The sequence below is a fragment of the Bacteroidales bacterium genome (assembly GCA_013141385.1).
Taxonomy (GTDB): Bacteria; Bacteroidota; Bacteroidia; order Bacteroidales; family Tenuifilaceae; genus UBA8529.
Genome location: JABFRB010000004.1, coordinates 1 through 57,671 on the forward strand (window position 1 = coordinate 1; position 57,671 = coordinate 57,671).

Genomic DNA, 57,671 nt, shown 5'->3' on the forward strand with positions numbered 1-57,671 from the left:
CCCTTAATCACCCCGCTTCCTCCTCGCCATACCTCTGTAAAGCGGGTGCAAATATAGAAGGTTTATTTTAAAAACACCAAAAATAATATCATCTTTTTAAACTTTTTTTTCATTAAAATATAACTCCGTGCGAATTAATAATTTACAACGTTAAGTATTCTAGTAATTGTAATGAAAAATCAAATTTCTATTAATAAATTGTATCATATAGATGAAATCTGATTTCAAATTATCAGAAAAAGGGCTAAAAAAAAAGCGAGATGAAAAATCACCTCGCCTCTTCGATTCTATTTTTATCAATCTATTTTACTGGAACAGCTTTCAAAACTTCAACTAAGAAATCCCAAAATTTATTTACTGTTTCGATATTTACTCTCTCATCTGGTGAGTGCGGTGAACGGATAGTTGGTCCAAAAGAGATCATATCCCAGTTTGGATAAGCACCACCCAGCAATCCACACTCTAATCCAGCATGTATGGCTTTAACTTCAGGAGTTTTTCCGTATTTCTTCTTATAAACATCTTGCATCACTGTTAAAATAGGTGACTTAGGATTTGGTTTCCAACCGGGATATGCTCCAGTTAAAAGAACCTCTGCGCCTGCTAGTTCAAAAACAGCAGATACTTTATCACCCAAAGCCTCCTTGGAAGAATCTACAGAACTACGGAGTAAACACTGTGCATAGATATTGGTGTTATCGCTATAAACCCGTGCAAGGTTGTTTGAAGTTTCAACTAATCCTGGAACAGAATCGCTCATACGAACAACTCCATTGGGACAACCAAATGCAGCGCGAATTAAATTGAACTGTGTCTTATCGTCGATAAGTGTAGATGGAATAGTGGTTTTCTCCGCAACAAACGACAAAGAAGGTTCGGTCATTGAAAACTCAGACTTATATATATTAAGGTATGTAGTAACGGATTTTTCAAATTCGCTTGCTTTAGCTGATGGAACAACAACTACTGCAAAAGCCTCGCGTGGGATTGCATTTCTTAAACTACCACCATCAATTGATGCTATACGTAAACCAAAACTCTTTTCAGCGTGATACATGAATCGGAAAAGCAATTTAATTGAGTTTCCTCTTCCTAAAATGATATCTAATCCCGAATGCCCACCCTTTAATCCAGTTATGGAAAGTTTATAAGCACCCATTCCTGCTGGAACTGGAGTTGATTTATATGGGAATTTTATATTCGCATCTAATCCTCCTGCGCAACCAACATACAATTCTCCCTCATCCTCAGAATCAAGATTCATAAGAATATCCCCTTTAAGAAGGCCTGATTTAAGACCAAAAGCACCAGTCATACCAGTCTCCTCGTCAATAGTGAATAGCCCTTCAATAGGGCCATGCACTAGATCTTTTGCTTCTAAAATTGCGAGAGTAGCGGCAACTCCAATTCCATTATCAGCACCAAGTGTAGTACCTTTGGCTTTTACCCACTCACCATCAACATATGCATCAATAGGATCTTTCTCAAAATCATGCTGTTTATCAATATTTTTTTGAGGAACCATGTCTAAATGTCCTTGTAGAACCACTCCTTTGCGATTCTCCATACCTGAAGTTGCCGGTTTACGGACTATAACGTTTCCTACTTCGTCAACAATGACCTCTAATTTTAAATCTTGGGCAAATTTTTTAATAAACTCAATTGAAGCCTGTTCTTTACCAGAAGGTCTTGGTATCTGCGTAAGGTTATAGAAATGTTTCCATAAAGCCTTAGGTTCAAGGTTTTGAATCTCTTTACTCATAGTTATTTATATTATATTGGTTTAGTTTTAACTTCGCCAAAAGGCCAATAAAGGTATCGATATTTAGGTAAAACACAAAATTGACTTGATATGAAAGGTACACAACATTTTACAATTTGTTATGTTATTAGGTAGACCACATTCACTTATTTGTATATTTGTAATCGTATCTTATTTGATAAATACGAAGCATACATATAAGTTTGTATTCATTGAGATATGATTAATATATTGGATTTCAATAATAAGGAATAGAAGGTTTTATTACAATAAATTTAATTTGAACAACATTTATAGCAAACTATTTGATAATTTTAATAACATGAAAAAGACTTTAATTTTATATTTTCTCTTTGCTACTATTAGCTTCAATGCTCTTGCACAAACAGAATCCTCTAAGGTAAAATGGTATACTATTGAGGAGGCCTTAAAACTTAATGAAAAGAATCCAAAGAAGATATTTATTGATGTATTTACCGATTGGTGTGGATGGTGTAAAACGATGGATAAGAATACTTTCAGTCATCCTGTTATTGCCGAATATCTTAATAAATTCTACTATCCCGTTAAATTTAACGCTGAGTCGAAAAAGGATATTACTTATAAAGGCACTGTTTATAAAAACAATGGGACAGAGACAAGATCTCCACATGAATTTGCTGCTGCATTATTAAATGGACAACTATCCTACCCTTCTGTTGTATATATGGATGGAGATAGTAAGCTGTTAACGGCTGTTCCAGGATATAATACGCCCACTGACATTGAACCTATTCTGGTTTTCTTTGCCGAGGATTACTACAAAACTACTAAGTGGGAGGATTTTAAAGCCAAATTTGTAAGTAAAATTAAGTAGTTTCCAAAAGTTTAGAACTATTTAAGTCTAAATCACAAAAAACATTTAACACGGAGTTAATAGAGTAAAGAACACCGAGTAACATTGAGTGGAAATGGCTAAAAGCCATTTCTGTTCTTTTCGTTCTTGGAATTGTTTAAGTGGCATTTATGGTTTTAGAACTCAATAAGACTAGAATCCTTAATCATAAATTTAATAGGCATTCTCACAATTGGCCCGTACTGGCAAATAGAAATACGGCGGGTAAATATATCACTCTTTCCATCAGAGATTTTAATGTTGGCTGTTATTGGAATTCTATAATAAATCACATCTTTTATTGGTTTATTCTTCTCAAAGCCTATGTTTTTAAATAAGGGTTCGTAGGTTTCTGGTATAGATTCTGGCTCACTCTTAAGTAAATAAGGGTTACCACTTAGGTCGGATGAGGGGAGAATTCCTTTGGATACTGAAAATCTAAAAATAATCGAGGTTTCGCCATCGGATTGGTTTGGTATATATTCATAGTAGGAAACTGCATTCTCAGAATATGATTTCCCTATAAAAAGGCTCAGATACTCCTGTTCCAATCGGTTGATCTCATTCAAGGCAATCTTTAATCCTTCGCCATTTAAGTTATGATCAGCATCAACAGATAGAAAATCGGAACGTCGCTTACGGAGAGAGAAGATAAAATCGGCAGCATCGCGAGCTTTCTCCTCTATATTCTTCTCAACAATCATGTCTTTTTGCACTGGGACTCTAACAAAAACACTATCGCGTTGCACCTTGTTATAAAAGGTAGTTTTCTCAGATGCAATAAATGGCTGGGTTGAAAGATCTGTATAGGCAATATCATTGATTTGGTCGTTACCCATTTGGGTTTTTATTGATGCTGAGTTAACCCCAAGTCCACTTATTGGTAATATTAAACCACTACTGTACAGTTTTAAAAAATCTACTTTAGAATCGTCGCTTGGCGTGGCTGCAAAAAGCGATGTTGGATCGGATTCAATCACGGAAACCACATCAATATTAGTGATCTTCCATTCTTCCGCCTTTTTTAAAGGAACATCAGCTATTCCTAAGTATTTCTGCGCAAACTTTCCGAAAGGGCCAGGAATAACAACATTTTTAATAGCCTCAACCTTTATTCTCAAAACAGTGCGAGGTAGGGCATATATTAATCCTTTGGTATTAAGACTAGTTGCCATATCGGCAGGGGTAACCTGAATTGGTTTTTTGCTGCACGATAGTATAAGGGCAACTAAAAATATCAACGTAATTTTCTTAGTCATTCTTTGATTTTTCGGTTAGTTGAAATGCTTTACCAAGATAAGATATTATATCTGATGCAATTAGCGCATTGACCCTTTTTTTTTCTATTGCTAAATCTCCTGCCAATCCATGAATATAAACTCCAATAATTGATGATGATACTGGATTGTACCCTTGACCTAATAACGATGTAATAACACCAGTTAGTACATCGCCACTACCTGCGGTTGCTATTCCAGGATTTCCCGTTGAGTTGAAATAGATATTTCCATCGGGGCAAACTATTTGCGTATATGCACCTTTTAGCACAATAATGATTCTATTTTCTTTTGCTTTATCAAGAGCCATCTTGAGCCGTTGAAAGCCCGATGTAGATTTCCCAAACAGCCTATCGAATTCTCCGGGATGAGGTGTTATTACAGTGTTTTCTGGTAATAATCTGATAAACTCTGGATTATCTGCTAAAATATTCAGCCCATCGGCATCAATTAGTAATGGTGCTTTTACGTTTTCTAAAAGATTTTTCAGCCCATTAACGGTGATTCTGTCCTTGCCAATTCCTGGGCCAATTCCAATTGCGGAGTATTTTGATATTGAGCCTATTATTGAAAAGTGATGATCGTTTTCATCAACTTCAATCATCACTTCGGGGATTGATTGTTGCAGAATTGGATACCCAATTTTTGGAACATGAGCAGTTACTAATCCTGAACCTGAGGTAAGGCAGGCCGTTGAAGAAAGAACCGAAGTTCCCATCATTCCATAACTACCTGCAATAATCAGGCAATGCCCAAAGGTGCCTTTATGATCGAATCGGGTTCGTGGTTTGAGTATTGATGAAACCATTGCTTGATCAATGTAACTGTAAAGCGTTGTTAATGACTCAATAGCATCAACATTCAATCCAATTGGAAGTATCTTCCACTCGCCAACATACCTGGCATTTTCGGCAAAGAAGAAGCTGATTTTGGGAAATTGGAGTGTTAATGTAATGGAGGCTTTAATTGCAGGGTTAATGTTTGGAAATGGGTTTTCATCGCCAAAAAGTCCAGATGGAATATCAACAGAAATAATCTGCGCCCTAGAATCATTCAAATAATCAATAAGTTCCGATGTTAAACCCGAAAGTGGTCGCGCTAATCCTGAACCAAAAAGGGCATCAACAATAATGGTATTACTGTTTATTTTAGGGAAATTGCTTTTGTCCTTAATTACAATAGGTGTAACTATTTTTTGATTTTTAAGCCTTGCAAGATTGATAAGATAATCGGGAGAGTTATTGGCGGATTCAAAAGTATAAACCTCCACAATATAGCCTGAATCTATTAGCATACGAGCCAGTGCTAAGCCATCGCCCCCGTTATTACCCGGTCCTGCAAATATTGCAATTGTATTTACTGCGCTGATATTGCAAGCAAACCATCTGAATAAAGCATCAGCAGCTCTTTCCATAAGGTTTATGGGTGAAATGGGCTCTTTCTCAATCGTTAACCGATCGATATCACGTACTTGTGAGGTTAAGAATACTTTCATCTACAAATAAAATACATCTGAACAAATATAAGGTTTTTGATAGCAGAATCAATCTATTAAAACCAAATAAGCTTTATAACATTTAGCACATCACATCGATTGGTTTGTTTTTTTTTTATATTTACCAACTTTGAAAAAAAATGATTAAAAAATAACCTTCAAAAACAATTATCTATGTTAAAAAACCACCCTAAAGGACTACTTGTGGCGTTTTTCACTAATATGGGAGAACGCTTTGGGTTTTATACAATGATGGCCATTCTAGTAATGTTTCTGCAAGCACGATATGGACTTGACGCTGACTCTGCCGGAAGCATTTATTCATGGTTCTACTTTGCAATTTATGCCCTAGCCTTAGTTGGGGGGATGATAGCTGACTGGACAAAAAAATATAAGTCAGTAATATTTATAGGACAGGTTGTAATGTTTACTGGTTATTGCCTTATAGCAATTCCTGGATTGGAACTTTGGGTTTCAGTAACTGCCTTGTTAATAATTGCATTAGGTAATGGGCTATTCAAAGGAAATCTTCAAGCTGTTGTGGGTCAAATGTACGATGATGAAAAGTACAAAGGATTTCGCGATAGTGCTTTTATGATTTTCTATATGGGTATTAACATTGGCGCTTTCTTTGCTCCATTTGTTGCCAAGGGAATTAAAGAGTTTTGGCTAAAAACAAATGGGTATTTCGAAAATGCTAATCTTCCTTCACTTAGCCATCAGTATTTGAATGGGACTTTAAAAGATGTTGATCAGTTTCAGAACCTCGCAAATGCAGCGATTATACCAGATGGAGGAAAATCGGCTGCAGATTTAACTGTATTTGCCCACGATTATATCAAGGTTTTTTCAACTGGTTTCAACTATGCCTTTGGGATTGCTGCTGGAGCAATGATTCTTTCTCTGGTTATCTATTTAATTTTCAACAGGCTCTTACCTTCAAAACACAAACTTGCGCTTGCTGAAAAACAGAATAACAAAACGGTAGAAGCTGCACCAAGCATAAATTTGGCCAGCAATTTGAAATACATTATTATCTCCTTGGGTTTAATGGCTATAGTTGCCACACTGTTTCACGTTGCCGATAGCTATACTGATATTGGAGATATTAACTATAAATTAGGTTTAGCAGTAGGATTGTTCGTTGGTTTTGTTTCACTAATATTCCAGATTTCAACTAAGGAGGAAAAACCTCGTGTTGTGGCTCTAACATTGGTATTTATTGTTGTAATTTTCTTTTGGATGTCGTTTCACCAAAACGGACTCACCCTTACAATGTATGCCCGTGATTATACAACTCAATTTGTTGGACCATTCACCAACCTGTTTTTCAACATTTGGTCAATTCTCTCAGTAATTGCTGCTATTGCTGGTTCTGCAATGGTTTTCTTTACAAAACAGGTTAAAACTCGCATTATTGGTGCTGTAGGTTTTTTGGTTTTTGGTTTCCTTTGCTACTACTTTGCATCGCATAATAGTGCTTCCAATCCTATTTCACCCGAAGTATTCCAATCATTCAATCCTTTGTTTATAGTTGCGCTTACCCCGCTTGTAATGGGTATATTCAGCTGGTTAAGCAAACGGGGTCAAGAACCCTCATCACCACGTAAAATTGGTATTGGGATGATTATTGCAGCATTCGGTTTTGTATTGGTGCTAATTTCATCGTTGGGTTTGGTTGCACCAAAGGATTTGGCTGGTGCAGTTGAAGAATCAGGCAGAGTATCACCTTACTGGTTGATGAGCTCATACCTTATTTTAACTGTTGCTGAACTTTTCCTTAGCCCAATTGGATTATCATTTGTGGCTAAAGTTGCTCCTCCCCGATTCCAAGGGTTAATGCAAGGTGGTTGGCTGCTTGCAACCGCAATTGGTAATAAGTTCCTTTTTGTAGGAAGTTTATTATGGGGTAAAATAGAACTTTATATGCTTTGGGGTATATTCATTATTTGCTGTATTGTGGCTGCCCTATTTATATTCTCTATTATGAAAAGACTTGAATCTACTACAAAATAGAGCTTGCTATTATTTAATCTAAAACCACTCTTCGGGGTGGTTTTTTTTGTACCTTAACGCAAATTTAAACTGATAATGAAAACGTTTACGCTGAAAGAGGAGTACATTCAACTTGATAAGCTGCTAAAATCCGTAAAACTCGCTAATTCTGGTGGTATTGCCCACATGCTTGTGGATGATGGTTTGGTGAAGGTTAATGGGTTTGTTGAAAGTAGGAGACGGGCAAAGATAAGGGTTGGTGATACTATTGATGTGCAGGGGAGTAAGGTGATTGTTGTGGCTGATGATGAGGTGGGGGATTAGGAACGTAAACCCCAACCCCTTAAATTAAGGGGCTATAACAGGGTATCTGATTTTGGCCTTTTGTGTGATTAAGGTTAAAGCCCTATTTATCAGTTGTATGAAATTTTTATATGCAAATTATCGCAAAATGCGATATAATAAACTTGGGTGTTTCATGTTTGTGGCCAGTTTGTTTATTGTTAGCATGTTACCTTAAATATATAACCCTATGAAAACGAAATTAGTAGTACTTTTTATTGCCATTGCATTGGTTGTTGGGTGTAGGTCCAAAAGCGAATATAATAAAGCTATAATGGCTGAACGTGAAAATTTTAGCCAGGGTGATAACTTGATACAAGCACCTCCTCCCCCACCATCGCCAAGCGAATCTGCTCAAACAAAAGTGGATGTTGAGAAAAAGATTATTAAAACGGCATATCTCAATATGGAGGTTTTGGATTATAGTAGTAGCAGGAAGCTGATAGATAGCGCTCTTAAGCATTTTAACGCTTGCATTGTAAATGAAAATCTACAGAATACTGAGTATCAAATTGGCAATAGCATTAATATTAAGGTACCTGCAAATCAGTTTGAAATGCTACTTGCAAACCTTGCTAAGCTAGCCAAAAAGGTTGATTCACAGAATATCGAAACGCGGGATGTAACTGAGGAGTATATTGATGTTCAAACAAGGCTTAATAATGGCAAAAAGGTTGAGCAAACGTATCTTAAACTTTTGAGGAAAACCAATTCCATTGAGGATATTCTTAAGATTGAGCAGAAACTGGGCGAGATTAGAACCGATATTGAATCCACTGAGGGAAGGTTAAAGTATCTGAACCATCAGGTTAGCTACAGCTCAATTAACCTAAATGTTTACCAAACATTGGAGTTTAAGTATAACCCCGAAAAACTACCCAACTTTTTCCAACGATTGAAAAAGGCGGTGAGTCTTGGCTGGAATGGAATTGTGGTATTCTTCCTTTTCCTAATAGGAATCTGGCCTCTATGGATTCTTGCAGTGGTTGGGTATTACTTATGGAGGTATATTGTTAGGTATAGGAGAGGACGGAAAAAGGGTGAAAAGCGCAGGCGTAAACTGCAAAAGAAGATGCAGCACAATGACGATAATCAAGGGAAGTAAAGGAATATGAAGGGAGCCAAACGGCTCCCTTTGTTTTTGGAGTTAGGGGAGATTGAATAAAGTAACTATCCATATTATGAGGCAATTGTATTTTGATGATTGCTAATTATTTAGTAAGTTTGAGAATAACCAACACCTTTGGCGGGGTTATAAACGAATCATGCAACAAACTATAACTATTGGGCAGATAAATGATTACATTTGATAGTGTTTTAACTTAAAAAAATATTACAATATGGCAACTCTTCCTCCAAAAGTTCAAACTCGACTAGCAAGCGGCTTGAAAAAATTTCAATCAATTGTATCTGCTGCTAGAACCAAAGACATTAATGAATCGGATACAGTTGTAATAATTACAGATATGCTTTCCGACCTTTTTGGATACGACAAATATTCTGAAATTACTTCTGAACAGGCAGTAAAGAAGACATTTTGTGATTTAGCTATCAAAATTGATGGAAAAGTTCGGTTTATTATTGAAGTTAAAGCAGCAGGATTAGACTTGAAAGAAGACCATATAAGGCAAGCCGTTGATTATGGTTCAAATGCAGGAGTAGATTGGGTTATACTTACAAATGGAAGCGTTTGGAAAGTTTTTAAAATTATATTTGGAAAACCTGTAAGTAATGAATTAGTTTATGAATTCGATTTTACTCAATTGAATGTAAAAAAAGATAACGACCTTGAACTTCTATATTATGTTTGCAAGGAAAGTTTAGGGAAATCCGTATTAGCTGATTTTCATTTGCAGAAACAAACATTTAGCAAATTCTTTGTTGGTCAATTAATTATTTCCGAACCCATAATTGACTCTATTAGGAAGATCATGAAAAAACTCTACCCCGAGGTAAAGGTTTCAAACGAAGAGATTTGTTCCTTAATAGAAAACGAAGTTCTTAAGAGAGAAGTAATCGATGGCGAAAAAGCCGAAGAAGCCAAAAAGAAAATTAATAAAGCATTTAAGTCTTTAGCAAAAGAAACTATTGCAAAGTCAGAAAGTACAACATTATAAAATGCAAATTTTATAATCAAGTAGCCTACTAATAAGAAGCACAGAGCCTTTCGGAGTTCCACTCACACCAATGAATACTGATTTTAGGTATTGGTGGATAACTTCACAACGTCCCAAACCATGGAAACGATACAGGAAAGTAAGGTCGTTTCACAATCGTATCAAATAGGCTTATATCGTATCAGAGTAATCGAATAAAAACGAATCATATCGTATCGTTTTATGGGTTATTTTGAATTTTTACCATTCAAAGCACTCATCGAGTAGACAGCCGATAGGCACTGAGCCTATAGGAAAGCCTTTCATACCACTGAATACCGATTCTCATGTATACTAAATTAAGCCATCAACCCCATACGCTTTCAGCTATATTATATAGAATATTCCGATACTATTGCTCAGGTAATACGTTCTCCAAGCTATGTATTAGTCAAAATATCATTAACTATTGATATTTTGTTTGGTATTATGAATGAGGTGGTATTCTATTAAATGCAAGGCAACCTCAAAATCAAATTATTTTTATAATTTTTTATTTAGTTTGAAAATAAAGTACACCTTTGGTGTGGTTATAAACAAATTAGGCAACAGTATAAAAAACCACGAAAAATTATAGACTTGTACGCATAAAATGAAAAACCTTATGGATAATTCAAGTAAAGTAAAACTAAATCCCAGAAAAGTATTCTGGAAATGTGGATCTTGTACTCATGCCATGTTTCATTTACTGAATCATGAATTTGATAATCATAAAGAAAATGAGGAGAAAGCATCTTTCTTATTAGCAGGTGGGATAGCCCAGAAAGGTCATCAATGCGGAATGCTATGGGGTGGTGCATTGGCAATTGGAACCGAATCATACCGCAGATATAATGAAAAAAGCGAAGCAATTGCTGCTGCAATTATTGCATCTCAATATCTTGTGGATTCATTTCATAAGCGAACTCAAACCGTCAATTGTCGAGACATATCAAAAGTTGATTGGGAAAACAAAGTAGATTTTGCTATTTACGTAGTAAAAGCAATTATGCAAGGTTTTGTATATGGTACGTGTTTCAATCTTATTGTAAAATGGACACCTGAAGCAATTCAGGCAGCCAATAAGGGGCTGTCTGAAAAAACAATTCATAGCAAACCATGTATGAGCTGTGCAACTGAGGTTGTTCAAAGAATGGGGGCAAGTGACGAAGAGGCTATTATGGTAGCAGGTTTTGCGGGAGGCATTGGTTTAAGCGGAAATGCATGTGGGGCATTAAGTGCAGTAATTTGGTATAAGATGCTTGATTGGGGTAAAAAAAATCCTGGTAAAACACTAACCTTGATTAATAATCCGGATGCAAAAAGTATATTAAGAGCCTTTTTTATTCAAACTGACTCAGAGATGTTATGCAGTAAGATAAGTGGAAAACAATTTCAATCAATTGATGACCACTCAGAATATTTAAGAAGTGGTGGTTGCGAGAAGTTAATTGATGCACTTGCAAAAGTATAATAAATATGGGAATAGTTTCTTTTGAACAGTTAAGACATCTTTTTCGCTTTAAAAGACAAGTTTATCTCGATAACAATGCAACTACATGCATTAGTAATCCTGTGAGAAAAACGATGAATCGAATAATGAAATATTATTGGGGCAATCCCTCATCGGCTTATCACATAGGAAGAATGTCTTCGCATATCATTGAGAAGGCTCGTAAACAAGTTGCCGAAGCCATTCATGCCCATTCACATGAGATATATTTTACAGGCTGTGCCACAGAATCAAACAATGCAGTATTAATATCGTTGAGTAATCATTTCTATCCTAAAAAGAAGAAAATTATTTCAACACCCATTGAACACCCTTCGATAAAAAATACATTAGAATTTTTGAAAACGCAAGGAATTGTTGTTCAATATTGTCCAGTAGATAATTATGGTTTTGTTTCTCTTAAAGAGTTAGAAAATCTAATTGATGAAGATACATTTTTAATATGCTGTATTTTGGCGAATAACGAGATTGGAACAATTCAAAATGTTAAAGGAATTAGCGCACTCGCAAAATCACATAATATTCTTGTATTATCTGATTGCGTTCAAGCATTTGGCAAGATTCCTGTTAATGTAAAGGAATTAGGAGTTGATTATGCCACATTTTCAGCACATAAACTTTATGGACCTAAGGGAATTGGAGCATTATATGCAAAAATAAGTAGCCCGCTTGAGCCTTTTATTCATGGTGGACATCAGGAAGAAGGAATGCGTGCTGGAACAGAATCGGTTCACAATATTGCAGGTTTTGGCACAGCTTGTAAGGATGTTAAAAATCTTATATCCTATTCTGAAAAAACAAGATTGCTAAAAGAACAATTTATAAAACATCTGAAAGTTATTAAATCAGATATAATTATTAATTCACCAAAAAACGATTGTTTACCAAATACAATCAGTGTTACTTTCCCTAATTTAAATAGCAGTGAATTAATGATGATGTTGGATTATTACGGAGTTTCTGTTTCATCAGGTTCGGCATGCAGTACTCAATTAAATGAACCTTCGCATGTTTTAAAGGCGATTGGATTATCCGATAAAGCAGCCGCTGAAACTATTCGTATCAGTTTTGGTAAAAACACCTCAGAGAGAGATCTTAGATATACAATAAAAGTAATAGATAATTATCTGAAAAGTGAAGTGAGATAGCACAATAAATTGATATCAATCATCAAATGTCGTTGCCTTCTAAGTATGTTATAGTCTCAAAGCCTATTTGAGAACCCAGTACAACTAATAATTTAGTAGCACAAGAGATAGTATAGCATAATAGAATCCAATACTAGCATGGCAGAAACACTAAAAAAACATTTCACCATTGGTTGTTGTGGAATTGATTGTGGGCTATGCCCTCGATTTCATACAAAAGGTGATTCTATTTGTCCGGGATGTGGCGGGCTAAATTTTAAAGAAAAGCACCCCTCATGCGGATTCCTAACTTGTTGCGTAGCAAAGAAAGGGTTGGAGGTTTGCTCGGAGTGTAATGAATATCCTTGTAAGCGTTTCGATTCAGAAAAAGGTGGGTACGATTCATTTGTAACTCATAGTAAAGTATTTACAAATCTTGATTTTATAAAACATCACGGGATAGATTCTTTTATCGATCATCAAATGAGACGAATAACAATATTGAATGAATTAATTTCAAGTTTTGACGATGGGCGTTCGAAGAATTTCTTTTGCTTAAGTTGTGCATTATTGCCATTAGATAAACTAAATGAAGTATTTGAATACATCGAAACTCTTGATAAATCTATGGAATTAAAGGAGAAAAATAGGAGAATGAAAGATAAAACTCAAGAGATAGCCGCTAGTTTGAATATTGAATTAAAATTGAATAAGAAAAAGTAATACTCCATGGTAACAGTAACAAAATTTGAAAGGAGTTGAATGGAAAATAGCATGTTTTTATGTAGGTATAATACTTTTATCTCCCAAAAACTCAAATAGTTTAGTCGTGATAAATCGTTAAAACGCAAATTTGTTAGTTTTGCAGCCATGGAAAATCAAGAACCAAAACACGTTCGGCGTAAACGATATAAAGGAACTCACCCAAAATCCTTTAAGGAAAAGTATAAAGAGTTACAGCCCGAACTTTACGCCGAGGATATTGCAAAGGTCATGGAGCAAGGGAGAACACCTGCTGGAATGCATCGCTCTATCTGTGTTAACGAAATAATGGATTTTCTCAAGATAATTCCAGGACAAATTGGTTTGGATGCCACGCTAGGTTATGGGGGGCATAGTTTAGAAATTCTTAAGTGTTTACACCCAGATGGACGTTTATATGCCATTGATGTAGACCCTTTTGAATTGCCTAGGACGCAGGATCGGCTAAGAGCATTAGGTTACGGATCTGAAATTTTAGAAATCAAAAAGATGAATTTCTCCTGCATCGATCAAATCGTATCCGAAGCAGGTCTTTTAAATTTTGTACTAGCCGATTTGGGTGTATCATCTATGCAAATAGATAATCCCGAGAGAGGATTTTCATTTAAAGTTGATGGTCCGCTTGATTTAAGGCTTAACCCTAAAAGTGGAAAATCGGCTTCAGAATTTTTAAAAGATGTTTCGAAAGATGAATTAGAGATGATACTGGTGGAGAATGCTGATGAACCTTATTATCAGCCTATCGCTAAAGCAATTACAGCCTGTATTTCAAAGGGAATAGATATAACAACTACAACGCAACTCAAACAAATAATATTAGAGGCCTTAGAATTTCTTCCAAAGCAACAGCGTAATGATGAGGTTAAGAAATCGTGCCAACGTGTCTTTCAGGCTTTGCGAATTGAAGTTAACGATGAATTTGGGGCTTTGGATAAATTTCTGGAAGAACTACCCTATTCTCTTGCCCCTGGAGGTCGAGTGGCAATACTTTCATTCCATTCGGGGGAGGATCGCAGGGTTAAAAAATCATTCCAGTACTTCTTTCGTTTGGGCTTGTACAGCGAGGTTGCTCCCGATCCAATTCGCCCATCGGCTCAAGAATGTAATACTAATCCACGTGCACGTTCTGCTAAACTAAGATGGGCATTAAAAGGGTGATAAACCAAAATTCTCGGTACAAATAATAAAGCACATGTGCCATTTAAGTCACATGTGCTTTATTATCAAGTGAATTCATATTAGAACCATCATCACTAAATCCTTGATTATGATTCTTTAGTTACAATATTAAATTCCAGTTCAATGGGGGCTAAAATTGACGCTCCAATTGTGGAATAACGTGTCTATTAGTATCGTTATGATAATAATTTATTTCGTGGATTTTAAATTCAGTTAATTGGTTTGTTGCTAATGCCGCACTATAATTGCTACCAATTTTTAATTCTTGTACAAGCCATGATTTATCATCATATTGTACAGTGTTGTTTTTAACTTCAAGTTTATCAAGCGGAATTGCAAACCCCCTACCATCTGCCTTGATTACACTTTCTTTAATTGTCCAATATTTAAAAAATTCTTTTAATGGATAATTCGCATTATAAATCTTATTCCACTGACTTGGAGTCATTACCGTATCGAAATGTTTTAAATTCACATCTCTATTTTCTTCAATATCAATACCAAGCCTAATATTCTTCCCTATTGCACAAGCCACATAATTACCTGAATGCGTTATGTTAAAATCATATTCGTTCAATGTTAAATACGGACGATCATATGAATTATATTCAACATAATTCCAAATATCGTTTTCAATCCCATGTCTTTTTAGTGCTTCAATAAGAAGCAATTTACCAAACAGATGTGAATGCCTGTTCTGCCAGCGAATGTAACGTGAATTCTTTTCTTTTAATTCCGGAGACAGTACAGATAGGTAATCTGAGAATAAATTTTGTTCCAAAGGATTTTCAAAGAATGTAAAAAATATATCTATCACTTTAAAATAATTTTAAATTCAGTATATCATTTTTAAATAAGCTTGGATATTAGCAAAAAACAAATATTTCCTATGTTACATTAAATACATTTGAAAATATTGCATGGAATATCTCATCTATAGAATTAACGTTTGAAAATTTTCGAGATAAATTTCCTAAGAGAATAAGTGGAACCGAGTTTCTAGTATGACCTCCCGTTGATAAATCCTCTATATTTCCATGATCACTTGAAATTAGTATATTTACACTGGAGGGCTTATCAGTTGTAACTCCTCTAAGAAATTCATCAAACATTTCTAAAAATGAAATAGAAATATTCATATCTCTTCTATGCCCAATTAAATCAGGCAAAAAACATTCATATAAAATTAATTCATAGTCATTAGCTAAATTCTTTAAGTTTTGTCCTGCTTGATAAGGAGATATTTCGGGGGCACGACTATCGGATGTATTTTGTAAAGTACTGTTTGTTATATCCCAATGAACTGCTTTACCATTAATTAAATCATTAATAGTATTAAATCTTAGCTGAGCTGCTAAAACACAATATGTTGTAACACTGTATGATGATATATTTTGTTTAGAAGAATCGAAAAATCTATCAGTATAGGAATTAGCGAAGATGCTATTAATATACTTTTCCTTTGCATATTTAAAAATTGAGCGTTTATTAATTAAAGATATCAACTCTTTATTTGGGTAGGCTGTTAAATGATATCCAAGAATTGACTGAGCATTAAAGCCCGTAAATAATGATGTTTGACCAGTTGCACTCTGAGGAACTCCATCAACCCCCAAGCATGCATCAATTCCTTTAACTAATATATCTTGCTCAACAATATTTGTGGTATTAGTCAATTTTTCACCAATCAAATTATGTGTTGTTGGCATAGCAGCTTTTGTAAAAGGATTTGAATCATCATTTCGTCCTAACCCAACTCCATCTAAAAAAATAAATATTATCTTATTATTCATCTAATATTTTTACTCCACTAAAATAGGATCACTTTATATATATGTAATGAAGTTAAAAGAGCAAGTTTATCAATACATCTATTCCGCCTGTTTTAGTTGAAGTTGCAATAATAAATATAGAAATTTTCCGATTTTCTTGATTTTAATGTTTTTACTGACACACTCATTGAAAACTTTATCAAAGAGTATCCCCATCTCATTTGTGGCACTTTGTTGTATACTGGAAAGTATTTCCATTTTTTTCTATTCTCCATATTTTTTCTCTAATTTTATAGAACTAATCAATACAAAACGCTTTTAAATTATGATAAAATATTTATTAACGAAACTATGACGATAATGATATCGCCTAAAATATACCTCCTTGAACTCTTTGGTGGCCGCAATATCCATTTTATCTTATAATTGATTAACACCTGAAAACTTTACTGATAATGTTGATATAAAAGTTAGTATGAGATATGTGAATTATATAAATAACGTGAGTTCGATATAAGAAATGTGATAATTTGGTAATTTACAGAGATATGTAATTGTTTAGAATGATGATGGAAACTTGGAATAATGGAATAATGGATAACAAGAGGTTAGATTTTTTGTTTCTTTCTTCCATTTTTCCATCATTCCAACACTCCATCGATTCAAATAAATAATTTGATTGATACACAGATTAATACATTGTTTCTTACATCGAACTAACGTTAAATAGAATCATGAATATTCATCATAGACCGGCTCAAGTTTGCACACACTGTTTGAAATTCGAAGCATAGCATTCAATCTCTTCCACTGCCCATGCAATGCTATTCTCAGCACGATTTTTTAACCAATTGAGCCGAGTTGCCTGATCTCTGGAAACAGTTCTGATGGCATGCGTCAGTTTTTCGGCGGTGATTTTTTATCGAAGAAACACGTAGGTCTATTCCTATTCTTTTTACATGATCAGTCCATGCAAATTGATCAAAATTAAACCGGGCTATGATGTTGGGAATGCTGGCAAATCTACCACAGGCTAAGAAACCGCATAGAATCCCACATCTGTATCATCTACAGCATACTGCATTTTAAAAGAGCTAGAACGTGTTCTATATAAGGAAAATCAACGCTATTCCAAAAAAGCCGCAGAAGTTACTCACAACATGTACCAAATAACGTATACGCTACCCGAGTCTAAACATACCAAAATCGAGGCTGCTCAACATAGATAATGAGAAGGCTGAACACCGGATAATCTATAAAACTTCTACAGTGTTTCAACGCTGAAAACAGGAAAAAAAGTTATTTTTCACATAACCTCAAACTCCAAAGAGAATTAAGATGATTTTTCGCCAGAATACAGATTTCGGCAAAAATCAATGATCGCTTCAATTGACTTGGATTCCGTTAACATCATAGCGTGACTTGAAGAATCCACATCTATGAAATGAATATTCGGTAATAACTCCTGCCATCTCTTCCAGTAGAATGTATGATCCAGCGTATTGTCCGCAGTAGTAAAAAAAGGTTCCATTCCTCCTAAATACAGCCCATTTTTATTTCTAATATAATAGCAATGTGTTGCTTGAGGTTCTTTTAAAGAGTTAATCACGAAATTATCCACATCGTAAGCATGTATTAACTCCACTGTTTTCATAATCATTCTTTCTAATTCATTTCTTGTCTGTTGCAATCCACTTTTCTGAATCATATCTATTAATTGACTCAAATAGGTATTGCTATCCAAATTTTCATCAATTGAACTCCTGTGAATTAAAATTTTTTCAATGTTTTCAGGATTTTGAGCAACAAGCGATAATAAAACCGTATTTGCGCCCAATAACATATTGGATTTCACCGATTCTTTCATTTGATGCTTATCATCAAATGAATCAAGCATTACAATCGTATTTACTTTTTGGCCGAGAATCTGCAATTGTCTAGTTACTTCATAGGCAATAAGACCACCCAGAGAATATCCGCCTAAATCATAAGGTCCTTCGACCTGTATCGAACGAATTATTTCGACATAGTACTCTGCTATTGACTGAACCCCATTCAAGGGACTATGCTCGGTTTGATATCCTCGGGCTTGAATACCGTAAAAAGGTCGTTGAATTTTATCGGCAATGATATGATAGGGTTGAACACCACCTAATCCTCCGTGAAACCAAAATATAGGCCTTCCCTTGGTTTTGTTATTAAGGTGAATAAGTTCGGGAAATTGCGATGAACTTGTTTCTCTTGTAACAATAAACTGCTCAATTGCCATTGAATAATGCTGTGCCAAATAAACACACAAGCTTGAGATGGAGTTATATTCAAACAATAAAGCGGGTTGAAATGAAATATCCATTTTCTGCTGAATTTCCTGACTTAATTTTAGAATTCCCATTGATGTTAGACCTAAATCAATAAAATTTGCTGCAGGATCAATTCCTTCAAGGGGTCTATGTACATTTTCAACAATAAGTTGTTCTACAAATATTTTTGCCTTTTCGCCAACACTAAAATGAGAATATTGAGTGTTTTCAGTAGATCCAATGTTTTTGGGCAGTGAAAATTTCCATTTATGAGAATTCTTTGTTGCAATGATGTTTTTCTCGTCTTGCAAACTATCAAATAAGAAATGTCCATCACCTGTCATTTTAGAACTAGGTTGTATCTCTAAGCCTAAAAATATGCCCGATTTCAAACTTTTAATATCCACCCAATAACTATCCCTCGCAAAAGGATATGTAGGCAAACTAATTAATCGAGGTCTTATCTCCTCTGATGTTTCGGGGTAAAACTTGTTCCAATCTAGTTTCAATCCTTTTACCCAAAGCTCAAGTAATTTGGAATATTTTTTTCGAACAATCCATTTATCAATCGCTTCAATCATGTCATCATCTTGATTTAAAACATCTAAATCTTCATGATTGCCTTTTGTCTTACCAACATATTCCCCTTCACAAGATACTTCGTCTAAATAGTTCCTAAAATTATCTGCTAGTTGTTCAATAGAATTAACAAGAAAACCTAACCTTTCTTCCATTACTTCTCTTCCTACTTGTAAAGTATAGGCGATATCGATTAATCTGATAGAAGGATCGATAGTTTCAAGAAAAACTAACATATCCCGAACTTTTTGTTTTAGTTGCTCTGGGGTTCTGGCCGATAATGGAATGATAACCTTGTCTTGAGACTCACCATGTTTAATACGAGACACTATGGCTGTTACCGGAATATATTCCTCCACAATCATATGAGCATTAGATCCTCCCGCACCAAAACAAGAGAGACCTGCAATACGAGGTAAAGAAATCCCATCCATTATTGGTTGCTCCCATGACCTCAAAGACTGATTGACAACAAAAGGGCTCTTATCGAAATCAATGTGAGGGTTTAGTTTTTCCGAATGTAGCGAAGGAACAATTTGCTTATACTTCATTTGCAGTAAAATTTTAGTAAGCCCAGCAATACCTGCCGCAGATTCGCAATGACCAATGTTGGATTTTGCCGAACCAATAAAGCAATAATTCGAATCCTGATGTAAATCTTGAGAAAAGGCTTTACTAAGTCCTAAAATTTCAATAGGATCTCCTAAAATAGTTCCTGTTCCATGTGCCTCAATGTAACTAATATGACGTGGATTTACTTGTGCCTCAGACATTGCTCGACTAATTACTTTAGCCTGAGCCTGTGGGTTTGGAACACTATAGGCGTTAGTTTTTCCACCATGATTGAGAGCACTACCCTTGATTAAGCCATAAATATGGTCACCATCCTTTTGGGCTTCCGATAGCCTTTTTAGTATAACAGTTCCCACACCTTCGCTAGGAATATAACCATCACTACCTTCTCCAAAACTCTGACATTTATCAGCACTAGAAATGGAACGAGTTGCACTTAAAAATAGGTATTTATTAGGATGTATAGTTAGATTAACCCCTCCTGCAATTGCTAATTGAGTTCGTCCCATCCTTAAATCCTGACAGGCAAGATGAATGGCTGTAAGAGAGGAGGAACACATAGTATCCACTGTCATGCTGGGTCCGTGCAAATCGAAGAAGTAAGAAACACGATTGGCTATGCCAGCCTGATTACCGGCAAATCCCATACGTTTTCCTAACATGCTAGCTTCAACCCCGAATAATTGATATTCACTAAACATCACACCAACATAAACCCCTACCTGTGCTGGTAAATCTTGGGAGTTTTGGTTAGAAAGTAACTGCAAACGATTTAGTGTATAACCCGCATCCTCAAGAGCCATCCAGGCATGCTGCAAAAACAATCGTTCCTGAGGATCTGTGAATTTTGCCTCTAGCTGTGAAAAATTGAAAAATGAAGCGTCAAATTCATCTGCACCACTAATAAAACCGCCCCATTTACTATGGTGAAATCCTTCCTTATTACGATCCTGACTATAGTATTCTCTCCAATCCCAACGCTCCAAGGGGATCTCTGTAATACAGTCTCTCCCAGAGCGCAGGTTATTCCAATACTCTTCAATATTTATTGCATTAGGATAACGACCGCTGAGCCCAATAATTGCAATAGGTTCTTCATGGGTGGGTGAAAAAGATGAATTTTGTAAATTAATAGTTTGAGGCTGGCGACTAAAACGTCGAACTAAAGTTTTCTCACTCTTTGACTCTAAGGCGGAATTATGATTTATAGTATCTTTAATAGAATGAGTTTCATTTTCTAATGAAAACAATTTTACAAGTCTATCTCCGTAAGATTTTATGAAATATTCGCTTACATCGTGAATATTTCGATATTCAAAGAATATGGTTTTGGGTAATGATCCAAAAGTTTTTTCCAACTGATTGGTTAACTCCATTGCAGTTATAGAATCAATACCGTAAGTATCCAAAGATGCCTGCAGATCAATTTTATTAATGGGTATTTTTAATACTGATGAAAATTGAATACTTATAAAATTTTGAGTTTTTTCAATTAGACTTTCTGAAACCTCTTTACTATCTACTTTATCAACGTTTCCAATTTCTGCATTTGTACTTACTAAATATTCATTCTGTTTCATGCCAATCCAAGGCTCATTTTGAAAAACTGAATTTTCAAAAATAGTTCTACGCATTTTCGATAATTCACCAGTAATCCCCATAATCTGACTATAGGGTTGCATAATACTATGATTAAATATTCGCATTCCATCTGTACTTGACATCGGATGAATACCAGCACTTTCAAGCAAAATATTAATTTTGGCCTCATGGATTTTCATCCCTCCATCCTGCCATAATGGCCAATTGACAGACAAAGTTTTACCTTTTCGCACTCCACTATTTACAAGTTGATTACGATAAGCAGCAAATTGATCTATGAAGCCATTTGCAGTTGCATAATCGGCTTGACCAACATTACCCAACATTGTTGAGGTAGATGAGAACAACACCATAAAATCCAAATCAAGATCTCTAGTCGCTTCATCAAGATTTAAGGTACCAACTACTTTGGGTTCAAGTACACGGGTAAATTCTTCAGTTGTTTTTTTCAGAATAAAGTTATCGGCAATCATCCCAGCACTGTGAATAATACCGTTAAATTGACCATGCTTTATATTAACTTCGGTAATAAATTGCTTTACCTGTTCTAAATTACTTAACTCTAACTGATGATAGTCAAGTCGGTTTGGGTTTTCGGATAGATTCTTAAGTATGGTGCTTTTTTTATCCTGCCACTGTTTCTCAGTTAGAATAGAACGCCCAGTTAAAATAATTTTGGCTTTACTAGTTTGACATAAAATTTCTCGGGCAAACAAGATTCCCAAGCCTCCCAAACCTCCGGTTATAATATAAACACCACAATCCTTGAAAACATTAGGTACTTCTCTTAGACTGAAATCCTGTTTTTCCTGTATTTCTCTCCACTGTATGACAAATCTATCGCCCTGTTCGTATTTAATGATAGCATCCTGCGGTTTATCTTTATTTTGTAATAGTTTACTAACTAGATCTTTTGATGTTGTGTTTGACTCTATAAAAATAAACTGACTGGAAATCAAAGGATTTTCAAGGTGAGCAGTTTTAAATAGTCCTGACAAGCCTGAGTATAAAAATTTTTCACGTTCACCAACTATAACTATCTGAATTAGTACTTTATTTGATGGCTTGCTTTTAAGCAAGGTTTGTAATAGTTCAAAACAGGCTAAAGCATATTCACCATAACGCTCTGCAATACTTTTTTGTAATGTAGCATGTAACGAAACAAAGCGGACATGCGTCATAAAATTCTGAAGTTCACTGATGTTTACAACAGGATGTTCACAAAAAATAACATAGTGATGTGCATCGTTTGAGTATTCTATCTTGGAAGGATTGTCGATAACAAGACTACTTGTAATTGAGCACGGTTCCCATATTGGAACTGCAAGCAGTAACCCAGTATTAGAATCAAGATTCTTTGTAATGCCTACTTTTGAACTGATTTCTCTGAAAGAAAAACCTCGCATTTGGACGCAAATATTGCCCTCAAAGTCGCATAAATCAATATCCAACCTTGTGATTTTATCTTCTGATTTATTTCCTTCGCTGTTTTCAACTGAGTACCGAACCCATGCAAACATTTCTTTAGTACAAGGGGAAATAATGCACAACGATTCCAAGGCAAAAGGAAGTAAAGGGCGTTGAACGAATTTGCTGCCCGCTATGCTATAGCCACTACCATCGAATCCGTTCAAATTATTTGTGTCGGCAAACAGTCCAATGGAAGATTGAATTGCACTATCCATCAAACTGGGGTGGAGTAAATAGTCATGATGTGAGTCTATCAAAGTAACCGGTAAACTCAATTGTGCAAACACCTGTTTATTACCTCTGTATATACTTGTTATTCCACGAAATGAAGTACCAAAATCAATCCCTACTTCGCTATAAATCGGATAGATATCTGAAGCGTCTAATTTACCATAAATCATTTGTTCACGGAGAGAAACCAAATCCAGTTTGCTTGACAATGTTTTATCAACGAACGTAATTTGACCCTGACCATGAATGGTTTCTTTCACCCTCTCTCCATCTGATTTTATGCTGAATATTTCATAGTCAATTTTTTCGCAATTGCTTTTTTCATTACTTGGATACAGAGCAATAGATATCTCGATGGAATCTTTAACTACAATTGGTTGTGCCCAAACCACGTTATGAAGTTCTATTACCTTTTTTCCACCTGCTGATTCATTTCGTGTTGTTGTTGCTTGAACAAAGGCCGCTCTAGCCATTTCCAAATACACAACGCCTGGAAGTACCTTCTGTCCCATCACCTTATGATCTCTAAGGAAAAATTCTTCGCCACTAAAGATTGAGGAATAACTCTGATGGTTTAGGTTGGATGAATTGGTATGAAGTAAGGGATGTATATTTATGCTTTTAGACGATATTGTTTTCGATTCATCAAGTTGATTTATCCAATATCTTTCTTTAGCAAAAGGGTATGCTGGCAGGTTTATGCGCTTCGGTTTAACTTCACCATAAAATTTATCCCACTCAAGTTCCAAGCCTTTTACCCATAAATCCAAAAGATTTGAAAATTTCCTTTCTTTAACCCACTTATTCACAGTTTCACGTAAATCAGTATCTGTTCTAAATAAAGTTAGTGAATCTTTACCTCGTTTTACCTGACCTTGATATCCATTCTCTAACCCTCCTCTATAGGCTTGTAATTTCTCACCTAATTCTTCTAAAGACGAAACAATGAACCCTAAACGTTCCTCCATCGCCTCTCTACCTACTTGTAAAGTGTAAGCCATCTGGGTCAAATCAATCGATGAATGTTCATTTTCTGATAAATAATCTATTAGATCACAGACTTTTTGTCTTAACTGCTCTTTTGTTTTTGCCGAAAAAGGAATGATAACAGAACTCTCGCTTACAGACGAAATTGGGGTTTGTCTATTTTCCACGGGAAGTACTTCTCTTATAACTAAATGAGCGTTAGTTCCGCTGTGTCCAAAAGAATTGAGCACTGCCATTCGCGGAAATCCATCGGTTGAGATCCATTCGGATTCTTGAATTGGAATAGAGAATGGAGAATCCTTGAATTCTATCAAGGGGTTGATCGTTTTAAAATTCAATAGTTTCGGAATTCGTTTATGCTGAATTGATAATAATACTTTAATCAGTCCAATAACTCCTGCTGCTGCTGCCGTATGACCAATGTGAGATTTTGCACTACCAACGGCACAATACTCTTGTTTCTGAGTAAATTTCTTGAAAACTCTCACAAGGGCATTTGCCTCTACAGGATCTCCAAGTTTTGTTCCTGTACCATGCGCTTCAACATAACTAATTTTTCCGGGATCAATTTGGTATTTACTGTAAACATTTAAGATCAACTCTTCCTGAGCTGCACCATTAGGAGCGGTAATTCCATTGCTTGCCCCATCCTGATTAATTCCAGATCCGCAGATCACACCATAAATGGAATCTCCTGAAGCAATAGCATCCTCTAAACGCTTTAAAACCAACATTCCAACTCCTTCCGAAATGATGGTTCCATCACCTGCGCTATCAAAGGTAAAACAGCGGCCGCTGGGAGAAAGCATTTCCACTTCGTCCAGACTAACCTGAACTGTGTGATCCATACATGCGTTAACACCACCAGCCAAAGCCAAATCCGTTTCCCTGTTTTTTAAACTTTCGCATGCCTGATGAATGGCAACAGCCGAAGAAGAGCAACCCGTATTGACAACAAAAGCAGGTCCATTCAGATTTAAAAAATACGATAACCGCGAAGCAACAATGGCATCTGAAGCACCTGTGAAACTTTTACCCATATATTTCACCGGCTCTGCCCCAATAAAGATACCTGTTTGCGAACCAGACAGGTTTCTTGGATTATAACCTGCATCTTCAATGGCTTTCCATCCTTCCTGCAAAACCAAACGCTGGTGGGGGCTCATAGACTCGGCTTCTCTAGGAGAAATATTAAAAAATAAAGGGTCAAAACAGTCGCGTTCAGAAAGAACTCCTCCCCATTTACAACGGGTTTTCCCTTGCTTTTTTTCCTTACTAAAATATTTCTCCTGATCAAAGTAATTAAAGGGAAGTTCCTCAACTCCATCAATTCCCATAATTAAGTTTCTCCAAAATTCCTTTACGTTTCCAGCTTTGGGGAATTGCCCTGAAACTCCAATAACAGCAATTTCTGTAGTTTTTATATTATTAGAACTTTGAATGCGACTAATGGTATCATGAACATTACTTAAAGTACGAACTTCTGGATTTTGAAAATTTTTGTTCGAGTTGTTTATATCATTTTGCTTAAAATCTTTCTCTGAATTCAATTTTGCATCAATTTGCCCACTATAAGCACTCATCACATGTCTACTCAGACGATTGAGTGAAGAGTAATCAAAGATAATAGCAGTGTTTAGCGAGATAGATAAGCGTTCATTAACCTGATTGATAAAATTAACTCCCAAGATAGAATCAACACCATAATCCGAGAAAGCAATATTTGGATCTATATTTTCTGGTGCAATTTTCAAAGTACTAGACAAACAACCAAGAATATTCGATTGAACGTATTCATACGGATCTTTCCGGGGGGTAAAATCTTTAGATTGAAGATGCTGAGCTCTAATTTTTTCTTTATTAATGGCTTGAACAGAAGACGAGAAAGATTGCTGTTTTTTTCTGCGAATTATTCCATCGCTTTGCGCTAAAATAATTTGCTGCCCTAGTTCATGTGCTTCTTCCGCAGGGAAAAATACTTGAGAAAAACCCTCCTCTTCTAAAACCCGTTGCCAACTTTCTGGAAATAGTCCAGGGCTATCGAGCATGCGAAGATCAGAATCTTCAAAAAGCCACCACCCATCTAATAATCCGAATGTCAAATGAGCAGCCAAAGATTGTATGCTAACCTCGTTAAGAATAAGGAGACCCTGACTACACAAAAGGGTTTTGGCGTTCTGCAAAGTATTTCGAATATTCTTTGTAGCATGCAATACATTGGAAGCAATCACTAAATCATAACTCGCGAGTTCAAAACCTTGCGACTCAACTGATTGTTCAATATCTAATAGTTGACACTCTAGATAAGGAGTTTTACTAGCAAAATTATCATGAGCATGTAAAAAAAATGCCTTAGAAATATCTGTGTAGCAGTATTTTTCAATAGCATTTTGATAATCACGCAATTTCTCAAAAATGATGGTAGATGTACTTCCTGTTCCAGCACCAATTTCCAAAATTCTCAACCGTGTTCGTGAATCCAACTCCAATCGCTTTTGCAAGTAGGCAACTACCGTATTAGCAACAATTTCATTATAGGTATCACCTTGAAGATTGTTTTTGTAAACTCCTTCAACTTTCTCTAGAGAAGATTTTGGGAATAGAACATCCGTTGCGGGAATTTGCCCCTGCAAAACCTCTGGTAATTTCTCCAAACAATCGTTTAAAAGCAGAACTAATGCTTTGTATTCAGGATTTTGACAATAATTATCCTTTTGAAGTCTCCAACTATTCCATACCGAGTCAAATTCTAATGGTAACCAGTCCTCAACAAAGTCACCTTTAATTCTAATCAACTTGTATTCTGATAGTATTCTCAAGCAAGCATTCCACCAAGGATAGTATTTATTTATAATTCCGCTTCGCACTCTAAGATCCAACAAGTTTAAAGGAATCTTAGAGGAGGAAGATTCCCACAAACGACGTAACTGAACAAATAGTAACTGAATGAGCCATTTATCCAAATCCATTCCTTTTTGTCTAAGCCGAAGGTTTGCAATTTTATCTGTGGGAATTTCGATTAATTTTTTGTAATCCTGAGAGAATGAGGGTGATTTACTCGTGAGCATAATAAATTCGTCTTGAGCAATATTCATTATAGAGGTAAGCACCTTAGACTGCCCAACACATAAAACTTGATGAATTCTGTTTTGCTGTAACTCATTCACAAATCGTTCAAAGCATGCAAATCCCTCCCAATCCTCCAAAACATCGATATTTTCAGTGCCTATTTCATTTGTTCGTTCCTTAAAAGAAGATTTCCAAATACCCCAGTTGATAATCCCAATAGGAAAATTTGTGTTTTTTTGCAGAGAACGAACAATACTATCCGAAAAAGTAATTCCACTAGTATATGCCGTGAAATCGGAAGCACCCAAAAATGAGTATGTTTGTCTGGATGAAAAATAGCACATGAAATCCAAGGATTCTTTTTTCAGCGCATTATAAAATGCCAAACTACCAAGTGTCTTAATATTTGAAGTAAACCTAAATTCCAATTCGCTGATTTGATCAATAGAATTGTCACTATTGGAAACCATTCCAGAAAAAATAGCTCCATGAATGTCTTCATATTTGTTTTTAACTTGCTCTATTGCCCTTTGCATTGATTCAGGACTAGTCAAATCTGCTTCAAAGTAGTCCAATCTTTCAGTAAACTCTTCGAATCGCTTTAAAGCTGTTTTTATCTTTTCAGATTCTTTGGAGCTTCTCCCAATCCATACAATGTTAGCATCATATTTTTTAATTAAGTTACTTGTTATTATCTGACCAATAGTTCCACTTCCACCAGCAATAAGATAAACCCCTCTATTCCTGAAAACAGGTAAATGGTTTGCTTCCCGCTTTAATTTAAAAAAAGTTTGTCGATACCGTTTGCCCGATTGAATTTTAAAAACCTCACCATTACCAGAAGGAGATTCTGTATAAATAGCATTAAATAATATCTCCTGATAGTTTACTTTTTCTAAATCCTTTGAGGATAAGTCAAGGTTTCTCACTTTAAATACATGGTTACCCTGTGCTAGTGAATAGGCAAAACCTGTACAACCTCCACCCCAGAAGCGCAAGGAATTACTTGATTTTTCAGCAATTGAATAATTATCGAGCGTAAGAATATATGAATCAATTTTTTCTCCAATCTTGTTGGTTTGTTTTAGATATTTGATAAATCGCAATAATTGAATTTCATTGTTTTCCTGACATTCTATAACTTTCTCCCATGTTATTAGTTGGGGCAACTGCTCATTCATGGCGAGAAAATAAAAAACTTCAACTTTATTTACATCCTGTAAACAATGCGAAAAGCATTCTGGATCATGAATATCACACAACCATTCTCCTTTAGAAATCTGTTTAGTTGTGTTTGCTAAACGAATAATTATTACACAACTATTTTCATTTTTTTGGTAAAAATTCTGAATTGTTTCCTCAAACTGAAACGCGGATCCATTACAAATAATTAGAACATTAGAGTGAGGAGTAGGAGGACTTTGAAGCAGATTCTCCTGCTCTTCCCACCTGCATAGATAAGTCAGCTTGTCCCATTGTTCTTCTTCGGTGAAAATAGAATTGCTGTTTGGGGGAAGTTTTGTAACTGTGTCTTGGTGGGATAATGAATTTTGAAGTTGATCTCCTGACTTTTCTTCTACAACATGAAGAAAATGATCTTCCTCTATCCAATACCGTTCCTTAGCAAAAGGGTAACCAGGTAAACTAACACGCATAGGTTTGTCATAACCATAAAATCTGCTCCAGTCGAAATCAAAGCCTTTAACCCATAAATTCAACAATTTCGCTAATTTTTTTTGAGATATCCATTGTTCAACAATGGTTACTTTCAAATCATCATCCTCGCTTATCAAACTCAAACCTTCCTTACTATGCTTGGTTAGATCTTGATAAACTCCATCTATATGCTCCTCATTCAGATAAGCTTGTAATTTTCTCGTCAATTGCTCTACGGAACTAACCATAAAACCTATACGTTCACTCATTGGTTCACGACCTACTTGTAATGTATAAGCCAACTCTATAAGATCGAGTGATTCTTTTCTGCTATGAAGAAAATTTAATAAATCAATAACTTTTTGCCTAAGCTGTTTAAGCGTTTTGGCTGAAAGTGGTATGGCAATCTCACTTCTTTGAATGAATTTTTTATCTTTTTCAATTTGCAATGCGCTCAAATCAACATATTCTTCAACAACTACATGTGCATTAGTACCACTGAAACCAAAAGAACTAACCGCAGCTTGTCGTTTCTTTCCATTCTTAGTTTCCCAATTCCGCAATTGAGTATTGATATAAAACGGAGTATCTTTCAAATCAATGTGTTCATTCAACTTTTCAAAATTGATAGTAGGGGGCAATTGCTTATTCTTTAAGGCTAAAAGCACCTTGATAAAACCCGATATTCCAGATGCAGAGAGGCAATGACCAATGTTACTTTTTATTGAGCCTAAAGCACAGAAACCCTTTTCATTTGTGTATTTCTTAAAGGATTCTTTTAGACCTTCAACCTCAATAGGGTCTCCCAATTTAGTGCCAGTTCCATGATTTTCAACGAGTTGAATATTGACTGGTTTAATTCGGAATTTTTCATAAATCTCTTGTTCCAATCGTGTTTGTGATTCAGGATTAGGAGCAGTAATTCCATTAGTTCTACCATCCTGATTTACACCCCAACCTTGGATGACTCCATAAATTCTATCATGATCCCTTTCTGCATCAACTAACCTCTTTAGCATCACAACCCCAACTGCTTCTCCAGGTACAAAGCCATTGGCTCTCTGATCAAAAGTGTAGCACTTCCCATCTGGCGATAGCATGCCTGCCTGCGAGGTCATTACATGCATTGAAGGACCTGCCATTACATAAACCCCTCCGGCCAATGCTAAGTCACTACTACCACTAACGAGACTATCGCATGCTGAGGCAAGGGCAACAAGGGACGAAGAGCAAGCTGTATCAATTGACAAGCAAGGTCCTTGCAGATTTAAGAAATAGGAAATACGTGCTGCTAGTATTGAGGTAGCACCTCCTATTAAATTTTGTGCGCTCCATTGATGCTTTTGTGATTGTTGATGATAGCCATTACTACTACATCCAACAAAAACACCACATTTGCTTCCAGAAAGATGTTTGGGGTTGTATCCAGCATCTTCAATGGAATGCCAACTGGTTTGCAAAAATAAGCGCTGCTGGGGATCCATTGATTCAGCCTCAATCGGTGATATATTAAAAAATAAAGGATCAAATAGATCGTATTCTTCCAAAAATCCCATCCATTTGCAATTCGTTTTTCCAGGCAACACAGCTCCTTGGCTGTAATACTCACTAAGATTCCATCGTTTTTGCGATACCTCACTGATACAATTTTTTCCTTGAGAAATATTCTGCCAAAACTCATCTAAATTCTTTGCTTGAGGAAACTGACCACTCACTCCAATTACAGCAATTGATTGTGATTGGTAGAAAGATAATGGTTCAGGTTGACTTTCAAAAGGTTGCTTTTGATGCTCTTTAAGTCTTGTTTTTTTAAATGAAACTAGTTTTTTTCCATTAGTCAGAATTTGTTGACTGGTTACTGGTTTTGCAATTTTAATTTTTTCATCTGTAACAATTAATTTTTGGAAACTATCATCTGTTTTCCGAATCTTATCAATTTCACTTTTAACATAATTACTGAACTGGCTTATAGTAGGATAATTATAAACCTTGGTAGCCTCAATCGATGTTTTATATTTTTCATTTATCTTACGCACCCAACTCACTCCTGCAATCGAGTCCAAACCCATATCAACAAATTGTTTATCCTCATCTATTTCCGATACTTGCATTTGTAATTCATCGGACAAGAACCCTTTTAGAGTTGATGAAATTTTGGATAGGTTCTCCGTTTCAGGGGATAAATCAACCTCGCCAGAATTCGCAATATTACCTGTTACAGCAGAAATCGATACAGATCTATTACCAAAATTTGGTTCAGGATTGAATTCCGTTCCGCTCTGATAAAAATGTTCTTGAATCAAATTTAGTGTTTCAACCTGCCCAACAAATGTTTTTTCGTGCATCAACAACTCAAGCTGATAAACCTCTTCCAAATGCTCTTGAAAGTATAGTGTCCACTGACGTTTTAAAGCAATAAGATTCTCTCTAGAATGAGTTGCAATTTGTTGAGCAAGAACCATTACAAATGAATCGATCTGATTTCTAGGCAACACACAAAACTTTTGGCCTTTTTCTTTTAATTCTCTACCAGAATATTCTCTTGCAGTAAAAAGAGTCTCCCTCGCCAAATCGTACCCTATTTTTTCTGGGAAAACAAGTGTGGCTCCGGCACCAGGGGTAAATCCATAATTCGTATATGGGCTTACATATTTACTTTCTTCGCTTAAAATAACAAAATCAGCAAACATTCCAAAAGACCATCCTGCACCAATGCCATGCCCTTGCATTGCAGCAATCACGGGAATTTTACAATCAAGAGCTACTTGAATAATTTTATTTTCGGTAAATTTAGCCTTACCTTCCTGAATAGCTATCAATGATTCCTTAGTACCTCCTGAAGCAAAATAATTTTCGTAACCTTTAATAATCACCACCTTGTAATTAGGTGCTCCGTTTATGTGCTCAAATACCTCTATCAATCCGTTTACAAGAGCCTCCGAAAACATATTCTTTGCTTCCCGATCCTCCATTTTAACTAATACAATTTCATCGGAATAAACAGTGGCTTTAATAACTTTTGATTTTAATGACAAAGAAACGACTCTTGAATTATTGTCAATCTCTTTTTCCATTTCACAATTCGCAATCTCAAATGAATCTTCAATCGCTTTTTCCCACAATTTTCTGAACTTCACTTGTTCTTGAAAATGTGCTACTCTCCTCTCTTTCCACGATAATAAAGAAGGGCTACTAACAACTAATTCATTAACTAAATGATTAAGATGTCGAGCCAAATGTATTTTTAACTGACGTAGCGTTTCTTGTGGTTTTTCAGAAAGATTTCTAGCAAGATTTTGTGCGAAATCCTCAACCTTTTCTTTGGAAAGAATGGGGCAAGTCCATCCTTTCTCTTGGAGTTGCAAACCAGTCAATCCATTATTTGATGACAAAGAATCTTTAGATAAAGACAATATTTCCTTTGCATGAGTTTCACCGAATCGCTCTTTAAAAAGAAATTCAAGTTGCTTATTAATAATTACTTCCTGTTCCAAATCTGAATCAGAAATTGTAAAACCATAATTGCTTTCTTGGTTACAAATCATGAAATCACACAGTGCCCCTACAAGAAAACCAGCCCCTAAGGCATCACCACTCATTACAGCAATAACTGGATAAGGAAAAGAAATAATGGATTGATATAAGTTTTGCTGACGTGTCTCTTTAAGCGCTTCTGTTAATTCGTTTTTCCTTCCCCTCAAAAAACTTTTCTTTGTCCCTTTTAATATTAAGACCTTAAAATCCGTTATGTGTTTTGCTCTATCAAGCACATCACACAATTCATCAACTAAAACTTTGGAAAGGGTATTATTGCTCTCATCCGAAACTATTTGAAGAGAAAAAATGCCATTTCCAAAATTGAATAAACTAACATGAGAAAATGTAATTAATAAATTAGGGGAAGTAGACCATTCATAATCATCATTTAAAGGTGTATCAACCAGTTTAATAGAGGTGATAGGTTTAGAGAGTTCATGCTCAATTGTTTTCATCACATGAGCATCTGGAAATTTTAATGAAATGTTAGTGGGTTTATTTAACGTATCTGGATAAGAAATCTTCATATGTTTTTCACTCACCTTTGCTTTGATATTATGCGACTCTACACGGAATGAAACTTCGCGCATAATCATACATATTTTCCCTAGTTTATCACACAGATCGATATCAAGAAGAAGGGAATTATCATCGGGTGAAAAAGAAAAAACATTTCCCTTTGAATAGCGAACCAAGGCGAACATCTCTTTTGGACAAGGATGAATGACCTTCAACGAATTTAGGCTTGAAAGTACTGGCCTAAATGGAATCTGTATTGAATTCCCGAGGGTATTCTTGCAAAAAAGAAGTGCAGTTTGTAATGCACATTCAATTAAATTGGGATGTAATATGTAATCCTCATGTGTAGCAACAAGAATATCGGATATTAGCAAATGTGCGAGAGTTTGAGTTTTGCCATGGTAAAGAGAATTTATTCCCTGATAATTCGAGTCGTAGTTAAAACCCATTTCGGATAACTGGGAATATAGGTTTGCCTTTTCGTTGGTGATTGAATCTTTCTCATTCTTAATTTCTCCTTTAAGTTTCTCTAAATCAAAATGAGGCATAATCGAATGAGAACAAAAGATTGCTTGTCCCTGACAATGAATAACCTCCCCAAATGAGTCTTTAAGATCATTATGCTTTGTAGAACTACAAATTTCAAAATCAATTTGCTCTTTGTCTTCTTCAAACAAGGTAATGGATACCGCGTTGTTTAAATCTCCCTCTTTTGCAACTTCAGAAATTACAATTGGATCACCCCAAACGATGTTGCGCAACTCTACGACTTTTAAATCAGCGTTAGAATTTTTCTTACCTATTGACATTGCATTTATAAATGCAACTCTCGCCATTTCCAAACACGCTGTTGCAGGCAAGATTTTTGATCCATTTACATGGTCAACATTAATAAAAATCTCTTCTCCTGAAAAACAAGATGCATAACTAATTTCGGCAAGGTCTGAAGTATTACGTTGTACTAACGGATGAATTACATCAACCTTCTTTTTTTCTTCAACAACTTTAATTTTTTCTATTTTTTTATCAATCTCAACCCAGTACCGCTCCTTAGCAAAAGGGTAAGTGGGTAGGCTAATAAGCTGCGGTTTAGTCTCGTCATAAAGTTTATTCCAATCAAACTCTATTCCTTGAACCCATGCACAGAGTATCTTATCATATTCAACATCTAAAATTTCTGATCCTATGATTCCTTGTAAATCGCCATTGATTATTAAAGTTTCATTCTCATCCTTGATATTATTTATCTCTCCTTTTACCTTACCTCTGAAGAATCCTGATATATTATTATGTCCATTGGCAAAATCGCACAACTTTTCTACAAGCTCTTTCACAGAAAACACAAGTAATGCCATTCGCTCCTCCATGGCCTCCCTTCCAACTTGCAATGTATAAGCAATGTCAACTAGGTTTTTATCTGTTATTTGGTTCTCTTGAATATAGGCAATGAGACGGATAGCCTGCTCCTTTAGCCTATCTGCATTTTTTGCGGATAATACTATAATTACTCGAACTGAAGAATTCGAATAAATTCTGGACTGTTCCAAATTTCTAGGAATGAATTCCTCCATCACCACATGAGCATATGCTCCAGAGAAACCAAAAGAACTTATACTAGCACGTCTGGGTATTCCGTGAAGAGTTTTCCATTCCTCAACCTCGCTATTGATATAAAAGGGTGATTTATCAATTTGAATAAGAGGATTAAGGGTTTGGAAGAAGGGCATAACAGGTATTTTTTTGTACTTCATTTGTAAAATGACTTTTAGAACCCCTGCAATTCCAGCTGCACCCTCAGCATGACCTATATGAGCCTTGGCAGATCCAATAGCACAAAACTGCTCCTTACCGGTAAATCGTTTAAATGCCTTTTTAAGGCTATTAATTTCCACAGGATCTCCTAGTTTAGTTCCTGTACCATGTGCTTCAATATAACTTAATGTGCTTGGATCTATTTGTGCATTCTCCCATGCCTTCAGAATCACATTCTCCTCTCCCACAACGCTTGGTGCAGTCAATGACGGAGTATATCCTCCATGTAATGCAGCAGATCCTTTAATAACCGCATGTATTTGATCCCCATCCTTTATTGCTTTTTCCAACGGTTTCAGTAAAATGCTCGCAATTCCCTCACCTGGAACATAACCATCTGCTGCCGCATCAAAGGAATGACAGCGTCCCGTTGAAGATAAAACTCCGATACTGGATGAGTATCGATAATGCATTGAAGATAAGATCAAATTGGCTCCGCCAACAAAAGCTAAACTGCATTCGCCTTTTCTTAAGGCATTGCAGGCATAATGTAAAGCAACCAACGATGAAGAACATGCAGTGTCGAATGTCAAGCTTGGGCCTTTAAAATCAAAATAAAAAGAAATACGATTGGGAATTACGGTTGCAGCATTGCCAGAACCCACATAGGGATCTACTGGGAGATTTAACTCAGTCATTCTCTGATTGTAATCATACCAACAGACCCCTATAAAAACTCCAGTGTCAGTTCCTCTTAACCGATTAATATATCCAGCATCTTCAGCACAGGCATATATGCTTTGCAAAAGCAAACGATTCTGAGGATCCATCCATTTTGCTTCTCGAGGCGATATACGAAAAAAATTTGCATCGAATTTATCCACATCGTTAATGAAACTTCCCCATTTGCAATAAGTCTTATCAAGAGTCCTAGGATTTGCATCAAACCAAGGACGATAGTCCCAATGATCCATTGGAATTTCTCTGATTAAATCTTTTTTTGTGACGAGATCATTCCAAAATTGATCTAGATTTTGCGACCCTGCAAACGTGCCATGCATACCAATAATGGCAATATCCCCTTCACCAAATTTTTCCGATACATCATTTATTACAGAATGTGGATTTGAAGCAAATTTTGTTTTGGTCGAAAATTCATCGGTTTGGATCACTTTACTAATGGTTTCAGAACTAATTGATTCTGAAGCAATTTTTTGAGAGTAATTTCCAAAAAACTTGTTCATCAAGTCATGATGTTCTTTGGAAAAAAATTCGGTAAGCTCATTTATATTGGGATATTCAAAAAATAGACTCTGGCCAAATTCAATACCCGTTTCTTTTTCAATCTCATGAGCCAAAGCGACAAGATGAGAGGAATCCAGCCCGAATTCCATCAGATTAGCATTACTGCTTAACCGTTTTGATGCCCCTGGTAAATATTTTTCCAACTTTTGCATCAAGTATTTCTGTATTTTTCGAGCCATATTCCCAGAATCAGCAAATTTTTCGACATCATTGTCAACCGGGGCTGACATAACCTCTGGTGGGTTCTCTGTCAATCCTGATTGCGGGAGTGGTTTTACCGATACCTGTGCACTACGGATTCTTTTCATGGAGCATTCCGAAAAATGAGCGACTACCTGAGAATCATCGTCTATAATATCTGCGTTAAAAAGGATCATCTCGCCGGAATTTTTTACAAGATTTATGGATATCCAGCATTGCTCCAACTTCTTCTTTTTATGAAAAAAAATATCCTTAATTCCAAAAGGCAGAAACCAGGTATAATTATCCCGACCTATCAAAGGCATAGCAGCCAAGAAAGTGCTTTGGATGATTAACGGGTGTAGTGCGTATTTGTGATTTTCTTCCTGACTTGTGGCTTGCGAGAGAGCGATCCGTGCGAGTGTCCGGTCGTTCCCCTGGTAAAGACCAACAAGAGTCCTGTAACTGTTCCCCAGATTGACCACTATATCGCTGGAATAACAATATGTATAGATGTAATCAAAATCATGTACTTCTTTCAGATCCTTTTGCAGAAATGTTAAATCTGTTTCCTTATTTTCAAACCGAACCTTTTGCAAACTTCCGGTCGCAGCCTTATTCCATGCTGTATTTTTATCATATCGGTACAGGGCTTGAAAATCTGTTTTCAGTTCTTCTTGAACTGGTTCTATTAGCACTTCTATTTTCTGATCTTTTTTTAACTCCACAGGTTTGACGAAATTGAGCTGATGAAGATGGACGTATATTTCCTCCTTAAAAATTTCAAAAAAGGCATTGATGGCCAGGCTTCCATAAGTTACCCCGATGAGTACTTGCACATCATTTATGGTATGATCTTTAAGAAAAGGTTCATCATAGGAATAAATCTCCGTAGTTAAAGGTGTTTTTTTTAATAATCTTATTTCATTAATAGCTTCACCTACGGTCATCTCTCTGTTCTTTACTCTTTCAAGTATGGAATCGTATTCTGTAAAGTTCATTGTTTTCTCCTCCTGTTTTCAGTGTTGCAAAACCTTAGAAATTTTTATTTATTGTTTGATATAACTCACAGGCTCTTTATCATGTCTTGATACTCATCGTTATATCCTAAAATACAGCATCCTATATGTTTATAAGCCCCGCCCATCTTCGAATCTTGATCTATAAATATTCTCAAAAAAAACAAACAATTTTTTTTCACTCGTGTAATAATAAATTTTATAATCTGAGTTAGTTCTGAAAAAATAATAATACGCTTATTTACAGCTACACAAATTTTTTGATCGGTATTGGATGATTGGAACTTATGCGAAGCAGAACTCAACGAAGTTAATAATGGATTTATGAGGTTCTTTCTAACTTGTTTCTTAATTTCACGAAATAGATCAAGTTTTCATCAAAAAAAACAACTATTGTGTTCTTGTAACAATACAATTTGAAAATGTAAAAATCCTACGTCAGAGTCTCAATCATTTAAAGGATACAATCATATATCATGAAGTTTCACTTCAGGGTTATTTGTAACTTGTGTTAATATACGACTGAAAGATTGCATAATATCCGATAGAACTTCTTGCTTAAGTCGCCCCCCATAAATATAAAGTACTGCTTCTTTATTCTCATTCCGTGTCAAACAAAAAGTAGGCATGGCACTCTCCGCATTATCCCCATTACCCTCAAAGACTTTAAACGGAACAACAAGTTCATAATCACCAATGGAACTTACGGAGATATTTCCTTGCTTTTTAATTTCATCATCACCGTAAAACCTTGGTAAAATATTTACAAAAGGGGGTAATAATGCTCTGGTTTCCTTCCCATTTAAAAAGGCAGGTAAACTTGCAAAAGTTGCTGTCAAATAATCCTTCATATTCTCTGGACAAAGCCAAGCAGATTTCCACCTAAGATGCATACTTCCCCCAATAATGGTTGCCAACATTTTATAAAACCACCCTTTCCATCCAACTAAATTAGCACGAAGAGCATTGTTATAAGGAATAATTGCTGGGCAATTCAGATGATCTAAAGATTCTAAAACCGACTCCCTAACCTGCAACATAAGTTGTTGAAAAGAGTAATCGGGGTTAATTTGAGTTCGAATAGGGAACATGCTTGCGCTATTCCTTATGCTCTGTTCCTTGGATGCAACTGGTTTCATTGTGGACATTAAAAACGTGATATCATGAGACTTGGTCATTGAATACATCAAAGAAATTGATATACTAAGCATTCCCATTCCAAATGAGCATGAATTATCACTACATATTTGGTTTATTTTCTTTAATAGTTCTTCTGGAATTGTAGCTATTTCAAAAACTTTTTTCCCAGTCGGTTTTTCTCCTGTAAGAAATGATGTTTTAGGTAATCTTAAAAGTTCTGCTCCTTTTAATTTCTTCTTCCAATATTCCACATCTTTTTGAAAAATCGAAATATGATCAGAACTTCGCTCTATACAAATTTCATCAACAAGTCTTTTCTTTGCAGTATTAGAATAATAGTAAGTTCCATCCAACTGATTTTGATAAGTTTCGAAAAGATTTGCTACAAATTGTGTTAAGGCACTTGCATCACAAATTGAATGAGGTAAAGAAATAAAAAGTTGATGCTGTTTTTCGGTTATTTTTGCTAACACTAAACGAATAAGTGGAGTTTCTGAAAAGTTAAAGTTGCCATGAAGCTCTTTTTCAACTAACTGCAACCACTGTTCTTTAAAATTGTCTTTATCGAGATCGATTAAATCAATAATTCGTACGGCATAAGGCTTGATCAAAGTTTTTTTCTGCATTGGAATTTTATTCGAAAAGGAATACCATATAGCCTCATGCTTCATAATCAATTCATTAATGGCATTTTGAAAATGATGGTAGTTTAACTCCCCATCAATTATAAAAACGTCTGAGATATTATAAGTTTGTTTACTAAACTTCCAAAATAGCCAAAACCCTAACTGCTCAAAACTCAAAGGGATGAGATCTTTTTTTTGAATATTTAAAACTAAAGAATCACTTTTTTCTTTCGTCTGAAAATTGCTATGCCTTTTTTCAATCAAAACAGCAAGGCGATCTATTGTTGGATAATCAAAAATATCTTTTACAAACATGTTAATTGCCAACTTATCCTGAATTAGAAAAACAATATTCGTAGCAATAATGGAATTCCCTCCCAAACTAAAGAAATTTTCTTCAATGCCAATACTATCTAACTTAAAGGCATCACACCATATTTTAATTAGTTTTTCTTCTGTTAAAGTTTTAAAAACTACAAAATCATGTTTCAAATTTGTCCCTGTACTTTTAGGCAATGGTAGTGCATTATAATCAATTTTTTTATTAGGTGTAAGTGGAAAACTTTCCATTTTTGTAAAATATGAAGGAATCATATAATCCGGTAATTTCTTGGCAAGTTGTTCGCGTACATCTTTAATATTTAGGTGCGAACCATCATCGGAAACATAATAAACTACTAAGCGTTTATCCCCAGAACCAAACTCCTTAGCACTTACAATTGTTTCTTTTAGACCGGTAACTTCTTTTAGGACAAAGTTTATTTCACTCAATTCAATGCGAAAACCACGAATTTTAATTTGATGATCACTCCGACCTAAAAAATTAATTAATCCGTCAGAACTCAAAGAAACTACATCTCCTGTTTTATAAATCCTTTCATTCCTATTAAAAGGGTTTTGGATAAAAACTTGGCTGGTCAAATCTTCTCTTCCTAGGTAACCTGAAGAAAGTCCATCACCACCAATATACAGTTCTCCAGGCTGGTCAAAAGGAAGCATCTCCATGCTCTCTGATAAAATGTAAATTTGTGTATTAGAAATAGGTATGCCAATTGGAACTAATTTTCCATTAGAATAAATGTCTGCGACTGATGGAACTCTATACCCTGTTGAATAAACAGTAGTTTCAGTTGGACCATAAAAGTTCCAAAATCCCGAACTCCTTACAAACAATTCTTTCGCCAAATCAGTTTCCAGAGCTTCTCCTCCAGAAATTATTTTGAGTTTATAATCTGTAGTCCACCCTGCCGACAGCAAAAGTCTCCATGTAACCGGAGTAGCTTGCATGAATGTTGCTTTCATCTTAACTAGAAGTTCCAATAGAACTTTCCCATCTTGACTATCCTCTTTGGTCACTAAACCAATTTTTGCACCCGACAATAAAGCCGCAAAAACATCAATCATTGAAATATCAAACGAAATAGGAATCACGGCTGCAATAGTTTCTCTATTATCGATTGAGCACTCTTTTATCATGTGAAACAAAGTGTTAATCAAAGAAGCGTGAGTAATACAAATACCTTTAGGTCTACCTGTTGAACCAGAGGTATAAATTGTATAAAGAATTTCACTCGATTTCAAGGGAATTGCAAATACGGGATTTTTTATAGATGACTGCGAAATTTTTTCTTTCTCCCTGTCCACATTTATTACTGACACACTAGTTAAATGAAGGAATGCCATACTGGGTTCATGAACTAGTATACTATCCATGTTGGAATCTTCAATTATATATTGAATACGATCTTTCGGATAACTTGGATCTAGAGGAACAAAACTAGCTCCCGTTTTCACCACAGCTAATAATCCTACTAATAGTTCAACAGATCTCTCAAAAAAGACGCCTATAAACTTGCCAGGCTTTACTCCAGATAATATTAAGTAATGAGCCAATTGATTCGCCTGTTCATTCAAGTCTTGAAAGGTAAGCACCCTCCCCTGACATTCTATCGCAATCGATTGAGGTTTTTTTTGGATTTGCTCTTCAATCAATTGAATAAGATTTTTCTCCTTAGGATAAGACGCATTTGTTTGATTAATTTTCATAAAAATTCTTTGAACTTCCGTTAATTGGAAGGAATCTTTTTCAAAACTTGTTTCCATAACTATTATCCTTAATGTTTTATTGAAATTGTATTGTTTTTAAAACCCTTATGTTTTTAGCCTGATCATTTTGGCATGAAAACACTTCTATATAAGCTGCAAGGACAACTATAATAAAAAATGTGTGTCTCACAATAATTTTGGTGTCACCCTCGATTATTTCTCTATTCTTTACTTTTACAAGTATCGAATATTATTCTACATATTTCATTTATTTTAATGATACAATTCCTACCTGATTTAATCTTGATCGCATATTGTTATCTTTTAGAATCCAGTATCTCGAAGTGTTCAAAAACTTCATTCTTTGACAACTCTCCCTTTGATAATTTTTCTAGAATATTACGATAGGATTCCTCGTCGAACTCGGTAGTTCTTGAATTATCTGTAGATGATTTAATACTCTGAAAATCAAAATTTTTGAAATGATCAAAAGCATATTTAGGAAGATCTAACCATTGAGTTCCAGTGTATTCATAAATTGACCTAAAATCAATTGTTTCTCCTTCAATCCAGTACTGTGCTATTTGTTTGTAATCCTTGTTCAGTAAGGATTGTTGAATGGCTGTAGGATCTGTGGAATTTTCAGTCAACTTTACATTTGAAAGAGAAGAAAAAAATCCCCCTTCAATAGGGTGACTCATCTGGGTTTTGATCAATTCATCCAGTTTTTGCAATAACTCATCAATTGACGAAACGACAAACGCAGCTCTGAATTCCAGATTATGATTTATTTTAAATAACGACAAGGCCAAATCATAAATATCTGTTTCGATATTTTTTTCCAAATTACTCTGCAAAAAGTCCTTTATCTTATCCAGATATCTTATCAAACTCCATTTTGTTTTAGCGGAGAACAGAATGAGTGTTTCTCCATACAAATCCCCACTTTTCCTTCTAAAGAAATTTTGTTCTATGGGTTCTTCAATAATAACACTAGCATAGGCTCCACCCGCACCAAAAGAGTTAATCATGCTTCGACGGGGCAGATTTTTCGCATCTTTATCATCCTTGAAGGTATTTGAATCCCAAGGTGTTATAGTTTTCTGGAGATAAAAGGCTGATCCTTCTAATTTGATATTAGGATTTTGAGGCTGGGCATTGATGGTTGGTACTAGGGTTTTATATTTAAGTTGTAAAAGAACTTTGCAAAGTTGTGATATCCCTGATGCCGCTTCCAAATGTCCTAAATTGGATTTTACAGAACCAAGTGCGCAAAATTGTTTTTTTCCGGTGTACCGAGCAAAGGCGTTTTTCAAAGCGTTCACTTCAATAAGATCGCCTAACGGCGAACCATTGGCTGCAGATTCAACATAACCAATGGTCTCAATATCGATCCCTGACCGATCAATGGCGTTCGTGATTAAATCGGCTTGCTGTTTAGGATCGGGAGCAGTGAACATCTGCCGTCCACCACTATGATTAATAAAACTTCCTTTAATCACCGCATAAATCCGGTCGCAGTCCTCAATGGCTTTAGATAGAGGTTTTAGCAGCACAGTGCCCACACCTTCTCCTGGAATATATCCGTCCCCAATGCCAAAACTCATACTCCTATCTTCTTTCCCCAAAAAATGAGCCTGTTCCAGCGCAGCGTATTTGGATGGATCCAATGTCAAATTAACTCCGCCAGCTAGTGCCATAGAACAGGTCTGTTGCTGAAGGCTCTCACAGGCAAGATGAAGAGCTATCATTGAACTGGAGCAGGCCGAATTAACTGCCATGCTCGGCCCGGTAAGATTAAAAAAATGGGAGGTACGATTAGCCGTATTCCATTCCGTTCCATTTGTGCTCAGTATTGCCTTTTCCGATGAAGGTATATTCCAAGAATACTGGTTGTACATTGTTCCGACAAAGACTCCTACTCCTTTCTGATATCTGTCCTGCAGCTCATTCAACCGATCTTTGGAATATCCTGCATCCTCAAAAGTTTCCCAAACAATTTCCAGAAACATACGGGTCTCAGGTGTTAGTTCCAAAACCCTATCCTCTGCAACTTCAAATAATTGATGATCGAATTTATTTATATTTTTCAGAAACCCACCATAATATTTTTTTTCGGAAGAGTAAAATTCATTCTTTGATAAAGATCTCAGTAGGGAATTATTCCATCGACTTGTATCTGCCTGAGTAATACAATTGTGTCCGGCTTTTAAATGCTCCCAGAGTTCTTCCAAAGTATCTGAAAGCGGATACCTACCACTCATGCCGATTATTGCAATAGGATCAGAGTCATGCTTTGCCAATGTTAAATCCATTGTTTTTGAAACTCCAAAACGATGTTTTGAATTTGTTCTCAATGGCAGAGAATCTAATAAAGGTAGTTTCTTCTTTTTCGAACTTTCATTATTGTTATTTACAATACTTGTATTTTTCTCGCTGAACCATTCCTGAATTTCATCTGTATGATTCTCCTCTAAGTATCGAACCAATTCATGCATATTGCTGTATTCATACAATAATGTTTTTGGAAGTTCACCAGCAATTTTCTCCAACTTTTTGATGATGCTCATCTGCATCAAAGAGTCAATACCATATTTAACAAAAGGCGTTTCCGGCTTTATTTTTTCGGAATCAAGTTTGATCTCATGTGATATGATCTCTCTCACGCAGAACAGAATATCTTCTTTCTCACTAACAGAATTGAATGAATTCTTTATTATTTTCGGAGAGCTATCCTCAAACAGTAACTTTATTTGACGGACATCTCCTTCTGCAACAAGTACCTGCCCTGCTCCTGAATCCAAACTCTTATACAGGGCATCAATACCGTTTGCTGTCTGTAAGGAAGTCATGCCACTCGACTGTTTCATCAAATTTTCGTCTTCAAGACTCATATTCATTCCCCCATCCTTCCAAAGAGGCCAGTTGATTGACAAAGTTTTTCCCCAGCGCTTATTATCTAATACTAGGTTATTCCGATATTCAGCATAAGCGTCCATGAAAGCATTGGCAGCTGCATAATCTGATTGACCAACATTTCCTGCAAAACCTGAAAGCGATGAAAAGAGAACAAAAAGATCAAGTTGAATTAACTTAGTAGTTTCATCTAGATTAACTAAGCCAGATACTTTCGGTAATAAAACATCTTTGAATTCTTCAACAGTTTTTTTGATAATAAAATTGTCGTGAATAATTCCTGCGGCATGAATAATTCCATTGAGGTTACCAATATCAGTTTGAATGCTTTTGATTAAATCGTCTACCTCTTTTTTAGAAGATATATCCACTCGTTTATAAACTATCCTAGCACCCGCATTTTCCAAATCCTTAAGTTTGGAATCTTTTTCTGAACTTAGTTCCGATCTCCCAACTAAGACTATTGTTGCTTTCTTAATCTTTTCAACAATCTCTTGTGCAAATAGTAGACCCAAACCACCTGCTCCACCTGTAATAAGGTATATTCCGTTCTCTTTCCAAGGAAAGCGGATTTCCTTTTCTGGAATATTTATTTCTCTTACATCTTGGACAAATCGTCGACGTTTGACATCATCATTCGAATAACGTATTCGGGCAGAGTGGGGTATTGAAATACTTTCCCTCAGTATTTCTATTATCTCTTCGGTAGTTTTACCAAAACCAATTTCTATCACTTGCCCCACAATCAAAGGATTCTCTTTTTGTGCTGTCTTCAATATTCCAGATAATCCAGATAAAAGAAGACTTGCTTCATTTTCTGCTACTATTATCTGAATAAATGCTTTTCCTTTGAACTTAGAAATCAGGATGTTCCTAATTTCAGTAAAGATTTTAATGCAACACTCTTCATAATACTTATCGATGGAGGTATCATCAATTTTAAATGAAAGGCATCGGACTCCTTTCATAGTTTTTTCAATCATCTCCTGTAGACCTGACAAAACATTGTCATCCTTAATGAGAATCAACAAATGCTGTTCATATACAAAAGATGTTTTTTCCTGAACGTCTATTTCTCGCCAATAAGGTTCCATCAGAAGTACCCCATCCGATACAGGAGAATTCAACGAATCATAATTATTATCTTGTGATCGCGCTGTAAAACCTCTCATACAAATGCAAACGCTACCCTCTTCATCAGCAATATCAATATCAAGTTTAATTACTGCATCATCTGAATTGCTTCCCATTGCATATTTGATGTGCGCCCACATCTTTGGAGTGCAACGGTTATACACCTCCATAGATTCAAGTGCAAATGGCAGCATTGGTTTTGCCTGTAAATTTTCAATTATGCCCAAAGAACCATCCATATTGTGCTGTTCTTTCGCTAAAAATTCTGATAATCCAGCAAATAACCCTAATGAAGTTTGTAGGGCAGAATCTAACATGCTCGGATGTAAGACATACTGATCTAGTGTGCTAGAAACAGAGGTTGGAATTGACAAAGAAGCAAGAACTTGATTCATTCCTATATAAACAGCATCGATTCCCTTGTGGCTAGATCCATAGTTTATGCCCATTGAGGAAAACATCTTGTAGTATTGGACAGGCATTACCTTCTGTTGACTACACTGCTCTTTAATTGTAGCAAGATCTAAACTAGGTATTTCTCCTCTTTTAATAAATTGTATAACTCCTTGAGAGTGCACAACTTGCTCGTTATCAACTATCTGCCTAAAAATATCATATATGATATCACCTTTATCATTAGGACTTAAAGTAATTTGAACATCGATAGGTTCTATATCAGATATAAGAGGTTGAATCCATGAGATGTTCTTAAATCTCATCATCCTATTTTCATCATGCAAATCATTAGTTGAAGTTTCGACAGCTTTACGAGCCATCTCGAGATATACAACCCCTGGTAAGGTTTTATTCCCGTTGATGACATGATCTGTAAGAAAAAATTCTCTACCAGTCAACATTGTGCTGAAACGCTGCACTGAAAAAGTTGATGTATTTCTTAACTGTAAATCACAGCCAATAGCTCCTGTGGGTGATGAGAGCGAAGAATAGGTTGCGATTGATCCAAGGGTCATTTTTTCCCTGTCCAACTCAATCCAATATCGCTCTCTGGCAAACGGGTAACCTGGCAAACTAATACGTTGAGGTTTTAAATCAATATCAGTTTTCTCATATAGTTTATTCCAATCTAATTCCAATCCTGCCACCCACAAATCGAGGATCCTGCTGTATTTCTTTTCAATAATCCATTTATTAACCGTTTCTTTTAAATCCTCATCTTTATCGAAGAGAGCTAGGACATTCTTATCATTTTTACCATGTCCTTGATAAGTATATTCCTGATGTTTGTCGTTAATATAAGCCTCAAGTTTTTCTGTTAATTGATCAACTGAATTCACAAGAAGACCAAGGCGTTCCTCCATTGATTCTCTACCCACTTGCAGAGTATAGGCTATATTCCTTAAAAAAAGATGAGGTTTACGAAAATAGCAAGGTATATTTTCTTGTTCTTCCTTTTCAAAATTCTGTTTTTCAACAAAACATGTATGGTGAAGAAAGGCCAATAAATCTTTAACTTTTTGTTGTAATTGCTCTTTCGTTCGAGCAGATAATGGAATAATGACATCTATTTGTTCATTTAAATCATCCGAAACAACAAGTCCTTTTGCTTCACTCAAGGTAAATGGAGATATATACTCCTGCACTATGATATGTGCATTTGCTCCTCCTGCACCAAATGATGAGACACCCGCTGTACGCGGTATCTCTTCTTTCATTCCATCTATAATGCGCGATAATCGATGCCACTTTTCTAAATTTTTCTGAACTTTAAACGGTGTTTGACTAAAATTTATTTCAGGGTTAGATACCTCAGAATGAAGTGAAGGTACAAGTTGCTTGTACTTCATTTGCAGCAATACTTTGGTCAGTCCTGCTGCACCTGCAGCCGACTCACAATGCCCAATATTCGATTTAACTGAACCTAAGGCACAAAATTGCTTTTCAATATTGGCATTATCACAATTCTCCTTGAAAGCACGAGTTAGCCCTGCAACTTCAATAGGATCACCTAGAGCAGTACCTGTACCATGTGCCTCTATATAACTCAATTGCTCTGCCGAGATGCGAGCACGTTCCAATGCTTTGGATACCACTGCCGATTGAACTCTGGGATTGGGTACTGTATAACCGTTAGTTTTTCCTCCTGCATTAACTGCACTCCCTTTGATAATACCATAAATATGATCTCCGTCCTTTTCGGCCTTACTTAATGGTTTTAAAACAAAAACACCCACTCCTTCAGCATCAATAAAACCATCCGCCTTTTCTCCAAACGCTTTGCATTGATTACCTTCTGATAGCATCGTCATTTCGGTCAATCCTGAAAAATGGATAGGATCAATAATCAGGTTTACTCCGCCAACTATAGCACATTCGCTTAATCCGCAGTACATACTTTCTAAAGCCGTGTGTATGGCTGTTAAAGATGAAGAGCAAGCACTGTCTATCGCCATTGAAGGGCCTTGAAAATTCAAACAGTAGGAAACTCTATTGGCAATAGAATAAAAAGCGGGCTGTTGTCCGTATCTAGAATTCATTACTCCAACAAACACCCCAATTTTACTAATATCACCCAAACTCTCGGGGGTATAGCCAGCATCCTCTATAGCATGGTAACATGTTTCTAGAAATAGCCGCTCCTGAGGATCCATTCGTTCCGCTTCTTTTGGGGAGATACTAAAAAACAACGGATCAAATTTGTCAATGTCTTCAATGAAGCCTCCCCATCGGGTATATATTTTTCCAGATTTTCCTTTTTCAGCATCATAGTAATCTTCCCAATTCCATCGATCTTTAGGAACTTCCGAAATACAATTAATTCCTTTAACCAGATTATCCCAAAATTCATTCAGATTTTTCGATTGAGGATATCGCCCACTAAGACCTATAATTGCCACGTCAAAAACTGAGAGATTATAACTAGAAGTTGGAGTTGTACGAATTGGCTGAGGAGATATTCTGCTAGGAATGCGGTTTGACCAATTTTTAGATATAACTTTTTCATCTTTAGAGGTGAGAACCTTCTCTGACAATCGCTGTTCAGGTACATCAATAGATATTATTCCCTTTAAAGTTTCCAAGTTGTTCTCTAAAAAATAATCCACTAACCCATTAATTGTTGGTATTTCAAAAAACAGGGTACTTGTTATATCTGGAAATACTTTGCGCAGTTGATTTGTTAGTTGGACAACTAGAATTGAATCCAATCCATATTCAGTGAGCGGCTGATTAGGACTCAATTGCTCTGGACCCATTCCCAGAGTTTCAGCAGCAAGTTTCTGGAAATATAAAACACTTTTTTCGAATAAGGTTTCCGATGAAATCGCTTTAATTTTTATTTCTGGTTTTGGCGATGCAATAACCTGAGTACTGATTTTTTCTTTTACGGCTGCCTTTACTTGCTTATTAAACATCTGACGCACAAAACCATTACTACTTGCAGCAATAACTTGATGTCCAAAGGAGTGGGCTTCTTGTGCTGGAAAAAATATCGAAGTAAATCCTTCCTCCGCAAGAATTCTCTGCCAATTTTCAGGAGTTAAAGCTGGGCTGCCGGGCATACGTAAAACTATATCTTTATACAACCACCACCCCTCAAGTAATCCAAAGGTGAGATGGGTAAATAGAGACCATGTGCTGATTTCGTTTATTAGAAGAACTCCATGATTTTTTAACAAGGCTTTAGCATTTCGCAAAGTATCCCTGAGATATGGTGTGGCATGCAAAACATTAGCAGCAATTACAAGATCGTAATTGCCGGCTGAGATTGATTGTGGCAGTAAGGGTTTTGAAACATCAAAAATGGCAGTTCTTAAATTTTGATATTGAGGTTGAAAATTTTGTTCAGCATGCATCAGAAATGCTTTTGAAAGATCTGTGTAACAGTATTCCACTATAGCATCTCCAAATTCCTGCAATCGAGGAAGTAATTTAACAGTAGTTCCTCCTGTTCCTGCACCTATTTCTAATACACGGATTTTTTTCTCCTTATTTGATTTCAACTGCTGCCTTAATATTGTAGAAAAGACATCGCCCAACCGCTCATTGGAGAAATCCGCTAGAGCGTTGCCTTTATAAATTCCCTCTACAAGGTGCATGGAAGAGTTAGGAAACATAACCTCCGTAGCAGGTCGCTTGCCATTTAGTATATCAGGCAGGGCTTTTAAACAGGCTTCAAGTAAAGTAATCTGCGAACTTAAGTTGGGATTAACTGCCCAACCTATTTTCTTCGTGTCCCATTCATCCCACAATTTTTCGAGATCTTTGACCTCGCGATTCAAAGTTAAATCAGCATTTAGCCACCCATGTTGCTGTAAATAATCTACATTATATTTAAGCCATTGTTCATAAAATGGAGTAGGAAGTTTTTTCTGTAATAGGTCACTCAGTTTAAAAATTTTTGATCCTATCGGTTCTTGAACAGGCTTGTTAGAAATAAAGAAGCCCAATAATTTCAAACTGGAGATGAGAATTTCAGTAGCAGCAATTTCCATATCAAATGGTGGCAGTGATGCTTTCAGAATCAATGCTTGCTCTTCGGAATTTTGTAAATTTCCGAATCCCTGAATTTCCAAAAACGTAGTCTCGTCTTTGGGATAAAAGGCAACTCCTTCCAGCACTCCAAGGTCTGAAATCGCCCTAACATTGAGACTTTTTATAAATGCCAATTGGGTAAGGTTGGAATTCATAAAAGATTGAAGGGAAAGCATCCCTTCATTAGGTTCAATGGAGCCAATCCCTATTTGAGCAATACGCTTTTTGTATGATTCATCGGCAACAATTCCTACACTTCCCCAGTATCCCCAGTTTACAATTTTTATTGGATACGAGTGTTGTTGCTGAATATATTGCGCAAAACTATCTTTAAATGTACAACCAGCAGCATAATTAGACTGGCCAGGAGCTTTATAGAAAGATTGTAGCGAAGAGAAAAACAGCATGAAATCAAGATTCTGCGAGCCGAATACTTTGTCCATATTAATACTGATATCCACTTTTGCAGATAAACCAGCTCTGAATTTTGATTCCTCCATGGCCATGATGCTTTGATCCTGTAGAATAATTGCAGAATGCACTATACCATTGACAGTTGGATACTTTTCCAAAATCTTTTTAGCAACCTGCTCCATAGCACCATAATCGGTCGCATCAGCTGAGAAATACAACGGAGTAAATTGACTAAATGATTTTATCTTTGCTACAATTTCTGGGGAGTCTTCATTTTTCCTACCTATCCAGATAATTTGTGCTTGATATTGTTCAATCATAAACCTACTCCAAACTTCGCCAAGCCCTCCTGCTCCACCGACAACAACGTAAACTCCATTAGTTTTGTAAAGAGGTATCTCATGCGTTAAGGTTGATGCATAAGCCAATCCATGACTAAACCACTCGCTCTGGCGAAGAGCCAAACCGTTCCCATATTTATCCCAATTCAGAGATAGACATTCTTCAATTTGAATATGCTCCAATGAATCCAGATCCAGAAGCCTCAAATTCCAATGGGGATACTCTTTGGCTAAACTGCCAATTAATCCAAACACACTAGCATGAGCAGGCTGGATGCGATCATCCTTTTTCACCTTTTGGGTCATGCGAGTAATAATAGTCCATTGGAGATCTTTATAAGCAAAACCTTCAGATAGTAACGCTTTGATAATGCGAAATACAGTAAGAACTCCTTGTTCTTGATGGTCAATTATCCGAAAAGAATCTTTATTCGAATTGTCAGTTTCAATTACATCAGGTGCAATCCAAAGCAATTGATCAAAGGAACTGTTCTTCAACCCTAATTGAATCTCCTCAATAGTTGGATTTTCGGATAGCTGTAACAAACTGGAATTGGGGTAAGATTTCTTCACCCAAGTTAAGAGAGACTGTTCGCTTCCCAACAAGAGTATTTTAGCAGAATTTAATAATGCTTCTCTCGTTTCAACATCTTTCGTAGGGTATACCGAACTCCACACTGGAACCAAGAAATTTAAACCAGTGTTAATTTCCTCCTGACAAGAAACAAATGGCGATTTTTTATTTACTGAATTTAACTCCTCTTTCATAATCCGCAAAGAGAACCCACGTATTTCCACACATACATTTCCTATCATATCGCAAAGATCAACATCCATTTTGATGACTGAATGCTCAGAATTACTAACTGTTTTGTTACTTGGAGAAAAACGCACCCATGCAAACATCTCCTTAGTACACGCAGAGATAACGCGTATTGATTCAAGCGCAAAAGGAAGCGGTGTTTGGTTGAAAGATTGATTTACATCTCTTTGTGTATCAGTAAAAAAAGTTATAGAGGTTTGTAATGAACTATCCAACATACTAGGATGTAAAACATATTCATTAGATGAATCAAGAATTTCAGGTAAGCATAATTGGGCAAGCAATTGATTTTCTCCCTTATAAATCTTAACTATTCCCTGAAATGCAGTACCATATTGAAGGCCCATGCGAGCAAAAAGAGGGTAAATATCCTCAGCCTCTATTCTCTTATGTTCCTCCCTAGATTCTATCTGAGATTTGAGCTCTTCAATATTAAGTTTGGCTGGGACAAAGGTAAATTGATCCGATTCTGATTCATACATAAATACTGCTTGCCCCTGGCAATGTACAACTCGTTCTGCTTGATCATCCCGTTGATCACCGTATTGACCACTATAGATTTCAAAATCAATGGAATCATGCTCATTTGCAATTAAAGATATCGAAATCACTTTTTTACTAGCATAATCAACCTTCCCATCAATTTTATTTTCATTAAGAACAAAAGGTTGTATCCAAACAACGCTATGCAACTCTACCTTCAAATTACCGTTGGATTTTAGGTTAGCAGGGATTGCTTGTTCAACCGCAGCCCGAACCATTTCAAGGTAAGCCATTCCAGGAAGAATTTTTTGTCCTTTAACCTGGTGATCGTTTAGGAAAAATTCATTCCCCGAGAAAAGGGAGCTAAAACGCTGAACAGATAAATCCGAGGTATTCCGATGAAGTAAAGGGTGAATTTGAGCATCCAATCTCTGATCGCATCTATCTACTTCTGCTGATACTGGAATGGGGACATTTTCAAACCAATAATTCTCGCATACGAAAGGATAAGCTGGAGCACTAATCCGTTGTGGTTTAACTTCTCCATAAATTTTATTCCAATTAAAATCTAAACCATTTACCCATATTCCAAGAAGTTTATTCCATTTTCCTTTATCAATCCAATTGGTTATAATTGTAGAGAAGTCCTCATTCACATCAAAGAGAGACAAAAGGTCTTTATCCTGTTTATGGGTTTTACTAACCTGCCCTGTAAATACGCCTTCTATTTCTTTATCTCCTTGAATATATCTATGCAGTTTTTCAACAAGTTCATTTGTGGAATGTACAATCAAACCCAATCGATTTTCCATAGCTTCCCTACCCACCTGCAATGTATATCCCAAATCTGCAAGGTTAATTTCTTTTTGTTCAATCCAGTGTAGTAGCTTTTCTGCATATACTTTTAACCGATTTTCGCTTTTAGCAGAGAGTACTATAATAGCAGGAAAACTGTTTGAAAGATTAATTTTACTAATGTCATTACTTTCTGGAATATACTCTTCTACTATAATATGAGCGTTCGATCCACCTGCACCAAAAGAAGAAACTCCAGCAATACGCGAACAGGTTTTTCCATTGACAATAGGAGATTTCCACTCTCTCAACTCTTGGTTGATAAAAAAGGGTGTTTGAGTAAAATCAATGTTTGGATTTAATTCATCAGCATGCAAACTTGGAACCAGCTTTTTGTTCTTCATTTGTAATATCACCTTTGTCAATCCTGCAATTCCAGCCGCAGCTTCAAGGTGACCTACATTCGACTTCACAGAACCGATTGCACAAAAGCCAGTTTCTAAAGTGTTTTTATTAAAGGCTTGTGTTAGTCCACGAATCTCAATTGGATCTCCCAATTCCGTTCCAGTACCATGAGCTTCAATATAACTAATGGAGCAAGCGTCTATTCCTGCCTTTTCCAGAGTTTCCTGAATGAGTTTGCCTTGCAATTTGGGATTGGGAACCGTATATCCATTCGTTTTCCCACCATGATTTATGCCTGTGCTGCGAATGACCGCATAAATATTGTCACGATCTTCGATTGCCCGCGAAAGATTTTTCAATAAAATAGTGCCCACTCCCTCTCCAGGAACATAACCTGTACCTCCTTTTCCAAAACTTCTACATTTTCCATCAACCGATAAAAACTGGCTGGCGCAAAGCCCCACGTACGTGTAAGGATGGAGTAACAAATTAACCCCACCAGCAAGAGCCATTTCATTCGGATTATGTCGCAAGTATTCACATGCTTCGTGTATCGCCGTTAAAGAAGAGGAACACATTGTATCAATAGGCATACTTGGGCCATGAATATTGAGTACATATGAAACCCTATTGGCAACTGAACCAAAGAGTGTATAAGGATAAATCTTCTTTTTCTCCTTCCAAAGTTCTGGTCCAAAGATGCCAAATTCAGCTCTCGTAATTCCCACAAAAACACCAGTTTTTGTTTCACCACCATTTTCAAGTGAAGTGCTTAACCTTTCGCGTGTATATCCAGCATCTTCAAGGGTTTCCCAGCAAGATTGCAAAAAAAGACGTTCGTGCGGATCCATGTTCATAGCCTCTCGTGGCGAAATATTGAAGAAAAGTGGATCGAACTCCGAAAAACCTTTCAAAAACCCTCCCCATTTGCAATAACTCTTACCTTGAGACACAGCATCTTCCTTGTTTGGGTGATAGAAATCCTTCAATGACCAACGACTTATTGGAATTTCTTCTATTGAGTCTCTACCTGATTTTAAATTTTCCCAAAACTCGTCAAGATTGGCAGCCTGAGGATAGCGACCGCTGATTCCAATGATTGCAATAGAATCTGAAATTTTTTTCTCACAAAATTGTCCGCTTGACCTACCCTTAAGCCAATAAGAACTCTTTCCTTCTTTGGAAGATATCGAACGTGAAGGTGGAAAATCTTTATTGCTTTTTATCTCTGTTGTGTTTGAATGAACAGGCTGGGTTTCATTATAAAATTCAACCCATTTTGCACATGCATCGAGATTATTTTTAATAAAAAATTCTGAAAGTCCATTAAGTGTTGAATATTCAAAAAATAGTGTCTTGGATATTTCACCAAAAACTCGAGAGAATTTCTGATTGAATTGGAGAATCTTAGATGAGTCTATTCCATAATTTTCAAAGTGCTCATCTAGATCAATCTGAGAAACAGGTATATTTAACACCTCTCCAAACAAAGATGCTAATTTGAACAATATCTTTTCCCTCAGAAGAGACGATGAGCTACCACTTAAGTCATTATCTTCATCTTGATGAATCTGATTTTCCTGATAATTAACCTCGAACTTATTCAAACTGCTCGAACTCTTATCAACTGTATTCTCATCTTGTTTAAAAGGATAAGTAGGAAGACCGTTCATCCTTAGAAATTTCTCCTTAACATCTTCAGGTCTATATAATTCAACCCAGGGAATAAAATTACCTTGTACCCATAGTTCACCTAATTGTGCCCAATTCTTGACATTGACAGCACTATTTATCTCGGTCTGTTTATGGTATTTCTTCTCCTTTCTCTTTTCTAGTTCTCCATAAAAAATAGAATTACTATTTACAAAATCAGCAGGGTGTGCATCCGCATTTTGCTCGTAATTCCACTTCTTCAATAGATTAATCAGCTCATCTTTATTGGTAAAGACTACGGCTAATCGAAAATCCATTTCTTCTCTCCCTGTTTGTAGAGTATATGATATTGAATCCATCAAGGAATGAGAATTTTTTTCCAAATAGTCAACCCATTTGCTTACATAATCTTTTAACCTCGTTTTACTTTGTGCTGAAAGAACAAAAAGTCTATTATAACAATCTGATTTTATATTACTTACATCAATAGAAGGTGATAGATTTTTAACTTTTTTCTCGGGAACATGCTCTTCAATAATGATATGAGCATTTACCCCACTTCCTCCAAAGGTTGAAATGCCAGCCCGTCTGGGTATTAACTGTCCATCAACCGAAATAGGTTCCCATGGGGATACCTTTGTCTGTAATTTAAAAGGAATCTGTTCAAAATCAATATTTGGATTCAAACCGCCGAACATCAATGTGGGAGCCAAGGTCTTGTACTTCATGGAGAGGAGCACTTTTGTCAACTGAGACATTCCTGCAGCAGCTTCACAGTGACCAATGTTTGGTTTTACAGATCCAATCCTTCGATTGCCTTGAATCTCATTCTGTTTCCCGAAAACATCAGTTAGAGCAGCTATTTCAATGGTATCGCCTATGTCAGACCCATAGGCAGCAGCTTCGATGTAACTGATTGTTCGAGGATCAAAACCACTCTGCGATAAGGCCTCTTTTATCACAGCCTGTTGCTGTTTTTGATTAGGCCTTCCGAACTTGCTCATCCTCCCGTTTTGATTGATTGCGCTTCCACGAATAATTGCATAAATGGAGTCTCCATTCTGAATTGCTTGCGAATAATTTTTTAGAACAACAACCCCAACACCTTCTCCAGGAATAAAGCCTTTGCCACCTTTGCAAAAAGCAGCGCTATTGGAATCCTGAGAAAGCATACCTATCCTAGAAAGATAAAGGTAAATTGAAGGATGAAGGTATAAATTGACACCACCTGCTAAGGCTAAATCACCTTTTCCACTACGGATATATTCACATGCCTCATGGATGGCTGTGAACGATGATGAACAATCATTGTCTATTGCAATGCTAGGTCCCTTAAAATCCATGAAATAGGAAACTCTACTAACCATTGAAGATATTGAAGTACTATAGTAGAGTGATTCTGCATCCACTGAATAGAGATTGAATCCAATTCGCGAAATACCTCCAAATACTCCTGCTCTTCTACTAATATCTGGAGATAATCCCGAAGGTCGATAACCTGCATCTTCCAATGCTCTCCAGCATTCCTCTAAAAATAAAAGTTCTTGAGGATCTATGTATGCTGTTTCTGCATGGGGAATATTAAAAAAAGTGGCGTCAAAGCAATTGTAATCTTCAATAAATCCGCCCCACTTTCCATAGGACTTCTTCAAATCGATAGCCTCCTTTGGGTTGGCGTGGTAAAATTCTTTCCAATCCCATCTTTCTGATGGGATTTCCGAAATACATTTCTTCCCCGATTTTAAATTTTCCCAAAACTCTTCTACACTCTTCGCATTTGGGTATCTACCCGATAAACCAATAATTGCCACATCACAAGATGACACTTCCCCTTGACTTGTATTTCCCTTAGTTGGACTGCTTATCGCTTTACCTCTCTTTTCAAATGAGTCACTCTTAGGCATACTTTGAAAAGAAGCATTTGAAGACGATACATCGAGAGCTTGACAAATATGGGTAATAATTTGTTTTTCATTTTGAGCATCATTTAAACCAATGGGTATTGCTAATCGGATACATTGATTGAGCACGGTTTGTTGCTGATTTCCTACGCTATGAATTCCGCCACGAATGCCCCATCTTTCATATAACATTCTCAAAAACGATTCTCTTGGATATTTGCGATTCTTAAAACCCTCTATCTCGTTCACCCTAACAAGAATACAATGCCCTACCCCTGGCTGCATAACTGGCACATTCCTGAAAGCTAATTCTTCGTGAATTTGTTTTGTTAATCTAAGTTGATTTCGAATCTTGCTCTCCAAATAATTACGATCCTGTAAGGCTTTTAAAATCAAATTACTATCATGTGCGCTGGTTAAACCACCCTCTATTTTTCCAAGATTTTTTATCGCTACTATTCGTTCCTTGTCCTTTGCTGCTATAAATCCTCCCAGATTTAATCCAAAATCCTTGCTTAGGCTACCAAAAACATAATCGGCACAGGACATTATCTCATCAAGAATGGAAAATAAATCTTTATCCCTATAATCCTTTTCATACTGGCGTATCAATTCAGCATTGCGAAGAATTCGGCTTCCATCCATTACAAATGGTATTTCATATTGCTTCCCCAGCCTAGATATTTCTTTTATCTGAGCCATGGAAACAGGATATCCACCAGATGCATTGTTGCATAATTCAACCAAAATCATACCCACTTCACCTGACTGTCTTTCAAGAAAGAGTTCAAATGCTCTCGTATCTATACCTCCCCTGAATATTTGTTTTGAATCAATCGAAAAAATCTCCTGATCAGGAATTTCTACGGGTTCGAATTTGGCCTTTACTTCATTGTGGAGTGTGGTTTCAAATAAAATATTCTGCAACACCTTTCTTTTCTGAGTGCGAAGGGTTTGAAAAAATAGGCGTTCGGCAATTCTACCTGAAACAGTTAGTACATAGTGCGGCAAACCTGTTTCAAAAGAAGCATCTTTCGGGTTTCCGAATAAAGCCCGAAAAATTATGTCTTGATTTTCCATCTAAACTCTATCCGTTAAATCCTTAATTCTTCTATTTATAAAATCGTAATTAAGATGAGGCCATGAATCGCTAATCAAATCCAATTGAATATCCTTTTCATCTAGTTGTGTAGTATCGAAAAATTCATCTGGGATTTCGTCTGAAATTTTTACTGGTGATGAAGATGTTGTAAGTGTATCTATCTGATTATCTACAAACGTATTTGAATTAGAAACACTATTCTGCATCAAATCATTAACTTCATGAGAGGTAATCCCTTGCTTAAAAAACTGACTTAAACAATCAATTATGGTTTGTTTGCTACTTTCTTTATTTCTATACAAATACACAGGGTACTCTTGCGGACGATACTTGTTCTTGTATTGATGATTCAATGCTCCAACCTGAAATAGTAAAGCAAGTTGACCTTT

The 57,671-nt window shown here is 36.1% G+C and carries 18 protein-coding genes (1 of these 18 running past the window's edge); 9 read left to right on the plus strand and 9 right to left on the minus strand.

Features of this window, described 5'->3' with window-relative positions; all coding sequences use genetic code 11:
* Window positions 1-301: 301 nt before the first annotated feature.
* Complete coding sequence (locus HOO91_03635) at window positions 302-1,762, minus strand: aminoacyl-histidine dipeptidase (protein NOU16635.1); 1,461 nt, start codon at window positions 1,760-1,762, stop codon at window positions 302-304.
* Window positions 1,763-2,084: 322 nt separating this feature from the next.
* On the opposite strand from HOO91_03635, the gene HOO91_03640 reads away from it, so the two are divergent.
* Complete coding sequence (locus HOO91_03640) at window positions 2,085-2,618, plus strand: DUF255 domain-containing protein (protein ID NOU16636.1); 534 nt, start codon at window positions 2,085-2,087, stop codon at window positions 2,616-2,618.
* Window positions 2,619-2,773: 155 nt separating this feature from the next.
* Here the strand turns inward: HOO91_03640 and HOO91_03645 are convergent, their stop codons facing one another.
* Window positions 2,774-3,895 carry a DUF4831 family protein gene (locus HOO91_03645; protein ID NOU16637.1) on the minus strand — a complete coding sequence of 374 codons (1,122 nt, stop codon included), beginning with the start codon at window positions 3,893-3,895 and terminating at the stop codon, window positions 2,774-2,776.
* A complete protein-coding gene (locus HOO91_03650; GenBank protein NOU16638.1) occupies window positions 3,888-5,408 on the minus strand; it encodes an NAD(P)H-hydrate dehydratase in 1,521 nt (506 codons plus the stop codon). The genes HOO91_03645 and HOO91_03650 overlap by 8 nt, the downstream gene beginning before the upstream one ends.
* 174 nt (window positions 5,409-5,582) lie before the next feature.
* On the opposite strand from HOO91_03650, the gene HOO91_03655 reads away from it, so the two are divergent.
* From HOO91_03655 to rsmH, 8 genes are all read left to right on the plus strand, one after another.
* Complete coding sequence (locus HOO91_03655; protein ID NOU16639.1) at window positions 5,583-7,424, plus strand: peptide MFS transporter; 1,842 nt, start codon at window positions 5,583-5,585, stop codon at window positions 7,422-7,424.
* Window positions 7,425-7,499: 75 nt separating this feature from the next.
* Complete coding sequence (locus HOO91_03660; GenBank protein NOU16640.1) at window positions 7,500-7,727, plus strand: RNA-binding S4 domain-containing protein; 228 nt, start codon at window positions 7,500-7,502, stop codon at window positions 7,725-7,727.
* Between the two features lie 208 nt (window positions 7,728-7,935).
* Entirely contained in the window at window positions 7,936-8,850 is a 915-nt protein-coding gene (locus HOO91_03665; GenBank protein NOU16641.1) for a DUF4349 domain-containing protein, read from the plus strand.
* Between the two features lie 235 nt (window positions 8,851-9,085).
* Window positions 9,086-9,862, plus strand: coding sequence for a restriction endonuclease subunit R (locus tag HOO91_03670; GenBank protein NOU16642.1), 777 nt, complete (start codon window positions 9,086-9,088; stop codon window positions 9,860-9,862).
* A 643-nt stretch (window positions 9,863-10,505) separates the two neighbouring features.
* Entirely contained in the window at window positions 10,506-11,354 is an 849-nt protein-coding gene (locus tag HOO91_03675; GenBank protein ID NOU16643.1) for a hypothetical protein, read from the plus strand.
* A 5-nt stretch (window positions 11,355-11,359) separates the two neighbouring features.
* Window positions 11,360-12,541: a cysteine desulfurase gene (locus HOO91_03680; protein ID NOU16644.1), complete on the plus strand. Its 1,182-nt coding sequence runs from the start codon at window positions 11,360-11,362 to the stop codon at window positions 12,539-12,541.
* A gap of 138 nt (window positions 12,542-12,679) precedes the next feature.
* Entirely contained in the window at window positions 12,680-13,243 is a 564-nt protein-coding gene (locus HOO91_03685) for a DUF3795 domain-containing protein (GenBank protein NOU16645.1), read from the plus strand.
* Between the two features lie 147 nt (window positions 13,244-13,390).
* Window positions 13,391-14,440 carry a 16S rRNA (cytosine(1402)-N(4))-methyltransferase RsmH gene (gene rsmH / locus HOO91_03690; GenBank protein NOU16646.1) on the plus strand — a complete coding sequence of 350 codons (1,050 nt, stop codon included), beginning with the start codon at window positions 13,391-13,393 and terminating at the stop codon, window positions 14,438-14,440.
* A gap of 151 nt (window positions 14,441-14,591) precedes the next feature.
* On the opposite strand, the gene HOO91_03695 is transcribed toward rsmH, so the two are convergent.
* The 6 genes from HOO91_03695 to HOO91_03720 all read right to left on the minus strand — a co-directional run.
* A complete protein-coding gene (locus tag HOO91_03695) occupies window positions 14,592-15,278 on the minus strand; it encodes a 4'-phosphopantetheinyl transferase superfamily protein (protein NOU16647.1) in 687 nt (228 codons plus the stop codon).
* Window positions 15,279-15,348: 70 nt separating this feature from the next.
* A complete protein-coding gene (locus HOO91_03700; GenBank protein NOU16648.1) occupies window positions 15,349-16,254 on the minus strand; it encodes a phosphoglyceromutase in 906 nt (301 codons plus the stop codon).
* 1,312 nt (window positions 16,255-17,566) lie between these two features.
* Window positions 17,567-36,994: an SDR family NAD(P)-dependent oxidoreductase gene (locus HOO91_03705; protein ID NOU16649.1), complete on the minus strand. Its 19,428-nt coding sequence runs from the start codon at window positions 36,992-36,994 to the stop codon at window positions 17,567-17,569.
* A gap of 485 nt (window positions 36,995-37,479) precedes the next feature.
* Window positions 37,480-40,824, minus strand: coding sequence for an amino acid adenylation domain-containing protein (locus tag HOO91_03710; GenBank protein NOU16650.1), 3,345 nt, complete (start codon window positions 40,822-40,824; stop codon window positions 37,480-37,482).
* A 317-nt stretch (window positions 40,825-41,141) separates the two neighbouring features.
* A complete protein-coding gene (locus tag HOO91_03715; GenBank protein NOU16651.1) occupies window positions 41,142-57,260 on the minus strand; it encodes an SDR family NAD(P)-dependent oxidoreductase in 16,119 nt (5,372 codons plus the stop codon).
* Window positions 57,261-57,671: the 3' portion of an SDR family NAD(P)-dependent oxidoreductase gene (locus tag HOO91_03720; GenBank protein ID NOU16652.1), read on the minus strand. Its footprint extends 27,678 nt past the window's final position; 411 of the gene's 28,089 nt are visible here — the last part of the coding sequence; its start codon lies off the right edge, out of view; the stop codon is at window positions 57,261-57,263.

Coding starts and splice junctions, on each gene's coding strand:
- HOO91_03700 (NOU16648.1), bottom strand. CDS start 16,254: ATGAATAATAAGATAATATTTATTTTTTTAGATGGAGTTGGGTTAGGA.
- HOO91_03705 (NOU16649.1), bottom strand. CDS start 36,994: ATGAACTTTACAGAATACGATTCCATACTTGAAAGAGTAAAGAACAGA.
- rsmH (NOU16646.1), top strand. CDS start 13,391: ATGGAAAATCAAGAACCAAAACACGTTCGGCGTAAACGATATAAAGGA.
- HOO91_03665 (NOU16641.1), top strand. CDS start 7,936: ATGAAAACGAAATTAGTAGTACTTTTTATTGCCATTGCATTGGTTGTT.
- HOO91_03645 (NOU16637.1), bottom strand. CDS start 3,895: ATGACTAAGAAAATTACGTTGATATTTTTAGTTGCCCTTATACTATCG.
- HOO91_03660 (NOU16640.1), top strand. CDS start 7,500: ATGAAAACGTTTACGCTGAAAGAGGAGTACATTCAACTTGATAAGCTG.
- HOO91_03675 (NOU16643.1), top strand. CDS start 10,506: ATGGATAATTCAAGTAAAGTAAAACTAAATCCCAGAAAAGTATTCTGG.
- HOO91_03670 (NOU16642.1), top strand. CDS start 9,086: ATGGCAACTCTTCCTCCAAAAGTTCAAACTCGACTAGCAAGCGGCTTG.
- HOO91_03710 (NOU16650.1), bottom strand. CDS start 40,824: ATGAAAATTAATCAAACAAATGCGTCTTATCCTAAGGAGAAAAATCTT.
- HOO91_03655 (NOU16639.1), top strand. CDS start 5,583: ATGTTAAAAAACCACCCTAAAGGACTACTTGTGGCGTTTTTCACTAAT.
- HOO91_03680 (NOU16644.1), top strand. CDS start 11,360: ATGGGAATAGTTTCTTTTGAACAGTTAAGACATCTTTTTCGCTTTAAA.
- HOO91_03650 (NOU16638.1), bottom strand. CDS start 5,408: ATGAAAGTATTCTTAACCTCACAAGTACGTGATATCGATCGGTTAACG.
- HOO91_03635 (NOU16635.1), bottom strand. CDS start 1,762: ATGAGTAAAGAGATTCAAAACCTTGAACCTAAGGCTTTATGGAAACAT.
- HOO91_03715 (NOU16651.1), bottom strand. CDS start 57,260: ATGGAAAATCAAGACATAATTTTTCGGGCTTTATTCGGAAACCCGAAA.
- HOO91_03685 (NOU16645.1), top strand. CDS start 12,680: ATGGCAGAAACACTAAAAAAACATTTCACCATTGGTTGTTGTGGAATT.
- HOO91_03640 (NOU16636.1), top strand. CDS start 2,085: ATGAAAAAGACTTTAATTTTATATTTTCTCTTTGCTACTATTAGCTTC.